Below are 48,242 nucleotides of genomic sequence, written 5' to 3'. Positions count from 1 at the left end.
ATCTATTAAAGGAGCAATTACGGATGAAACATATTGTGACAGGCATTGTTGCTCACGTTGATGCCGGGAAAACAACATTATCAGAAGCCATGCTGTATCGTTCTGGGGAACTGCGGCAATTAGGGCGGGTCGATAATGGGGATGCTTTTCTCGATTCGGATGATCTTGAAAAAAAACGTGGGATTACCATTTTTTCGCACCAGGCTAGCCTGAAATACCAAGACCTAGCATTAACGTTGCTGGATACGCCAGGTCACGTGGATTTTGTTGCGCAGACGGAGCAAGTACTGAGTGTTTTGGATTACGCAATACTAGTTATTTCGGCCACAGATGGGGTTCAAGGCTATACGCGGACACTATGGCATTTGCTAGAGCAGTATCACGTTCCAGTCTTTATTTTTGTTAATAAAATGGACGCAAACAGTGTGAAAAAAAAGCAAATACTTGCTCAATTGCAAAGTGATTTGTCACAAGGGTGCATTGCGTTTAATCCAGCTAGTACAAGTACCAATCAGCAAACGACGACTGATATTCCGACTGAATCATATGATGAAATTGCGGTATGCAATGATGACGTTTTTGAAAAGTTCGTGGATTCTGGTGACATAGAGGATGATACAATACGACAAATGATGCGTCATAGAGAAATTTTCCCATGTTATTTTGGCTCAGCTCTTAAGGTAACTGGGGTGGATGCTTTGCTTGCTGGGATAAACCGCTGGACGAGTGCCGTTGCACCCAAACAGGATTTTGGTGCCAAAGTATTTAAAATTTCTCACGATGATAAGGGAGAACGACTGACTTGGGTTCGTGTCACGGGTGGAATGCTCCATACTAAGGATGTTTTAGTTAATGGACAGAAAACAAATCAACTTCGACTTTATAATGGGGCTAAGTTCACTATTTCCCAGGAAATTTTAGCTGGTGGTGTTTGCGCCGTTACCGGATTGACTGATACATACCCTGGCCAGGGTCTGGGGAATGAGAGCGACAGTGTGACGCCAACCATTCAACCAGTCCTTAATTATGCGCTTGACACTGAAGATTATGATATTCATACCTGTCTCACTGCTTTGCGGCAACTTGAAGATGAAGACCCACAATTGCATGTTTCCTGGTCAAGTCACTTGCAAGAAATTCGAGTCCAGATCATGGGTGAAGTTCAGCTGGAAATTTTGCAGCAAATTTTACTAGATCGATTTAATCTTGCCATTGAATTTGGTAAAGGAAGCATCCTGTATAAAGAGACAATTACTAAAGCAGTCGAAGGAGTGGGTCATTTTGAACCGCTGCGCCACTATGCGGAGGTCCATTTGTTGCTGCAGCCGACAGCATCAGGGAGTGGGATAACATTTACCACAGATTGTAGTGTTGATGTTCTTGGCCGCAATTGGCAGCATCAAGTACTCACTAATTTGAACGCAAAAGAGCATCTTGGGGTGTTAACGGGCGCGCCAATTACCGATATGCAAATTACACTTGTCGGCGGGCGCGCTAGCATCGTTCATTCTGTTGGTGGTGATTTTAAAGAAGCTACTTGGCGTGCAGTTAGACAAGGATTGATGACGTTGAAAGAAACCTGTGATTGTCAATTACTTGAACCCTGGTACCAATTTCGCCTGATGATTGACCAAGACCAAGTTGGTCGGGCAATGAATGATATTCAGCGAATGAACGGTAATTTCGATGCTCCTGATATATCTGATTCAGGCTCGGCAATGACAGTTATAACTGGGACCGCACCCGTGTCGCAGATGCAAGACTATGCTAAAGAGGTTAATGCATATACACATGGTCAGGGACAATTAGAATGTATTGTGGCCGGCTATCGGCCTTGCCATAATGCTGACGAAGTGATTGCTGCAGCAAAATACGAACCAGTTGCTGACTTAGATAATACGCCGGATTCGGTTTTTTGTGCGCATGGAGCCGGCTACCCTGTCTCGTGGGATCAACTACCACAGATGGCTCATTGTGAATATATTTATTCAGCTGATGAGTTAATCAAGTTGAGCAAATAAAGTTTGATACTATTGCTGCTTTTTATTCGCATTGCGCAATATACCGCGATTCAAGTAGTACAATAAGTTTAGTAATATTATTTTATTAATAAAAAAGGACTGATTGTGCTATGAAAATTGAAGAAGGGTATATGCCATTTCATGAGTATCAGACTTATTACCGAATTGTCGGGGAACCAAGTCAAGATAAGGCACCATTGTTATTAATTCACGGTGGTCCGGGTTCGTCACATAACTATTTCGAATTGCTGGATGATTATGCTAAAACTGGCCGTCAGTTGATTATGTATGATCAAGTTGGCTGCGGTAAATCGTCATTACCTGAAGATGAAAGTGTTTATGTTAAAGAAACATGGGCAGAAGAACTGATTGCGTTACGAAAATATCTTCATTTGGACCAAGTTCATATGCTGGGACAATCATGGGGTGGCATGTTGGAAATGTTTTATTTAACCAGCTACGATCCGCAGGGAATCAAGAGTGTGATGATCGATGGTTCACCAGCGTCAATCAAGCTATGGACACAAGAACAACATCGCTTAATTTCATATTTAAGCTATGAGGATCGAGCTGCGATTGCTGAAGCTATTCGGACCAACGATTTTACGGGCCCTAAGTATCTGGCCGCAAATGATCGGTATATGGAACGATACTGCTGGGATGACCCAGACGAAAACTCACCAGAACCATTACGTCGTGAAACAAATGGTAAGCGGGCTAGTCTGATCGCTGAAGGGCCAAATGAATTTACCGAGAATGGAACGATTAGTGATTTTGATGTTACGGATCAGCTTAAAAATATTCATGTCCCCGTTTTGGTAACAAATGGTACTGATGATTTATGCACGCCGATAATTGCCAAATCAGTTTACGATCATATCCCGGGCGCCAAATGGCACTTGTTTGCTAATAGTCGGCATCTGGCATTGTTGGATCAACATGATGAATTTATTGATGTGCTTGATCATTGGCTTGCGCAAAATGACTAGGGTGCAATTGTAGGTTATTAATATTTTTTGGGGGAAATATCATGCGACAGCAGCGAAAGCGAGCAACAAAAGCAGACGTCATTGGCTCGTGGCAGTGGTTTACGAAATGAAATTGGGCAATGGGACTGAATTAAGCCAGCTTACCGGCTTTGGTGAGTACTGGCACCGAGGGCGATGGTGACCTCAAACCAGCTGGTATCTTTACTGTTTCTGCCGATAAAGTAGCTAAAGTCCAACTCCAGGGACTATTAGTACAATATTGATCTGCTAACGAAAGCGAGAAAATCAATGTCATTAATTTTGATTGTTTTAATTGCACTATTCGGCGCCTTGGTCCGAACAATTTTCGGTTTTGGTGAAGCATTGGTAACCATGCCACTCTTGGCGTTAGTGGGATTCGATATTCAAACTGGCACGGCATTGATTGGTGCCTTGGGACTGCTAGTGGCGCTGCCCGCAACGATTAGATTTCGTGCGCAAATTGACTTTACCGTGGTGCGACGATTGGTACTCGGCTCATTACTAGGTGTTCCAATTGGCATTTCGCTGATCAAATTGGTGGCTCGCGGGATAGTATTGCACTTGCTAGGTGTTTTTTTGCTTGTTTATGGTAGTTACAGTTTATATAAATCGCTGCGCCAGCACTTAGGAAAACCGCGCTTACAGGCTAACAGCTGGGATTATTTAGCGGGCATGGTTTCTGGTGCGCTGGGAAGTGCTTATAATAGTCATGGCGTGCCAGTTGTTATTTATGGTACGTTAAAACGATGGCCAGTTAACCAGCTACGGGGCATTTTGCAAGCACATTTTGTTTGTGTGGGAATAATTGTTGTGCTCAGCCAAGCTTTTTCTGGTTTTTGGTCAATGCAGGTGGTTGAGTTGCTATTAATTATTATTCCGTTATTGTTCGTGGTGATCCCATTTGGCAATTGGATAAGTGACCACATTGCACGAGCAACATTGGTGAAATATATTTATGTACTATTAATCGTGTTTGGTGGATTACTTGTCTTACAGTAGCAATTGATTTGGTGTAATTATTTCAATAAAAAAATAACCGCAAACTAGCTATCAGAGAGAAAGTTCTCTAAACTAATTTGCGGTTATTTTTATAATTGTTTGCGTTTCATTACTTTGTCAGCAATAATCGATGCCACAATTGATAATGTAATTAAACTAATAATAACTACCAATGAAACCATATTGGAAATGTGTAGGTTTAGATTGAAGTAGTGGGCTGCTTCGTTCAGCACCATTTTAAAACCGATAAACGCTAAAATGACGGAGAGTGCATACTTAATATAGCGAAACAGTGGCAAGATACCACTGACGGCAAAGTATAGCGAGCGTAAGCCCATGATGGCGAAAATATTAGAGGTCACAACGATGAAACTATTTTGTGACACAGATAAAACGGCTGGAATTGAATCAACCGCAAAAATTAAATCAGACGCCTCAATGAAGAGCAGGGCAATTAAAAATTGAGTGGCCATTGTTTTGCCATCAACTTTAATCAAAAACTTCGCCACCGGAGCATCCTCTTTGAATGGAAACAGCCGACGTAATGTTTTAATAATCATATTATTGTTTAAATCGCCAGATTCCTCTTTATCAAACAACATTTTGATTCCGGTGAAGACTAGGAAGAGACCAAAAACAATCATTAACCATTTGAATTTATCTAGCAGTACAACTCCAGCAAAAATGAAGATCACTCGCATGATTAATGCCCCAAAAACACCCCAGAAAAGTAACCGATGCTGATACTTGAGGTCAATTTTAAAGAAATTAAATACCAGGATAAAAATGAAAATATTATCAATACTGAGCGATTTTTCCAGTAAGTACGCAGTGATGAAATCCAGTGCGTGACCACCACCTGCTAATAGCCAAATACCACCAGCAAATGCAAATGCTAGGCCAATCCAAAAGCCACTCCATAGAAGAGACGATTTAATGGTGGGGGCCTCATTAGTTCGGTGAAACACGCCTAAATCGAGGGCGAGCATTACCACGATAAACACGAAGAACCCAATCCAATAACCAATACTTACTTCCAACTACTTTCCTCCTCTGAGACCATTAAATGTCATAAACGTTGTCTTTAATCAAGATAATGTGGGCATTAATAGTGACAGGCACCATTTAAGTTCCAGCAAATTAACTGATGATAAGATTATACTAAATATTGGAGATAACTTATACTATTTTAGCTCATGATTTAATGAATTTTTAACATCGTGTGTTTTTAAATCTTGCATAATTTCGTTACCTAGCAGATCGGTTGCTGTGACAGGAATTTTACGACCCCAAGTGTAACTAAAAATTCCCAGGATGATCCAGGCGAACAATAAAACATACTCATATGGCCAAATGAGGGAGTAACTGGTGCCTGGAAAAACTGTGATTAGTGCGATTCCCAGTGACGCAAGCCCACCAAGCATTGGCAGTAATAAATACTTATTGCGAAATCCGCCAGTCAATTGCGGATAACGTTGCCGAATTTTTAATAAGCACAGGGCGCTAAAAGCCCATGCTAAGGCGATTAGGAAGCCACCCATATCTAGAAAGTAAACCAGAGCGCCTTTTCCTAACCAACCAATCGATAAAATCAGTGCTAACACCACCCACAATGCGTTGGTTGGTGTGCCGTAGCGCGGGTGGATAACGGCCAAAGACTTTGGCAGCATATGTCCTCGAGCGAGAGATAGAATCAACCGGGAGGAAGCAGAAAATAAATTTAAAAAACTCGTTAATAATCCCAATGCTGAGATGATTAATGCGATGGTTCCTAAAATTGGGAAACCAGCGGCTGTGAATGCATCGATGGTCCCCATTTGCAGTTTAGCAGTGGCTTGCCATGGCCAAATAAAGGCCGATGAAAGTAATACCAAAATGTAATAACCACCAGCAAGCACGATTGAAGCCACAACAATAAGGCCAATCTTTCTGGCTGGCATTTTTGCTTCTTCGGCCATGGTTGCGATGGCCTCCCAGCCGGTCATGAAGGTCATGGCGGGAAGAATAAACCGAATCATCGATGGTAAGGGGGCTTGATTGTTGGTAAATGCAGGCCAAAAATTATGCAACGATCCCTTCCCAAATCCAACAGCAACTAAGATTGCACCCAACACAACTAAACCGATTACCAATAGTGATTGGATGCGACCGGTCAAACTAGCTCCGAGGTAGTTGATCACAAAGATGATAAAGGTAATGCCAATGCCGATAACAAGCTCCAAATAATGAACTTTGACCCCAGCAAATGTGTACGCAGGACCAATGGCAATCGCTGGGATAATTTGTGAGATTAATAGGCTCGAGGCGGTAACGTAAAATCCGAGAGCGCTTAAATAACCGCCCAATAAAGTCCAAGCGGCAAATACTGCGCCCGGTTTTTTGAATGCAATGTAGCCATACACAATTTCACCGCCAGAACGGGTGAACATTGTCGACAGTTCGGCGAACGAGAGAGAAGCCAGGATTGCAACGAGCATTGCCAGTGCTAAGCCAAAAATTTCACCACCAGCACCGTATTCGTGGAAAAACTGACTGTTAGTATAAATCCAACCGCTCCCAATTGTGCCACCAGCGCCCAGTGAAATCAGACTAATTGTGCCGACACTTTTTTTGACGTTGTTAGACGCCATTTTTATCATCTCCTATTTAATTTTTAGTGGTGATCGAACGGATTCAAACGAGCTATTTATAGGAACACGCTGTGCTTAGAATCTTAAGGGTACACCAAGACTAAATTTTGCGTCAATGAAATTTGATAAAAATTAGAAAAAAATAACCACATTACACTGGTAAGCGTAATATGGTTAAATCATTTGTAGCACAAACTAATAAATATTGGCGACCTGCGCCTGTGCTTCTTCATGGTCCATAAATTCATCGTAAGTACTGTCCGCTTTGTCTACCACACCATTAGGTCCAACTTCGACAATGTGATTGGCAATGGTCTGAATAAATTGGTGATCATGGCTGGTGAAAATTAGTGAGCCCGGAAAATCAATCAAAGCATCATTCAAACTAGTGATGCTTTCAAGATCCAGATGATTGGTGGGATCGTCGAGCAGGAGAACATTTGATTTACCCAACATTAATTTGGATAAGTAGCTGCGAACTTTTTCGCCCCCAGATAAAACGTTGACTTGTTTTAAAACTTCGTCTCCACTAAAGAGCATCTTACCCAAAAACCCGCGTAAGAAGGTGTTGTCACTTTCCTCTTTACTGGCAAATTGGCGGAGCCATTCCAAAATATTGAGACTGGCATCACTGAATTCAGGTGTTAAATCTTTCGGCATGTAGGCTCGATTGGTGGTAACCCCCCAGTTAACGGTACCTGTGTCAGGCTTCATTGTGCCAGCAATAATTTGCATCAAAATATTGGTGTTCACATCTGAACGTGATACCAGTGCAGTTTTGTCGCCTGGCCGGAGGATAAAGCTAACATTATCCAAAACCTTTTGACCGTCAATCGTTTTGCTGACATTTTCGACTCGTAACAGGTCGTTACCGAGTTCCCGTTCGGGTGTGAATTTGATAAATGGGTACTTACGCGAACTGGGTTTAATGTCATCTAATGTGATTTTGTCTAATTGCTTTTTACGAGAAGTAGCTTGTTTGGATTTCGATGCATTAGCTGAAAAACGTGCCACGAATTCCTGCAATTCTTTGATTTGTTCTTCTTTCTTAGCGTTGGATTGTGCCCGCAATTGTTGGGCCAGTTGAGAGCTCTGAATCCAAAAGTCGTAGTTACCGACAAATAACTCAATTTTGCCAAAATCAACGTCACAGATGTGGGTACAAACAGAGTTTAAAAAGTGGCGGTCATGGCTAACAACTAGGACGGTGTTTTCGTAATCAGCGAGGAAATCTTCTAGCCAGATGATCGTCTTTGGATCCAATCCGTTGGTTGGTTCATCTAGTAATAAGACATCAGGTTTACCGAATAATGCCTGTGCTAAGAGAACTTTGATTTTATCACTTTCGCTGAGATCCTTCATTAACTTTTGGTGCTGATCTTCAGCAATTCCCATTGATTGGAGCAATTGACTGGCATCACTTTCGGCGTTCCAGCCATCCATTTCGCCAAATTCGCCTTCTAGTTCGGCAGCTCGCATTCCATCAGCTTCAGAAAAGTCCGGCTTGGCATAGAGTGAATCTTTTTCACTCATTACTTCAAATAAATGTTCGTAACCTTGCAAGACAGTGTTCAAGACGGTTTGATCATCAAACGCAAAGTGGTCTTGTTTTAAACTACTCATCCGCTCGTTTTGTCCCATAGAGACTGTTCCGGTGGTTGGTGTGAGCCCGCCTTCTAAAATTTTTAAAAAAGTTGATTTACCAGCGCCATTGGCACCAATGATACCGTAGCAGTTGCCCGGTGTGAATTTCAAATTGACATCATCGTACAACTGGCGGTCGGAAAATGACATCGATACATTATTAACAGTTAGCAATCTTTTACCTCACTTTATTTATCGTTCCATAGTTTCGTGTTTTTGAACCGTTCCTCCATATTAGCAGATAAGGTCAACTGGAACAATGATATAGTATAGCTAGTTTAACATTTGAACGTAAAATTTTGTGTTGAGGGAGTGTTGATATGACAACTGGACCAGACCCTAAAGAAGTATATCCAAATCCAGCCATCAAGGAGTTGGTATTTTTAAATAATACCATTAAAAATCCTAATATTAAGGTGGGCGATTTCACATATTATGATGATCCTAAAAATCCTGAAGGCTTTGAGGAACATGTCACTCATCATTATGAATTTTTGGGTGATCAATTAATTATTGGAAAATTTTGTTCAATTGCAGCTGGCATTGAGTTTATCATGAACGGTGCCAACCACGTAATGGCAGGAATTACGACGTATCCGTTTAATATTTTGGGTAGTGGTTGGGAACAACATACACCACAATTAGCAGACTTGCCGTTCAAAGGTGATACAGTAGTTGGCAATGATGTTTGGTTTGGTCAAAATGTGACCGTTTTACCTGGTGTAACCATTGGAGATGGTGCCATTATTGGTGCTAATAGTGTACTCACCAAAGATGTGGCGCCATATACTGTCGTTGGTGGCAACCCGGCTAGGTTGATTAAAAGCAGATTTTCGTCCGCAATAATTACACAATTAGAAACATTAAAGTGGTGGGAGCAGGATATTGCTTGGATTAGTGCTCATATTGATGATTTAATGGTTAGTAAAATTACTGAAACCGGGGTTAATGAGCTAATTTTGTCCACCAAGGTATAATAATCTGTTGTGTTTCACGTGAAACAGAAAAAAGAACTGCTACTTTGACTAACGTAGCAGTTCTAATTTTTTACAATGCAGTTGGTGCGGTAACGTTCAATTCGGTGGCAATATCTTTCAATTGACCAGCAGTTGTTTCATCAATTGAAACGCCATGGGCCTTATTTTCATCGTAGCGTTTGTATTCGCGGTCGCCGGGAATCATGATTTGAGTACCAGGAAGCTTGTCTAGATTTCTAATACGCTCAAACATACTTTCAACGTTGGCTTTCAGGACTTCAATATCACCAAAGAATGATGGGTCAATTGTTAAGAAGAATTGACTAAAATCATGCTTACCAGTATTAGTATCTGCTGAAATTGAACCTTGAGCTAAAATTCCAGTCAGTAATTCAACCACGAGCGAGTTACCGAAACCTTTGTAGTTGGAGTTTTCTTCTTCGTTACCACCTAAAGTTAACACACCACCACCGGGCTGTTCTTCAGTTAAAGCAACCTTAGAAAGAATATCTTCAGCGGCATTGGCATCTTTGACAATGTTGCGATCACGATCGATTGCCCATTCGCCAGGGATCTTACCACCCTGTTTAGCCAGAACTTGGATTTTACCACCCGAGACAACCGAGGTCGCACCATCAAATACAAATGGATGAGGTTCGGCTGGGAAGGTGAAGGCAAAGGCGTTCGAACCTAAGAAGGCGTCTTTAGCGTTTGTTGGGACAACTAGTGGCCGGGTATTGGTATTTGAAACCCCAATTAACCCCGCTTCGGCAGCCATGCGAGAATAGTAGCCGGCGGTACCAAAGTGGTTGGAATTGCGAATAACTGCAATTGAAACGCTACTTTTTTTGGTTTTTTCGATTAATTTTCGCATTGCCAGTGCAGAGGCAATGTGGCCCATGTTTTGGTTAGCATCAATTAATAAGCTAGTGGCAGACTCCTTTAAAATAATTGGCTTGTTAGTTGGTTCAATGATGTGCTCTTTAATCATATTGAGGTACCAAGCTAGGCGTTGAATTCCATGTGATGAAATTCCACGCAGATCGGCATCGACTAACGTATCCGCTAGCAGGGCACCATCTTCTTTGGAAAAATTATATTTAGCAAAAACCTGTTGTAAAAATGTATCTTCTGCAGTAGCACTGATTTTCATGATGATTAATTCCTCCTAATTTTTAATCAAAAAATCGTCCCCGTACAAAATTTGTACAAGGACGATTACGATTAGACCGCGGTGCCACCTATATTTACAATCAAATTGATTGCCTCAAAACCCATAAATCTTGGGTTGTGCAACATAACGGTTGCGGACCGTAAACATAGCGTTAACCTGTTTAATACTCTAAGCTCATCTTCACTAATTTCAGGCGATACCTTTTCAGCAAAACAGGCACTCTCTGGGAGTCATCGATTAGTTACTCTTCTCATCAATATTTAATATTTATTGTTTAATGAAAATTTAGTTCACTTTGAGGGCGTTGTCAAGCACAATTAGGTAATTGAGGTTATAATTATCATAGTAAAATTAGAACGTTCTTAATAATTATCTGCGTAGTAAAGGGGGATTGTCATGAAAACGGCGGAGCAAATTTTTGATGCTATTCAAGCAGATCCAGCTAATGCACAATTTACGAGTGAGGCAATTTTACCGCTTTATCACATTGAACCACACGCCAAGATTCTAATTATTAGCCAGGCTCCTAGCAAAAAGGCGCAAGAATCAATGCTATTTTGGAATGATCCGAGTGGGGATCGATTGCGTGATTGGATGGGCGTGACCGCAGACGAGTTTTATCATTCCGGGAAAGTGGCGGTAGTGCCGCTCGACTTTTATTATCCCGGCAAGGGACCACATGGCGATTTACCACCACGCAAGGGCTTTGCAAAAAAGTGGCATGCTTCATTGTTAGAATTGATGCCAGAGGTGGAACTAACCTTGTTAATTGGACAGTATGCCCAAAAATATTATTTAGGTGCCAAACGGCAAACAACGTTAACTCAAACTGTGCGACAATATGAAGATTATTTACCGACTTATTTTCCACTAGTGCATCCGTCACCGCTGAATTATGGTTGGATGAAGAAAAATCCCTGGTTTACTGCAGATGTGGTGCCGGCGCTCCAGCAAAAAGTTAGGTTAATAATGGCATCAAATGGGCAACAATTATGAAGGGTGGTTAGGAATGAAAATTAAAATGGTAGTTGTAGATATGGATGGCACTTTTTTAAATGACCAGAATACTTACAACCAACAACGCTTTATGGAATTATTTGAGCAATTAAAACGCCAGCAGATTAAATTTGTGGTGGCCAGTGGTTCTCAATTTCAACGACTGCAGGGTCAATTTGCATCTGTGAAAGATAACTTAGATTTTATTTCGCAAAATGGCGCATTAGTACATCACGGCCACGAGTTGATCGCGGCTGAAGCAATTAATGAACGTGATTTGCAGCAGGCACTCCAACTTATCGCGCGTGAGTTTACCCAAAATTATATGATGCAGACAACGATTTCAGGTGTCAAAAAAACATACGTCGACCGGCAGACGCCAATGGAAGTACTACAAATAATCAAACGATATTATTATGCGGTTGAATTAGTTGACGATTTTTTTGCTGTCACCGCCGCCGCAGTTCATGATCAGATTACCAAAATTGGTGTGACATTTGCGGATCCAAACAATTATCAAACATTGGTGAATCAATTGAGAACGAAATTACCAGCAACATTAGCTAGCCAAAACTCTGGTTTTAACACGGAACTAATTGGTAATGCTGGCGTTGATAAGGTAACTGGGATTAATCGATTGCAGGAACGCTATGGGATTGCTAGCGATCAAATTATGACGTTTGGTGATAATGAAAATGATCTAAAGATGTTGCAGATGACGCCGTATGGTTTTGCTATGCAAAATGCAACTGCACAATTCAAACAACAAGTTAATAATGTGACCCAGGCAGATAATAATCATGACGGAGTACTGGCAACGATTCAGCAAATGATTGAATAGTTAATGAAAGGAAGAAAATAAAATGCGGGTAATGATTTTAGGAGCAGCTGGTCAAATTGGCAAAATGGTGACAGATGATTTATTGGCACAAACCAATTATGACTTAATTTTATACGGACGAAATGTGACAACAAGATTAGCAGACAGGGCTGGCGAACGAGTAACTTTGGTTGACGGCATGTTTGAGGAAGTCGACAAGATTAAAGAGAAATTAACTGATGTTGAAGCGGTTTTTCTCAGCTTTGTTGCCGGGGATCAATTGATGAAGTCCTTAGTGCAAGTGCTAGAAGATGCCGGTGTTAAGCGATTTATTGCTACTAATATTCCCGATATTTATCAGGAGATGACGGGTAAATTTACGCAATGGTATCACGAAAACACTGGGCTTGTCTGGGATTCTAAGTACCGTAAAGCAGCTGATATAGTTGAAGCTAGCAAACTAGACTATATCATCTTACGGATCACATGGCTTTACAATCAAGAAGGCAATACCAGAGTCCACATCACAAAAAAAGGCGAACCATTTGTTGAAGCACAGGTAACTCGTCAAGCGGTGGCACAGACTGTGATTGATTTGTTAACGGGAAAGTTCAATTATCACCGTGAGAGTTTAGGATTAGGTGAACCTGATACGGAATATTCAAAACCAAGCTTTTTCTAGAACTAAAGAGGCTGGGCAAAAAACTATGTTTTTGCCCAGCCTCTTTTTTTATGGAACTATTTTTATGCCCAAAGATGATTAATCTAATCGATTAAACTGCCATCTTTACGATATTCTTTGACCTGAGATTTTTTATTTTTAGCAATCTTTCTAGCTCGCTCGACCGCTTCTCTTTTTGTGTCAAACACATCACTTGGTTTCTCAGCTCCCTGGGCCATCACAGCCCAACCAGCATCTGTATATTTAACGACTTCGTTGGCATCAATCAATTCTTCATTAGAGCTGCTAGTGTCATGCTTGTCGTTTTTATCAGGATTAGGTTCTTTGCTAAATTTTCTTTTCTCAGTTTCACTGGCGCTGTCATACCACTTTTCGGCCTGACTCATTGCAATCGGGATTGCGCGCTCATCATTGTAACCTTCAGCCAGTAATGCATTGGCAATATCAATTGCCTTTTTTCGTTCTAATTCTTGCATATTCTTCATTGAATTGGGGTAGTCCTTCATGTTCCATGCCATCAATTGAGTCCTCCTTGACTATCTGTCGGTGTGATTGTTGGTAATGGTTAAAGTTCTATCGTTAATTCTAAGTCTAAACTAATAGGTAGGTACAAGAAAAGAATTATGCTTGGTGATTGCTTATTTAAACGAATGATAGCCTTCTTGATAGCCCTTCACAGCGTCGACACTTGCGTTAATCATTGCGGAAATACTGTCAAAAATGTTTGGTACCAATATTAATGCTAAAAATAAAATTCCCAAAATGACAGTTTTAGATGACATTGAACGATTTAACTGCCGCCAATTAATTGTGAATAATAGCCAGATAAATAAGATAAATGCTGGTAGTGATGACCAATCCACAAAAGTACTTTCTTTGATACCGATACCTAATAGGACAAAGTAAATCGCAAAGCCTAAGATAAAGCCACCGGCAATAATTTTAAAAACGCGACTAAGCGGCTCTTTATTATTCGCAGTTAAGCTGTTCATTAATGACATGTCTCCTCGAACAAGGTCATCAATTGAAATGTTAAATAGGTTACTAATTGCGACCACATTGGCGAAGGTTGGCAGTGACACACCACCCTCCCACTTTGAAATCGATTGGCGTGAAATGTGTAGTTTATCGGCCAATTCATTTTGTGATAGGCCTCGTTGCTCTCGGTATGTTTGAATCTGCTTGCCAATTTTCATAAAATCTCCTGCAATTCAATCTTAGTATAGATAAGCAATCAGGAAAAGGGGGAGCACTTATTGGTTGCCGTGAAAAAAAGATAAAAAGAATGCTAAAACTTGATTTGAATCAAGTTTAGATCACACACTCCCCGTTATGATGGTGACAGTTAATAAAAACATACAACTCCTGATCATAGTTGTTGCAAATGTCACCAAGAATTAATACGAGGAGTGGAAAACATGAAATTTCAAAAATTGATCCAAGAACATAATAATCAAATTACATTAATAACAGCCATTTTGATTGTTGCAGGATTTTTTAGCAAGTATTTCCTAGGAAATACACTGGGCTATGATATCTTCTTAGCGGTTGCATCAATCATTGCCGCTGTGCCAATCATGATGCACGCTTATCAGGCTTTAAAAGTGAAAGTTGTCAGTATCGAATTGCTAGTTAGTATTGCCGTCATCGGCGCGTTCATTATTGGTGAATATAATGAATCAGCCATTGTTACCTTTCTCTTCTTATTTGGGAGCTATCTAGAAGAGAGAACATTAGCTAAGACACGTCAATCAATCAAGTCATTGACCGAAATGGCACCAACTACCGCAGCGGTTGTACAAGATGATGGCACAACTGAAGAAGTAGATGTTGATGACGTGGACGAAGGCGACATTGTTTTAGTTAAAACTGGTGGTTCCATTCCAGTCGATGGAACGGTTGTTGAAGGGCACGGCTACACGGATGAATCGGTGGTTACCGGTGAATCTCGTGAAGTCGGCAAACAGGTTAAAGATGACGTTTTCTCTGGCACAATGCTTAGTGATGGCTATTTGAAGATTGAAGCGACCAAAGTGGGTGACGATACTACCTTTGCCAAAATTATTGAGTTAGTTGAAGATGCACAGGATACTAAATCCCATGCAGAGAAATTTATCGATCGTTTTTCACAGTACTATACCCCAGCTGTACTAATTATTGCGCTGCTAGTATTTATCTTTTCCCGAGACTTTAAGCTGGCGATTACGGTACTAGTGCTTGGATGCCCAGGTGCGCTCGTCATTGGTGCCCCAGTATCAAATGTTGCTGGGATTGGCAATGGTGCTAAGCGAGGTATTTTGGTCAAGGGTGGCGAAGCAATGGACACCTTTTCTAAAATTGATACATTCGTTTTTGACAAGACTGGTACTTTAACTAAGGGGAATACTTCTGTTTCAGCGGTTAAAAACTATGGGACCAGTTTAGACAATACATTCGCACTGACTGCTAAAGTTGAAAGTCTGTCAGATCATCCCTTAGGGCGGGCCATTGTGACCTATGCTGAGAGCAAAACTTATGATTTTCAGGAGTTAGAAGTTGAGGATAATCAAACTATTAAGGGTCAGGGAATGATGGCTCAGATTGATAATCATGAAGTGCTGGCTGGAAATCTCAAATTGATGAGTTCTCACGATATCAAATTGACCGCACAACAAACAACTGATTTAGACGAACTACAGGCTACTGGCAGTTCAGTCGTAATTATTGCAGTCGATGGCAAAGTCGATTTAATTGTTGCCATTTCAGATATTATTCGACCAGAAGTTGCCAAGCAGTTACAGTCATTACGGGACAAAGGCGCCAAACATTTAGTTATGTTGACTGGTGACAACAAAGCAACGGCAGATTATGTGGCCCAACAAGTCGGAATTGATGAAGTGCATGCCGAGCTAATGCCAGAACAAAAGGTTGAAATTGTGAAGCAGTTTCAACAAGTTGGCCGTAGTGTGGCGTTCGTTGGCGATGGAATTAATGATAGTCCTTCAATCGCAACAGCAGACATCGGTATCGCAATGGGCAGTGGTACGGATGTTGCCATTGAGACTTCGGATGTTGTCTTGATGCAATCAAGTTTTGAAGCGCTGGTACACGCATATGGATTAGCTAAAAAGACAGTTTTGAACACAAAGGAAAATATTACCATTGCTATTGGAGTAGTAGCATTCCTGTTAATTGGTCTGATTGCCGGATTCATTTATATGGCAAGTGGGATGTTTGTCCATGAAGCAAGTATCTTAGTAGTAATCTTTAACGCAATGCGGTTAATTAGTTATGGTAAAGCACCACAAGTTAAGCAGATTCCACAGACAACGCCAGCTATAAAATAATTAAAAAAAGATTGTAAAACTTGATTTGAATCAAGTTTTAATCGGTAACGTCTCGGTACAATAAAGATAATCAAAGAAGAAAGTTTCACCAGAGGAGGAACTTATTATGACAAAAAAAGCAGTTTTACAATTAGAAGCACTTACTTGCCCATCGTGTATGCAAAAGATTGAACATGCGGTTGCTCATCAAGATGGCGTTGAAAAAGTGAAAGTATTATTCAATGCTAGCAAGGTTAAGGCGGAGTTTGACGATACCAAAACAAGCGCACAGGAACTAGCAGACGTAGTTGAGAAGTTAGGCTACACCGTTGATAAAGTGAAGGAAAAAGAATTAACTAAGGAGGCTTAATTTGATGACAAATGTAGATACGCAATACGAAGCTGAACTAAAACAGGCCGATTTAGATCACCACAAACCGACTGCCGGAGCAATGACCGGACATATCTTATCGAATCTGTTGGTGAACAATGTTAAATTACATCAGGCGGTGTGGTATTTAAAAGGATTACAATCACTGCAACTGAAACCATTGTATGAAAAGTTAATTCAACAAGGACGACAGAATTTTGACCAACTAGCGGTTGTTTTGCTCGATGAAAATGAGTTGCCACCTTCGACTGTGAGTGAATATGTTAAGTATTCGATGCTGGAAGAAGACGGGCGCAATAAGTATTTCACAGCTGAGCAGTTGGTTGATATTACCGCACATGACTATGCCACTCAAAATATGTTTATTGATCGGGCTATTGTGTTAGCACAAAAAGAAACGCGCCCTGCGATGGCGGCTTTCCTGACAAATCTACGTGGGCAAAACAATCATTCAATTCAAGTGTTACAAGCTGTACTTGGTAAGCAGGCGTGGGACGGGTTGGTTGAAGAAGACGAAGACGATGATGAAGACTAATTAAGTTAATGGAATTCGTGGATGATCACAGTAAGTTGTGACCATCTTTTTTTGTTTCACGTGAAACTAACTACTTATACCATTTAAAAATTATCGATTTGGGTCTATTATTAACTGGACTAAACTGAAAAGAGACGATGATAATATGGCAATTTATGCTGGTGAACCGCTAAATATTTTACATACAATCGGGTTGGATCACTTATACCCGATTATTAGGTGTGAAATTAAATTTGATCAGCAACTTGACCGGGGGCGGTTTAGTGATGCACTGACGGCAGTGGCAAAAGTAGTACCAGAAATACTGTGCAAATATCAGTTAGCAACCAATAGCTGGGAAACTGTGACGGATGATGTTGACGATTTAATCCACTATAATATTAGTCGACCTGATGTTGATGCTAAGAGTTTTGACCTAATGAATGAACCACAACTGCGTATTTATTGGAACACAGTTAATAATCAAGACCACTTAATTTTTTATGTTAGTCATATTTTGACTGACGGCGCAGGCTGTAAGCAATTACTATATTTGCTTGCAAAGGCGTATTCAGTGGGACTACAAAGCATTGCCAAAGTAACTAATCGACAAGATGTCGATTGGCTCATGACACTAATCAAGCAAAGAAAACAGGCTACCAAACGGGGAACTGATCATCCGACTACGCCATTGGTACTCCCCGAGTTAGTCGAAACGACACCAGTGACTTCATTAGTGGGTAGCGTAAAACTCAAGGCCCAGACAGTATCACAATTAGTGTCAGCGGCGCATCAAAAAAATGTTACGTTAAATGATATTTTCATGGCTGCGTTCGGCCGCACGATTCAGCGGTATGGGGATGCACCGACAATTTCATTAGCATGTCCAACTGATATGCGGCAGTTTATTGCTCAACCACAACCTAACACAGTCCGAGTAGCTAACCATACTTCTAGATATAACTTGAGTGTTGAAAGTGAGCTTGATGATCCATTTGAAAAGTTAGTTACACAAGTACATCAAGGCATGGCGATAAATAAGGCTAACCATCAGTGCTTTGATTCTATTTCAGATTTACTCGAAAAATATGAAAAGTATCCATTAGATAAATTGCAGCAAATTGTAGAAGATAATTATCACGTACGTGAAATTGCTTATACTAACTTTGGAATTATTGATCACAAGCAGCTGGTGTTTGATGGTGCTGCAATTACGGATGTCACAATGACTGGTAGCTTCAGACGGGCACCAATGTTTCAAATTGCAGTGGCAACATTTAATAATCAGACTAGTTTATCATTTAATATGGATGGCACGAAAACAGAATATGATTTTGGGATGGCGCTTGCACGAAATATGGCAGACTTAATTGATATCTTTGCGTTACAGGCAAAATAAAAATCGCTCAATATATGGCAGTTCATTGCCATGTTTTGAACGATTTTTTAGATTTATTAACTATTTTGTGTAATCAACATGTTTTGTTTCCTTAGTGACTGCCAAAGCAACAAATGAAACAACGGCCATGATACCAAGATATAAACCAACGGTATGTAAGCCCCAGTTTTCAGCTAACCAGGTTGCGATTGTTGGTGCAAAGGCAGCACCAACGATGGCGGACAAGTTGTAAGCTAAGGCTGAACCAGAATAACGAACCTTGGTGGTGAATAATTCTGGAAGAACGGCGCCGATTGGACCGTAAACTAGTCCCATTAGGAAGAATCCGATAAAGAGGAAAGCACAAACGCCAGGAACGTTATGCTGGCCAGTTAAAAAGTATGGGAAGATAACGGCAAAGACTGCAATGGCTGCGGTAGCAGACATTAACAACTTTTTACGGCCCCATTTATCTGCCAGGTATGATGAAGCTAAAATGACACCAGCAAACATGACGATGGCAGCCATCAGCAATAATAGAAATTCTCGGTTGTTAAAGCCCAAGTTAGTGGTTGCAAACGTTAGTGACCATGTTGAAAGGGTAAAGAAGAAAGTATATGAAACGGCAACGATGAATGTACCACGTAAGATTTGTTTCCAGCTTGTTTTGAAAACTTCCTTTAATGGTGATTTAACAGTATTATCTTCTGTTTGTGCTTTACGGAAAAGAGGTGTTTCTTGTAATCTTTTGCGGACCCAGAGACCGATGAAAACCATGACTGCTGAGGCAAGGAAAGGAATTCTCCAACCAAAGCTAATCATTTGAGCAGGTGACAGAAATGATTCAAGCACGAAGAATAATCCATTACATAAAAAGAAACCTAGTGGAGCACCCAATTCTGGGAATGAACCGTATAATGCTCGTTTGTTTTCAGGCGCATTTTCAGTGGCTACCAAAACAGCACCAGACCACTCGCCACCAAGTCCAATTCCTTGAACAAATCGGCATAAACAAAGTAATAAGATCGAAGTGATACCAATCGATGCAAAACTTGGTAAAAACCCAATTAATACGGTTGAGCCACCCATTAAAATTAATGAAACGACCAATGTTTTTTTACGACCAATTTTGTCACCATAGTGACCGAAAATAAATGATCCCAGTGGCCGAGCGACAAAGGCCACGCCAAACGTAAGTAAACTAAGTAAAATAGCAATTGATGGTGTTAATGATGGGAAGAAGACCTTCGGAAAATATGTTGCTGCAGCAGTTCCATAAGCATAGAAATCGAAAAATTCGACTGCTGTACCAATCATTGAAGCAAAAATGACTGTCTTGATTGGGTCTCGTTCAATTGTGGGAGATTTTGTTGTGGGTAGAGCTTCTGTAGTTGTTTGCATGGTACTTCACTTCCTAATCTATGTATTTTTATTTTTTGACTCTTGGAACTTGTGGCCTTTCCTCCTAACTAAAGAGTAAATAAAAAGGCCAGGGACTTTGAACACCCCTGGCCTTAACCAACGCTGCTCGCGAAATAGTGCGAGCAACAAGTTTATATTGTCGCTCACACTAGATAATAATAATTTCGACTCGTACGTTGGTTGTCATATTTATTTACCCCTTGTTAATAATTTGATTTACATAGCATATCTTAGTTAAATTGATTTGTAAAGGTAAAAATTAAAATTAGATTAAAATAAAGTTAGAAAACATTTATTAATAGCTGTAAAAGTGCTGTTAAAACAGGCATTTAAGCCAGATAATGAGAGTGCTAAATCTGCAACATTATTAGAGCTTCTTAATTTTATTAACTATTTTTACCATGAAACTTATGAATGCAAGCAATTGATCACAATTAACCGCGATTCATTTTCAATATGCTATACTTTGAAGAATGTTTTTTAACCCTGATCATGGAAGGAAGATGAACCAATGTCAGAAGCAACCACTTATTTAGCAACCGTCCGGGCCAAAATTGTCGCTCGCGATGGTAATCAGCCAGAATTTCTAGAAGCAATTGATAACTTTTTCCATACATTAACACCAGTATTAGAGAAACACCCAGAGTATATCAAAGCGAACTTAGTTGAACGTTTAACTGAGCCTGAACGAGCCTTCCAGTTCCGCGTTTCGTGGGTTGATGATCACGGTAATGTGCAGGTTAACCGCGGTTTTCGGGTTCAATTCAATGGTGCCATCGGTCCTTATAAAGGTGGCTTACGCTTCCATCCGACCGTTAATCTCTCCATCGTAAAATTTTTGGGATTTGAACAAATTTTCAAAAACAGTTTAACCGGGCTACCAATTGGTGGTGGCAAGGGTGGTAGTGATTTTGATCCTAAAGGCAAATCCGATGGTGAAGTTATGCGCTTTATACAAAGCTTCATGACTGAATTGCAAAAGCATATCGGTCCAGACTTGGATGTTCCGGCTGGTGATATTGGTGTTGGTGCCCGTGAAATTGGGTTTATGTACGGCCAATATCGTCGTTTAAATGGTTATCAAGCTGGTGTCTTGACTGGAAAAGGTTTGAGCTACGGTGGTAGTTTGGCTAGAACACAAGCCACTGGATTTGGGCTGTTGTATTACACTGAGGCGCTACTTGCAGCTCAGGGCGAACAATTGACGGGTAAAAAAGTTAAGGTATCCGGTTCTGGCAATGTGGCAATCTATGCCGTGCAAAAAGCGACTGAATTGGGTGCGACTGTCATCACAGTGTCAGATTCAAATGGATTTATTTATGATCCTAATGGAATTGATTACAAAATTGTGCAACAAATTAAAGAAGTTGAACGGGGCCGCATTAAAGAATATGCAGATCGCGTTGACACAGCAGAATATCACGAAGGTTCAGTTTGGGACTTTGACGTTGAATACGATGTTGCCTTGCCTAGTGCTACTCAAAATGAAATTGATGGTGGCCGAGCTGCCCGCCTAGTGCAAAATGGCGCCAAGGTTGTGGCATCAGGGGCCAACATGCCTAGTACACCGGAGGCAGTCGAGGTATTTCATCAGGCTAATGTTTTATTAGGGCCTGCTAAGGCTGCCAATGCTGGCGGTGTCGCCGTATCTGCACTAGAAATGAGCCAAAACGATGAACGTTTATCATGGACATTTGAAGAAGTGGATCAACGATTAAAGACAATCATGCAAAATATTTTTTCAGAGTCGGCACAAGCGGCTGAAGAATATGGTTTTGGTAAGGATTACTTGGCTGGTGCGAACATTGCTGGTTTTAAACGAGTAGCGGATGCAATGATGGCTCAAGGCGTAATTTAATATCTAAACGGATCGAACACAAAACGACTGACTAACTTCAGCCGTTTTTTTTGTGGTTTCACACCAGAACGTCATTCCCTGGATAAATGAGATATAATAAAACTATTAATATTTTTTTGGAGGATTTCAATGCAATTAAATCAACATCAACAATGGTTAATTAATTTTTATCAACAGCGTGATTGGTATAAATTATCGCCGTTTATCAGGCTCAACTTTATTAGTGAAGAAGTTGGTGAACTATCGCGGGCGGTTCGTGCTATCGAAATTGGGCGAGACCATCCTGGTGAAAAAAAGCAGACGCCGTCACAGTTAACTGACAATCTCATGGAAGAGATGGCAGATACATTAGATCAGGTAATCGTTTTGAGTTCGTTATATGGCATTAAGGCGGAAGATTTAATTAAATACAGTGAACAGAAATTAAAACGTCGGTTTGAAAATGAATTGCAGTAGTGGTTAAAGTTATTGGGAGAAATTGAAGATGGACAAGAATCATAAAGTAGAGTTACCACTGGAGGTCGTTGATAAACTTCAGTTAAAAACTGGCGATACAATCAGGTTTACGGTTAGAAGTAACGGAGTCATGCTGCAACCAACTGAAATTAATAGCCAAAAAATTTCGTTGTGGTGGTCACTTATTCCCACGGTAGTTATGAGTATCGTTTTTTATTTATTTATTTTAAAGCAACGGTTGCAGCAAGTTCCATTGACCGGTACGACGTCAATTGCCACAGCACTGATTGGATTAGGGGTGCTTAGTGGCACAATTTTCTTTATTAAAAGCCGAAAAAGCCCCGATAATTCAGCGTCGCGTAATATATATTGGCGAAATTTTCCCACGATTGTTTTGTCATTTGCATTAATATTACTATTAGCATTACTGGGGATTTTTTGGGTGTTTGACTTGATTTTCACTGGGGCTACATTTGATCAGCTAACTGCAATATTTATTTTTTTCATCTTCAGCAGTGTGATCAATTATTTGATGATTGTAGCAGCGTTATCAATCTCATCGACCATGCTAACATCTTTGTTTATGGCAATTATCAGTAGCGGGGTCGTTATTTCGATGGCATCAAACGGACAAAGGCGCTGGTGGCAACATAATTTAAGCTTTTTGGGCACAAATATGGCTAGCGATAGTTGGTGGTTTAACTTAACACTGATTTTTTCGGCGTTAATTATGATTGTACTTATCGACTATTTGTTTGTTTCATTGCAGGAATCATATCCACGAACTTGGCAGTTAATGACATTGCGGGTGATTTTGACCCTGGCAGCGGTGGATCTTGGTGCGGTAGGTGCTTTTCCTAACAATGCTACTTTTCATTTTTTTCACGATCAGCTAGCCCGCATGTTGGTTTACTTTATTATTATTTTAATTATTGGAATTAAGTGGTTGTTACCACAGGTCAAGAAAGACTTTTTGAGCACCTCATATATTATTGGTGGTGTCCTAGTATTAACGGATGTTTTATTTCAATTTGTCGGTTATCTGTCGTTGACAGCCTTTGAATTGATTGGCTTTATGCTGGCATTTGGCTGGGTTTTATTGTTATTTCAAGCAATGCAACGGTTGATTTTAGACCAAACGAGAATTTTTGAAATCAAGGTCGATTAACATCTTGGTGCTTGTTTAATTTTGATTAGAAGTGCTAGAATTTAGCAGTGCACAAAGGGGATGAAGACAAATTGGCTAAGATGAAAGATTTTAAACAACGAATGAACTTTTTGGGAATCTCCATTGTGATGAATGCTGCCGGGAATGCTCTAACGATTTCAACTAATTTAGGAAGTGCAGTCTGGACAGGATCGACAGTCAACCTGTCAAATTGGATTCATATTCCCTTAGGAACAACGCTATTTATTTATGGGATTGTGATTACGATCGCTAATCAACTGCTGTTAGGGCACTTTGATCGCCGCCGCCTATTCTCTAACCTATTGTATGCATTTCCATTTAGCTACTTAGTTTCTTTTATTACGCTATTTTGGAATTGGGTTGGTGTCCCTGGGCTGGGATTAGCTGCCCGAGTGGTTTTGGATACAATCGGTATTATGGTAATTGCAGCAGCGGTCTCAATCTATCAGCGGTCTAATATTTTGCTGCACCCCAATGATGATTTGTCATACATTTTACGGTTTAAATTTTTAAAGGGTTCTGCCATTTTGGGGCAGTGGGTTAGTTACACGCCACCAATTTTGATTACAATTGCATCGGTAATTGCAACCGGGCAACTGAAAGCGATTGGTTATGGTACGATTTTGGCGCTGGTGGCACAGGGGATGATGATGAGTTGGTCGGAAACCCATGTGTTTCCACAATTGAAGCATCATATTGATATCTAATTATTGTTAAAATCAATGCCACGATTAAAATAATTCAAAAAAATTTCCTGGGAAATATTGAACTTATCCTAATATAGTTTAGCACACCTTTTTATCACTTATCTTTGATATGATAGTGATGAAAAGGCTTTTTTATTTAATCAATTAAAATGGGGGGAGTTTCAATGTTAGCAATTCAACATTTATCAAAGCAATTTGGCACGTTGAAAGCACTGAGTGATGTCAATTTTACGGTTGCACAAGGTGAAATCATGGGATTGATTGGGCAAAATGGTTCTGGCAAATCGACTACATTTCATAGTATTTTGAATTTCTTGAAATATGACGGACAAATAAGTTGGAATAATGCACCCATCACGGAAGCGGTCTTTGATGAAATTGGATATCTGCCCGAAGAACGCAGTTTGATGCCGAAACTGACAGTCGAGCAGCAAATTATCTACTTAGCACGGTTAAAAAATCAATCTGCGAAGCTAATTAGACCTCAGATTGATGGTTGGTTGAAAAAATTTAGTGTTAAAGGCAAAAGAACGGATAAAATTAAAGATCTTTCTAAAGGAAATCAACAAAAAGTGCAGCTTATTTGTACACTTATTCACCGGCCCAAGTTATTGATCCTGGATGAGCCATTTAGTGGTTTGGATCCTGTTAACGTTGATTTGTTAGAACAAGCAATCATTGAAGCTAAGCAGCAGGGGACAGCCATTATTTTTTCGAGTCATGATATGGGGAATGTTGAGGCGTTATGTGATCGGTTGCTCATGCTTAAACTAGGAAAAGTGGTCTTAAATGGGCGGATCGAAGATGTACGTAATCAATTTGGTAAGGATCGATTATTCGTCACTACAGACTGGGAAGAACAACGATTAAAGCAGCTTGAACATGTAGTTGAAGTAACACGTTTAGCAGACAAAAAGTATTTATTGAAGTTAGATGATCCGGTAGCAGGACGGGCAATTTTTCACGCATTGACGCAGGGTGACTATATCGAAGAATTTAGTCAACAAGCGCCATCTCTAGATGAAATATTTAGAATGAAAGTGAGTGATCAAGATGCGTAAACTATGGGTAATTACGATTGAAACTTATCTTCGCCAAGTTAAGTCTTGGAGTTTTGTGATGCTTGTTGTTGCGCCGTTTTTGATGATTGGGTTATCATTTGGTGTGGGCTTTTTAAGTGCTAATTCAAGTCAAAGTGGTAATAAAATTGCAGTTGTTTCAAACCAGTCGACCTTAAGGGATCAGTTTATCAAAGAAAATAAAGATGATATTAAAAAAAGTATTAGCTCAATTAAAGCTGCTAAAACAGCCTTCAAAGACGAGCAGATTGCGGGCTATATTGTCCTTTCATCTGATTCACACCAAGTTTCTGCCATTTTTCATGGTGGTCGCTCATTAGAAAGTAATATTAATACTAAATTGGATTCTTTTTTAATGCAGCAACAACAACGGCTTAATTTGATTAACGCTAAATTAAGCCCGGCACAATCTAATACGCTGCAGCAGCAGCCACAGTTCAAGCAAATTGTGCAGAAAAAAACGGGCAATGCTAAGATTGCTCGGTTAATTTCATTTTGGGTAATGGTACTGATGGTTTATATGATTTTAATTACCTATTCATCGGTTACGGCACAGGAGATTGCGTCTGAAAAAGGGACCAAAATCATGGAAATTATTTTCTCCAGTACCAGTGCTTATAAGTACTTTGCAGGTAAGATTTTGGGTGTGCTGCTAGTTATTTTGACGCAGTTAATATCTTATGGCATTGGCGGTTGGGGCAGCTACCTAATCGCGCAACACGCTTCGTTTACTAAAGAGATTGTGGCAGCTAATCATGCCTTGCTTGATAAAGTGGTATCGAATCTTTTGAGTATTAACTTAGTGTATTTATTTTTAGGTGTTATTTTATACACTATCTTGGCAGCGTTTAGTGGTGCACTGGTTGCCAAAGCGGAGGACGCATCTAAGGCAGCCCAACCTGCAATTTACCTAGTGATGATTGCTTTTTTTGCAACATTTCCATTTCAAAATAACGCTGACGCGTTGGTTGTTAAAATAATGTCTTATGTTCCATTCTTTTCATCCTTTTTCATGCCACTTCGAATTATTGACCAAAGTGTGGGTGGTTGGGAAGTAGCTGCTTCACTGGTTGTTTTAGTTGGTAGCATTTGCTTATTAATTCAGTATATTGGCGGTATTTACGAAGGATTAATGCTGCAAACGGACGATAGTAGTTTTTGGAAGAGGTTCAAACGTGGCGTTAGTTATCATTAATGCATTAGTAATTGTGGCCATGGTGGGCCACTTTTTTGATGCTTTAAAAATGAACGATCCACGCTGGAAGTTATTTAATTTCGTTAATCGGTTTGCCGGCTAAGTACGATTTTAAGTTATCTATCGTAATCGCTAGCATTCTTTTTCGTGTTTCTAAGGGTGCCCAAGCAATATGAGGAGTAATATAACAATTTTTGGCTTTTAGGAGGGGATTGTCAGTAGTAATGGGTTCTTGTTGGACTACATCTGTCGCTAGTGCATAAATTTGTCCGGCATTTAAAGCAGTGGTCACATCTGTTTCGTTGATCAATTTTCCCCTGGCGGTATTTAGCAAGATCACACCGCGTTTCATCTTGGCAATGCTATCTTTATTGATTAAGTTAATCGTGTCTGATGATTGAATAACATGCAGACTAATTACATCTGATTGGTACAAAAGTTCATCGAATGAAACCTGTTTTACCCATTTTTCAGTTACTTTTTTGGGCTGATGGTTATAGAAAATAACATTCATATTAAAAGCGTGCGCTAATACAGCTACTTTTTGTGCAATCCGGCCATAACCAATTAAACCTAACGTTTTACCACTTAATTCAAATAGCGGTTGTTCCCAAAAAGTAAAATCTGGGACACTAGCCCATTTTCCTTCGTGAACCAATTGATTATGTAGCCCAACTTGGCCGACTACTTCCAATAGAAGTGAAAAGGTGAATTGTGCGACTGCATTGGTGGCATAGGCAGTGATATTAGTGACGATAACACCATTTTTGTGGGCACTGTCAATATCAACAACGTCATAGCCGGTGCCCATGATGCCAATGTACCTTAATTGCGGTGCATGGGTGATTACTTCAGCATCTAGTGGTGTTTTATGTGTTAGAACAATTTCAGCTTGACCAATTCGCTGTAAAATTGCAGCATTGTTGCCAACCGCTGTTCGATCATAATAGGCACATTCGCCCAAGGTGCCTAACGCTTCCCAATTTAAATCCTTATTAAGCGCATAACCATCTAAAAGAACAATTTTCATAACTGGCCCCGGTTTAATTAATCTGTCGCTAAACTGCTGAATCATATTTTAGCACTTGTGGTAAATCGAGGGTCGTTAAATTGCAACAACTTTTTTGTGCACAAAGGGACTAAAAATGAGTATGATATAACCATACTAAATTGAGTGATTTGGGAGGATTGCAGATGGAAATTGTATTAATTGGCGCCGGGCCACGTGGCTTGGTTGCCACGGAAAGACTAATTGAACGCCAAAAAATTACTAACCAGTTTGAACAGCTAAACATCACTTTAGTGGATCCATTTGGCATTGGTGGTCGTGTTTGGCAGATGAATCAATCACATGACTTGATTATGAACACTAATCCAGATCATATTACGCTGTTTACAGACAATTCTAGCAACATTGATGGTCCCATTGTCCCTGGACCGAATCTATTTGAATGGAGTCAAGGTGCCGCGGCTGATTTTATTAATTCACAGCAAGTACCGAAAAAAGAAGAATATTTAGCCGAAATTGATACCTTGCAAGGAAATGGATATGCCTCGCGCGGACTTTTTGGGGTTTATTTAAATTGGTTTTTTCAATCCCTAACAACTCGGCTAACTAAGAAAATTAAGTTACAAGTTGTGATTGAAGAAGCACTCGCTGTCACACCACAGGCTAGTGGTGATGCATATGTAGTAACAACTAGTAATCGTAAATTGGTTGCCGATAATGTGGTGATGGCACTCGGACACTGCGAAAATAAGCCGACTAATGAACAAATTAAGCTCAGGAAATTTGCTCAAACAGCTAATATTAATTATATTTATCCGACCCAGCCACAAGAATACGATTTTCACAAACTAGATGCTGGTGAAGCCTTGATTATTCGTGGCCTTGGCTTGAGCTTTTTTGATGCAGTTGCAATGCTAACTAGTGGTCGTGGGGGCAAGTTTGTCCGCGGCGATGATGGTTATTTAAGTTATCAAGCCTCAGGCAAGGAACCACAGATTATTGCAGGCTCGCGGCTTGGTGTGCCGTTGAAGGCTAAGGGACGAAATGAAAAGAAAAATGACGAAACCAGTAGCGCCCATTTTTTCACACCGACCTGGTTCAAGCAAACTAAGGCTAATGGTGGTATTGCCGGGGCTAAATTCGTTCAATTAGCGCATCATGAAACTGAATATGTTTACTATGAGCGGCTGATTCAACAAAAATATCCACAAATCGATGTAGCTGAGTTTTTGCATCAGTTCGTGTCAGCAAGCGATCCAGCTGAAGTTGTCAAACAATCAAAAATCAGTCTGGCTGATTATTTTGATTGGGACCGATTAATGAATCCAGCTAAGTTTATGGGTGATAGTGCTGATCCTAAAATAATGGCTGCTTACCTCAAAAAGGAAATTGATACGGCTAATGAAGGAACAAAAACAGGACCACTAGCAGCTGCATTAGAAGTCTTTCATGACATTCGCGACACGCTACGGCGAATTGTTGATTTAAAATTATTGAGCCCAGCTGATTATCAAGAATACTTTTTAGGTCAATTTAATTATGAAAATTCACATTTATCAGTGGGGCCGCCGGCAATTCGGATTGATGAATTGAGAGCGCTAGTACTGGCAGGGGTCGTAACAATGTTAGGACCTGATATGGCAGTGAATACTGACGCATAAACAGGTAAGTTTGTTACCTGGTCAAACGAAAAATCGCAACAACGGTATGAGGCGAATTATCTGTTAGAAGCTCGGTTGCCGTCGATTAAAGTGGAACAAAGCCAAAATCCATTGCTGCAACGGTTGTTGGCGAATAATTTGGCGCAACCACACGAACTTGTTTTGGCAGATGGGACTCGTTTCAAAACCGGCGCTTTAAATATTGATAGTAGTACGGAACAATTAATGGTTGATAATAAGGTAAATCAACACCTGTTTGTCTGGGGAATCCCTACCGAAGGCAAGCAGTGGTTTACTACCGCAACACCGCGCCCATATATTAACGATTGGACATTTCGTTTTGGGGATGCGATTGTTAGCCAAATATTCAAGTAAATTATTTAAGCGCATAAAAAAACAGCCACCTAAGTAGTCGGTAGTGGCTGTTTTAACACTCAGTATTAGAGTGTGGCGTGATAAACACGCAACGAACGTCTTCCGTTCGCTAAGATTTGGCACCTTCGAGCAATAGTATAACACAATTATGTTCTGGAGGTTAATTTAATGTTGAATAATCGCTAATTTCGTTGGTTTGATCACTCCTCATACTGTTGTTATTTTTTAAGACCGTAAAAATTGGTACACTTGCATTGAGAGATTATAATATGTTTCATGTGAAACAAAACTGAACGGAGATTAGATGAAAGTCGAGAAGTTAACACAAATTGATGAGCAGCAACTAGACAATATCATGGCAATCTGGTTGGACAGTAATGTTGAAGTGCACCATTTTATTGCGGCCAGCTATTGGCAAGATGCTTATGATGAAGTTAAGCTACAAATCAAAAATGCAGATATCTTTGTGGCATATCACGTTGATAAAATTGTTGGATTTGCAGGATTAACTGCTAATTATATTGCAGGTATATTTGTGGTGAGTGAATACCGCAATCAGGGGATTGGTGGTTGTATTATTAATGAACTGAAACGACGATATTCTGATTTAGAGTTGGATGTTTATCAAAAGAATGAATCTGCACTAGTGTTTTATCAGCACAATGGGTTTAAAACTGTCCGGCAATCTATTGAAGCTGCGACTGATGAATTAGAACTTCAGATGAAATGGCAAAAAAATTAAATTAGAGATTGATTATAAAAATTAAAATGGTATGATAAAATCATACTTTATTCGAAGGAGTTTTTAATCATGAAGATTAAGCAACTAACTCAACTGAATAATTGTCGTTATTACTTTCGGTTTTTCCTAGTGTGATTTGTGGAAGCCGAGAGCGTTTTATGGTGATGTAAAACCGGCCGCACAGATCACGTTGATGACTGTGCGGGGGATAAAAAAGTAATTTGCGAACCCCTTGCAGTCATTTATGTTGATTGCAAGGGGTTTTTGGTTTTGGGATGTAGTTTTTGTTGAAACGTGCTAACTAAACCTGCTTCCTAGAGCTAAGTCACATAAGCATCATTCACCAACACTGTGAACAACGCTTATGCAACTTAGCTTACGGAACCTGAACGGTTTAGTTAGCACTCTGGTTGTTGAAACGTGTTAACTCAACCTGCTTCCTAGAGCTAAGCCAATTATGCATCATTCGCTAAAACCGCGAACAATGCATAATCATCTTAGCTTACGGAAGCAACCCGGTTGAATTAACACTCTATATTGAGGGAGGAAAACATGAGTCGTTTAATTGGTCATATGAAGAAAGAATTAGCTGCACTGGCACCATCTGATATTTTGAAGTTTAATCAAGAAATCGCTGAGATTCCGGACATTGTCAAACTTACGTTGGGAGAACCGGATTTCAATACGCCTGAACACGTGAAACAAGCTGCTATTCGGAGTATTGAAAATAATGAAAGTCACTACACAAATTCGCGTGGTTTGATTGGGTTGCGTCAAGCCGCTACCAACTTTTTACAACAAAAATATGGGTTGAATTATGACCCAGAAACACAAATTTTAGTTACCACCGGAGCTACTGAGGCGATTTACTCGTCATTGACAGCAGTTTTAAATCCTGGTGATAGAGTCATTATTCCAACCCCTATTTTTCCACTATACATTCCAATTACGATGCTCAATGGTGCAAAGCCCATATTCGTGGACACATCAGAAAATGGGTTCGTCTTGTCACCGGAAAAACTAGCACAAGCAATTGAAGCCAATAAAGATACTGTTAAAGCAGTCATTCTTAATTTTCCAAGTAATCCGACCGGGGTTACGTATACCCGCGCAGATTTAGAAAAATTAGCTGCTGTGATTTCTAAACACGATATTTTCTGTATCAGTGATGAAATTTATAGTGAACTGACTTATGATGGCACCCACGCTTCAATGGGAGCGGTACTTCCTGAACAAACACTTGTCTTAAATGGCGTTTCTAAATCGCATGCCATGACTGGCTGGCGCATTGGTCTGTTATGTGGACCAGCAGATGTGATTAGTCAAATTGGTAAGGTCCATGAATTTGCGATCACTTCTGCTACCACTAACGCACAAGCAGCAGCACAGGAGGCATTTGAAAATGGGATGGACGACGGTGCCAAGATGCGCGTCACATATCAACAACGGCGGGATCTGTTACTAAATGGATTAGCTAAAGCTGGCTTTACTTGTGCTAGCCCGAACGGTGCATTTTACTTATTTGCTAAGATTCCCGCAACATTAGAACAAGATAGCTGGAAATTTTGCTACGATCTAGCGAATAAGGCGAAAGTTGCTGTTATCCCAGGAGCATCATTTGGCCCCGGCGGTGAAGGATATGTTCGTCTCAGTTATGCAGCCAGTACTGCGGATTTGAATAAAGCAATCGAACGCATCCAAACATATGTCGACGAACAAACAGTCTAACAATAGAGGAGAGATCTCAATGGCTCAAAACATACCAGTGAAATCAACGAAACCAACTACTCGACAAGTGATCATGAACACACTCAATGGTTTGTCAATTGGAATTATTGTGGCGCTGGTCCCTAGCGCATTGCTAAATCAGATTTTAAAGGCTATTTTGCCGGTTTTTCCAGCAGCAAGCTCGGTTATGGCGTTGACCAGTGCAGCCATGGTGTTGTTACCAGCAGTCAGTGCGGTTTGTGTCGGAATGTTAGCACATTTTTCGCCAATTCAAACGACTTCGCTGTCACTGGCAGCCGTGATGGGCGCAGGAAACTTCAAACCAGGAGATAATGGTTTCACTGTCAGCGGTTCTGGCGACGTGATCAATATTGCCATTACAATTTTGATTGGTTACGTGATCATTTTATTGCTTGGCGAACGGCTGAAAGCCTACACGATTCTATTAATTCCAATGATTGTCCTAGTAGTAGCCGGCGGAATTGGAACTCTGACATTGGGACCCGTTAGTAAAATGACCGAACTACTTGGTCTAGGGATCATGCAACTAACCAATTTACAACCAATTGTAATGGGAATCTTGTTGGGAATTATTTTTGCCCTGCTGATTGTTTCACCAATTTCATCAGTAGGGATTGCGGCAGCAATTAATATTCATGGCGTTGCCGCTGGCTCAGCAAATCTGGGCATTGTTGCAGCGTCGTTTGCGCTGGCAATTTACGGTTGGAGGGTCAATTCAGTTGGTACTTCGGTGGCTCATTTCTTGGGTTCGCCCAAAATTCAGATGGCCAATATCATGTCACGACCGAAGTTAATGATTCCAATTAGTATTAATGCTGGTATTTTAGGCGGCATTGGAGCGTTATTTAATATTCAAGGAACTGCTATGAGTGCCGGTTTTGGTTTTTCTGGATTAATTGGACCAATTGCGGCCTTAGATGAAATGGGTACCACTGTAGGTTCACTACTGTTGGTGGTCATCTTGTTCTTTGTTCTCCCAATTGCAATGGGCCTTTTCAGCCACTATCTATTTCCCCACAAATGGAATTTCTTTGATGCAGCTAATTTCCAACTGAACTATTCATAATTTATTTCCCAGGAAATGGTGTTCAAGCTAGTGGTTGACTCAAAACGTTGATTAATTTTTGAATTAACGGGTTAACTTGTGTTCGGTAGGCGAGAACAATGTCAAAATGAGGTTGATCGGAGTCCTCTAGCGCAACGGCGTGGACTTCTTGTTCGCTGGTAAGCGCTAATTCACTCAGCAGGCTGATACCCACGTTTTCATGCACCATTCCTTTTAACACATTAATATCAGGAGTTGTATACACAATCTGCGGCTGAAAATTATTCGCAGCCGTTAATTGGCGAAATGCAGCTGGATGAACGAATCCTTCTTTGAGTGTCACGAAGGGTTCGTTTTTTAGTGCCGTAAATTTAATGGTTGTGCGTTTCTTAAAGGGATGCTCCGGACTAACAATTACTTTAAAATCAGTGCTAGTCAAGGTTAAAGTTTCCACATTTTTAATTTTTAACGGGGCAATCGCGCCTAGTAGTGCCACGTCAAGTTCGCCAGTGGTCAATTTTTCCTGCAATGTAGCTGAGCCGGCTTCCATCGTTTGCAGGTGCGGCATAATATTTTCTCTAATTAGCAATTTAGCTAAGCGAGGAAAATAATAGGTGCCAATAATTGGTGGTAGGCCAAATCGGATTTTTTGCTGGCTCAGTGCGATTAGGTCAGCTTTGGCGGTGTCCAATTCCTGCAAGATGCTTTGGGCGTGTTGATTAAATTCTTGACCTGCCAGGGTTAAGTTTAATTGATGATGTGATTGATCGCGTACAAATAATTGCACGTTCAATTCATTCTCGAGTCGCTTGATGGCATATGTAATAGTTGGCTGACTGATATCGAAGTGGCCAGCTGTTTTGGTGTAATTGCGGTCGGCAACGAGTTGAACAAAGTATTGCAAGTCACGAAAATTCATAACATATCTCCTTTTTGTCATATAAATATATTTTATCATAACAGTGCTGTTTGACTATAGTTTTTGTGTGGGGTTAGACTGCTCTTTGTATTTAAGGAAAGCGAGGAAAAGTCAATGAAACCAGTACAAATTTTAAACGACCCATTTTTAAATAAAGGCACAGCATTTTCACAAGCAGAACGTCAGAGTTTACATTTAACAGGTTTGATCCCACCAACGGTTCAAACACTAGAGCAACAGGCTGAACAAACCTATGGTCAGTACCAAAGTAAACCAAGCAACCTGGAAAAACGAATTTTCTTAATGGAAATTTTCAATACAAATCGAGTTTTGTATTATAAATTATTTAGTCAACACGTAGCTGAATTTATGCCGATTGTTTACGATCCAACGATCGCAGATACAATTGAAAATTATTCTGAACTATTTATTGACCCACAATCAGCTGCCTTTTTATCAATCGATGAACCAGATTCAATCAAGGAAACACTACAAAATGCCGCCGATGGTCGCGATATTCAACTAATCGTGGTCACCGATGCTGAAGGTATTTTAGGAATTGGTGATTGGGGCACAAATGGTGTTGATATCGCAGTTGGTAAGTTAATGGTTTACACTGCCGCTGCTGGTATCGATCCAAGCAAGGTGTTACCTGTTGTCCTGGACGTTGGTACTAATAATCAAACTTTATTGGATGATCCATTGTATCTTGGTAACCGGCACGAACGTGTTCGTGGTGACCAGTACTTTGATTTTGTTGACCAATTTGTCCAAACTGCAGAATCATTGTTCCCAGAAATGTACTTACATTTTGAGGACTTTGGCCGCTCTAATGCTGCTAAAATTTTGCAACGTTATCAAAAAGATATCGTGACCTTTAATGATGATATTCAGGGAACTGGAATTATCGTATTGGCCGGTATTTTAGGTGCATTGCAAATTTCAAAACAAAAGTTAAGTGATCAACGTTACTTAAGTTTCGGTGCTGGGACAGCCGGGGCCGGAATTACTGAACGGATCATGGCTGAAATGGTTGAAGAAGGAATGAGCGAAGACGAAGCCCGGTCCCATTTCTACATGGTTGATAAACAAGGACTATTGTTTGACGATGACGACACTTTGACACCGGAACAAAAGCCGTTTGCACGTCAGCGATCAGAATTTGACAATGCAGACGAACTAACTAGTTTGACGGCTGCAGTGAAAGCAATTCAACCAACTATTTTAGTTGGAACTTCAACTCAGCCAGGCACGTTCACTGAAGAGATTGTGAAGGAAATGGCCGCTCATACGGATCGTCCTATCATTTTTCCACTATCTAACCCAACTAAATTGGCAGAAGCAAAAGCTGAGGATTTGATTAAATGGACCGATGGTAAGGCACTTGTGGCAACGGGGATCCCAGCTGCAGATGTTACTTATAACGGTGTTACTTACCAAATTGGGCAAGCTAACAATGCCTTGGTATACCCAGGATTAGGGCTCGGGACATTAGCTGCTAAGGCGACTGTTTTAAATGATGCCATGATTTCAAAAGCTGCTCATTCTTTGGGCGGAATTGTTGATGCTAGTCAACCAGGAGCTGCTGTATTACCACCGGTAACTAAATTGGCTGACTTCTCGCAGACGGTTGCCCAAGCGGTGGCTGCTAGTGCCATTGAGCAAAAAATTAGTCGCGTAGAAACGAAAGATGCCGCAGCTGCGGTTAATGCAATTAAATGGGAACCTGAATATGCACCAATTTCAACGAAATTAGTTGATTAATTTTATTTAATATTAGACAGGGAGTGTTTTCATGACTGCTTTCATCACTTCGGTGGAAAGTTTGGTTGAGATTATTTTGGTGATTGCGTTGGGTTATTATTTACGCCAACGTAAAAGGTTTGATGATAATTTTAAAGGTAGTATTTCATTTTTGATTATGAATATCGCCTTACCCGCTTCAATTTTTGTTTCAGTACTAAAGTATTTGACACGTGATAAGTTGGTTGAACTATCTGGTGGGCTGCTATATGCACTGATTAGCTTTGCCATTGGCTACCTAATTGCTTGGACGCTCAGCAAAGTATTGCATGTTCGTCCCGGCCGCCGTGGTACGTTTATCAACATGTTTGTTAATGCCAACACTATTTTCATTGGCTTGCCATTAAACACAGCGTTGTTTGGTGTTAAGAGCATGCCATATTTCCTGATTTACTATGTAATGAACACAGTTTCAACATGGGCAATTGGTGTGTTCTTCATTTCCAATGATGATCCAACTAAGCAAAAGGGCGGTGACCAATCATTTAACTGGCGCAAACTATTGCCGGCACCCTTGTTAGGCTTTTTGGTTGCGTTAGTGTTCTTATTGTTGGCAATTCCAATTCCAGGATGGATTGACACAACGTTGAGCATGGTTGGTGGAATTGTGACGCCAATGTCGTTGATTTATATTGGAATTGTGTTATCTGATGCTGGGTTGAAGTCAATTCACTTTGACGGCGATACAATCTGGGCGTTGCTCGGTCGTTTCATTATCGCACCAGCAGTGATGATTATGGTAATTTTAATTAGTGGTCACATTGGTAATACAATGCCATCACTAGAATCAAGTACCTTAATCATCCAATCAGCAGCACCAGGATTGGCGGTTCTACCAATTTTAGCTGGCCAATCACACGGGGATGTTGAGTACGCCACCAATGTGGTCACAACTAGCACGGTTTTGTTCGTGATTGTGGTCCCGATTTTGATGACGTTGGTACAATATATTTAGGCGATTACTGTGCGAAACACATCTCAACACAGAGTGTGAATCAATCCGCTAAGATGTCGGAGGACAAAATAAATGTACCGCCGAGACTGAAACATCTGGTGACACGAACATGGTTTTACGATAAAAATAGATCGTAATCCGCCGAAAAAGACGAGTTCGAAGAATAACACATTCTTCAAACTCGTCTTTTTAATTAACTTGGTAGATTACCAACTAGCTTTACGAACGCCCGGAATCTGCCCTGCATGGGCATAATTACGGAAGTTAATTCGTGACATGCCAAATTGACGTAAATATCCGCGCGAGCGGCCATCCAATGTGTCGCGATTACGATGGCGCGTTGGTGAAGCGTCACGTGGCAATTTGCTGAGTCCTTCATAATCATGATTACGAATCATTTCAGCACGTACAGCAGCGTAGCGCTGAATGGTTGCATCGATTCTTTTTGCTTTTTCAATTTTTGACTTCTTAGCCATTGGTTATTCCTCCTGTTGGTTGGTGACAAATGTGGGTTGCTGTAGTTCTTGATCAATGATAGTTAACGAATGTTGAAGCTCAGCCATTTGAGATTCAATTTGCTGCCGTTGCTGCATTAGTAACTTAGTTCGTTGCATGGTGCTGCTGGAATCAGTATCAGTTAATTTGGCATACTGCTGAATTAACTTCAGTGACATGCCACTTTCACGTAGACAGGTCATCTTTTTCAACCATTGGACCGCCTGGGTTGTAAAATTTCTTTGACCACGACCATCTCGAGTGACATGACAAGTCAGACCCAGATCGTCATAGTAACGTAGAGTTGAAATGGGTAATTTTGTTAATTTGGCAACTTCGTTAATTTTCATTATGAAACTCCTTTGCAACATTCATTTAACTATATTACCTCAAGTTAACTTGAGGTCAAGTAAAAAGTCTCAGTTGAGCAAAATTTATCGCTGGGTGCCTTTGTGCTTGACCCGCTAAACCAATTTATGTATTGTGTTGGGTAATAAACCGTGCAAAGGAGATTTAAGATGTCGAAAATATTTGTAGTGAAATACGCAAAACACTCTCAAAAATAGTTTTTCAGCGGAGCCAGTGAGTTCCGCTGATATAAAAAAGGAGTTTTTACGTATGCAACAACACTGGCAAAAACAAGGTTATTTATTTTTAGCAAGTCAAAATATTTCGTTATTTGGTACTCTGGTGACTGGCTATGCAATCACTTGGTACATCAGTTTAACAACTAATTCAGGATTATGGTTGGCATTGGCAACCGTGAGTACATTGTTACCACAAATTTTAATCACCTTAGTTGGTGGAGCGTGGGCGGATCGATTTTCGCGTAAATGGCTGATTATGGGTTCAGACGGCGCAATTGCATTATTGACGCTTGTACTTGCACTATTTTGGAGCCAAGGTATTCGTTCGCTGTGGCTTCTAATTTTATTTGCAGCGTTACGGTCAATTGGGCAGGGAATTCAACAGCCGGCTGTCAGCTCAGCATACCCACAATTAGTGCCATAATATGAGTTAACACGTATCAATGGAATTAATCAAACCTTGATGTCACTGTCCACAATTATTTCACCAGTAGTTGGGGGCTTAATTCTGGCTAATTTTAACTTGTATTGGGCACTAATGATCGATGTATTCATGGCGGCAATTGAATTGTTATGTATGATCAAAATTACGCTTAATCCGGTGCAGGTTAGTCATAATAATGAATCGATTAAGCAAAACGAGCAAGCGTTGTTGGCAGGATTGAAATATCTATTTAGTAACTTGAAGTTGCGGCGCCTTTTTACGATTAACGCTTTCTCGTATTTATTAATGACGCCAGCTTCAGTGCTGAGCTTACTTCTCATTCAGCGGCAATTTGGGGCTAATGTTACTAACCTGACGTTGCAAGAAATTATGTGGGGCGGAGGCTCCATTATTAGTGGTCTACTAGTAGCTAAGAAAAAAGAATTTAAAGACAACGAACGCGTGCTGGGCATGGCGGTGGGTGGATTTTCAATCGCCATGATCACCATGGGATTTATGCCGACAATGTGGTTGTATTTGCTTACTATGTTTTTGGCGGGTTGGTCATTCTCGTATATAATGACTACGCAAGCTGTGATTATTCAAACAACGGCTGCGCCAGAATTTATGGGGCGAACGTTTTCAGCGTACCAAATGATTGGTAGTTTAATGCTGTTAATTGGCACATTAGGAATGGGCCCATTAGCAGATGTCGTGCCTCTAGTGTGGATTTTTGCTGTCAGTGGATTAATATTGCTGACTGCGGCTGGTTGGTATTTGCGAGCAATTAAACGATAATATATGTAACAAGACTGTGATAGTTTAAACACTATCACGGTTTTTTTCTTCAAATAATTCGATCAATTTTATACTACATAGTATTAAATAGTTTCACGTGAAACTTTGGCTTCCACAACAGGATAGGACTATAATCAAAGCAGATAAATGACGTGGGGATGAGTTAATGTATTTAGGAATTGATTTAGGAGGCACAAACATCAAAGTCGGTCTATTTGATGACCAACTTAACAGCGTTGATGAACTCTGGCGTCCGACGCAATCTGAAACTAATTCAATCACGGTGGTTAGCAACTTGACCAATGCGATTCAAGAACTATTGATTCGCAACCAAGTGCGGCAATCAATGCTCCAGGCGATCGGAATTGGAGTGCCCGGATTGTTAGATATTGCAGCTGGTATCTCCAAATTTTCACCCAATTTCGCTAATTGGGCGGATGTTCCAATTAAACATATTTTTGAAGAACAGTTCCACGTCCCGGTTTTTATTGATAATGATGTTCGAGTTAACTTGTATGGTGAGTGGCAGCGTGGTGTTGGTATCGATCAAACCAATTTACTAATGGTGACGCTGGGCACTGGTATGGGTTCAGGCATCGTGGTGGATGGTCACGTTTTATATGGCGCAACTACCAGTGCTGGTGAAATTGGACATATGAATATGTATCGCCACGGTCGTCCGTGCGCATGTGGTAGTAGTGGTTGCCTTGGCCGGTATGTTTCTGGCCGCGGTATTGTTAAAACAGCACAGGAAAAATTAGCTGCTGGATTCACTAGTATTGTCGCTGAGTGGACTAATAATCAACCAGCACAAATTACCGCCAAAATGTTGTCTGAAGCTGACGATCAGCATGATCAAATGGCGCATGCTGTCTGGCAAGAAACTGGTGAGCTGCTCGGTTATGGGTTGGCAAACGCAATTAATCTTTATAATCCCGCAATATTAATAATTGGTGGTGGCGTGGCCAATGCTGGCGAACGATTGCTAGTTCCAATGAAACGGTCAATTCATCAACACGGATTAAAAATCGCAGTGGCTGCCTGCCAGATTGAAACTGCTAAATTGGGAGATCGGGCTGGGATGATTGGAGCTGCCATTGTTGCTCAGCGGCGGTTAAATAAATCTAGTAAATGATGGTATCAGTTGAGACCCTAAATTAATTCTGCCTAAATTATCCCTGATATATCAACGATTAAAAAAGTTGCCCCAGGTAATCGTTTTAATGGACAAATGTTGCCACAAGAACTATAATTTAAAATGAAATCGGTAACAAAAATATTTGGAGGTGCCCAGAATGACAAAGACAAAAGCAATTATGATCGGCGCAGGGCTGTCGAATATGGCAGCAGCTGTTTATTTGATTCAAGAGGGACATTGGAATGGTGACGCAATTACGTTCTACTCGTTGGATGATCATGGCTCAAATGATGGTGCACCGACAGATGACGTGACTGATGAATATTGGAACAAAAATCATCCGATTGAAAACACCAAGGGCTACGTTGCTCGTGGTGGCCGAATGTTGAACTATCGGACATATGTTGATTTAATGGATTTACTTAGTCGGGTGCCATCTGCGACGGAACCAGGAATGACAGCCGCAGAGGATACACTTGATTTTGATGCCAAGCACCGCACGTTTGATAAGGCCCGACTATTAAAAGGTGGCCAAGGTATTATTAATGGTGGGCATTTAAAACTGAACAATAAAGATCGGGTGTTACTGAGCCGCTTAGTGCTAATGCCTGATTCACAGGAAGAAAAATTAGACAACATTACCATTGCGCAATACTTTAAAAATTCCCCACACATTTTCCAAACTAATTTCTGGTATATGTGGGAAACAACGTTCGCGTTCAGAACGAGGAGTTCAGTGCAGGAATTACGCCGGTACATGCACCAAATGATTTACGAATTTACACAAATCGAGCATTTGGTCGGGGTTAACCGTACTCGTTATAATCAGTATGAGAGTATCATGTTGCCATTGATTAACTATTTAAAGGATCAAGGCGTCAAAATTGTTTTGAATCGTCGGGTTAATGACTGGACGTTTAAAGAGACAACGATGCAAGATGAAATTACAGTGACTGCTTTGACGATGGAGAATACGGAGACTGGCGAAACACAGGAAGTTCCTGTTGCTGATGATACGGCTGTCTTCTTCACCAATGGCTCGATCACGGATTCAGCTACCATGGGTGATTACAACACACCGGCACCAGAGAATATGGATTATGGTGCCGCTGCTGGACTATGGAAGAAAGCAACGGAACGCTTCTATAATTTGGGTAATCCAGACAAGTTCTTTGAAGACAGGGATGCTAGTGAGTGGGTTAGTTTCACACTAACAACTAAGGATCACTTGTTACTAAATGAAATTACCAGAATTACCACGCAGGTGCCAGGTAACGCACTAAATTCGTTTATTTCAACGACGCCAATTACACCGTTGAATCAAGAAGATGTTAATATGTCGATTGTGGTGCACCACCAGCCTCACTTTACGACGCAAAAGCCAAACGAATCGGTTATCTGGGGCTACTTCCTCTATCCACGCCGCACGGGTGAATTCGTCAATAAGCAGTATATCAAGATGACAGGGAAAGAAATGCTGCAAGAATTGATTGGTCAGTTAGCCAAGGTCGATCCGGGACCGACTAATATTCAAGATAAGGCCAAAGAAATCTTTGACAGCGTGATCAATAATATCCCGGTCTATATGCCATATGCATCGGCACTATTCAATAACCGCGCTAAGGCCGACCGCCCAGAGGTAATTCCAACTCATTCGACTAACTTAGCGTTCACAGGTGAGTTTGTGGAACAACCATACCAAATGGTCTTCACGGAACAAAGCGCAACCCGTTCGGGCGAGATCGCCGCATTCCACTTTGCGGGTGTACCAATGGATAAACTGGTTAAAAACCCAAGATTTGATAAGGATCCGGTAGTGCTAGCAAAGGCGACTAAGAAGATGTTTGAATAAGAAAGAGTGCGCAGAGAGCCTGAAAGGTGTCGAGGATTAACATAAAAAATGTCATTATTCACTGAACTCCGTGGGTCATGGCATTTTTGGGGTTAACCGGAAACACCTGGCTCACGGAGCCGATCTAATCAATAAAAGAAAAAAGACTAATAAAAAAAGGAAATCATTAGCCAACCAATAGTGAACTATGGCACAATATAACTAGTTCAAACAAAAGGAGAGTAATTCAAAATGTCAGACAGACTAAAGGGTAAAGTAGCAATCATCACAGGTGGAGTAGCTGGTATTGGTTTAGGCGTAGCAGAATGCTATGTTCGTGAAGGCGCAAAAGTAGTTATCACAGCTAACCACAACGTTGATGGTGGTAAAAAGGCAGTTGAAAAATTCGGGGATGACAAAGCATTATTTGTCCAACAAGATGTTGGCGTAGAAGCTGACTGGAATAAGGTCATCAAAGAAACAATTGCCAAATTTGGTAAGTTAGATGTTTTGGTTAATAACGCCGGTATTGGTGGCGGTGGTGAACCAATTGAATCAATGAGTTTGGATAGCTGGAATAAGACGATGAACATTAACTTAACAGGTAACTTTTTAGGTGTTAAGGCAGCTATTAATGCGATGAAGGAAACGAATGATGGTAATGGTTCAATTATCAATGTTTCATCTGTCGCTGGATTAGTTGGATTGCCGATGGCACCAGACTATTCAGCAAGTAAGGGTGGCACTAGAATGTTCACTCATGCGGTAGCATTATCATTGGCCCAACGTAAGATTAATATCCGAGTAAATTCAGTGCATCCAGGCTGGATTGACACGGCCATCGTGCCAGAAGCAGCGCGCGATGCAATTATTTCAACAATCCCAGTAGGTCATATGGGTGAACCAGCAGATATCGGTGAAATTTGTGTCTACTTAGGGAGTGACGAATCGAAGTATGCCAATGGTGCTGAGTTTACGGTTGATGGCGGAGTTCGAGCATAGAATCAGAGTACGAAAAGAGCCTGAAAGGTACTGATGATTAACTTAAAATATGCCATGACTCATGGGTTGTGTGGGTCGTGGCATATTTTGAATTAACCGGAAGGATCTGGCGCTCGAAGCAAGTCTAATCGACAAAAATAAAAACCGATGAAAAAAGCTCATATTAATTGACCCAATCAAAATTTGGTGTTAAATTGAACCCAAACAAAAAAGGGGGTGATGCTTTGAGTTATGGAGAACATCTTAAGGCATCAGCATCCGTGAATAACGGTGAAAACTACTGATGCGATTTAAGAGAGGGACCGGCAAAATTTAATTGTCGGTCTTTTTTTGTTATTCAGTAGGCAATGACAAGGTTAATTGCTGCCGCAGATAACTCCAATATCATTGAAGCCGACAAATTTTTCTCAAAATTTGTAGTGTGTGATCACACCCCACATGAGACCTGCGTAAAGTGTGACCCATTTACTTAATTTCAACATGATTTTGTTAGACTACTAAGCCTATTGAGACCACAGTAACTAGGTTGCTGAAGGTAATGAAAATACAATGAGAAGGCGTACATGTGATAGCAAAATAGTTTAGATTTGTGGACAATTCAAGCTTTGATAAAAAACAGGATCGGCAATCAAATTGTCGGTCCTGTTTTAATTAATAAGCATTATTCAAACTCGCCACCATATGGATCTCTGATCTTGCCACTTTGATACACCATCGTATCCGCATGGTCGGTTAGATCCGTACCGTGTTCATTGTTGTAGTCAACAGTTGACTGATGGATTCCAGTAAAAAAATAGAATGTGCCAAATTCATCACTGCCAGTATGATCATACGTCCAGATTAGCGTGTCGCCATCAGCATCATAATTTTGTGCCTTTAAATAATTATAGGCATCTTCTTTGCTGTTTATTTTGTTAGTTGAACTAGAACTATTGGTTGAACTAGAACTAGAACCAGAGGAAGAAGCGCTATCGTTATTACTGATTGTGGCTGAACTTGATTCTTTAGTTTGAGAGGAATACTTAGCCTTCTTACCCGATACAATTTTTGAAAAGCCAGCTTTTAATGCTGTATTACTAGTAACTGAAAAATTGAGTTTGCTAGTGGCATTAGTTTGTTCAGTCACCAGTACAACTGGTTTTTTATTATGAATCGTAAATAAATATAATATCCTATTATTGGAATTACTGGTATTACCATATATGGCGACAACCTGATAGTTTGCAGTTTTTGATTTATTTTGGTACCAAGCTAAAGTTGTTACATCGTCGTTAATGGTTGCTTCAATGTTCTTTAGATCCGTTGGCAAGGTTAGATCGAAATAATCAAGTTGATTTTTAGAGGTTCCACTTTGGTAAGTTTGTCCCATATCAGTTTGCCAATCATCCATAAAATCAGCCAAACGAGCGTTTTTATCAGTATTCCAAATTGATTTTTTATTGGTTGTAGTTTGTTTCGTAGTCGTCTGTGGTTGTGCATCATCAGTTTGATAAAAAAGATGATATCCACCAAATCCAATAATAAAAATCACCAAAACCGTACCAATGACTTTCCAAACTAGCGGCAGTTTCGTCTGTTTCCCCATATGTTTCATAAGTAGATCTCCCAAGTAGTAATTTATTAGTTTGATTGTACCATTTACATTGACACAAATGAATTGGGAAGATTAATTGAGTCAAAGTTTGACTTTACAATTTTAAATAAGCTACTAATCTCTTGAATACCCTTTCGCTGGGGTACAGAGTCAGTATAAAATGGTAATTGTGTTATGTACGTAAAAATATAGATATTTAATTAATAAAAGCTTTTTTATAATGCATGAAATGCAGAGGAGAAAACACGATGGCAATTCAATCTAATCAAGAGTTATATACGCGGCTATGGAATGGAGCCGAACAGCTACGTGGTTCAATGGAGGCGGCAAAATATAAGGACTACATGCTAGGTATCATGTTCTATAAATTTCTCAGTGATAAAACGTTACAAGCATTTTCGGAAACGGCTGAAATTGATGAGAACGTATATGAAACATATATAGGATATGCGTCAGATACAGAAGTTATGAAGGAAGTATATAAAGCCTTAATTGAAGATTTAGGTTACTATGTACAGCCTAATGATTTATACCAAACTTGGCTGAAAAATATTGCTAACAATACGTTTGAAGTCGCTAGCATCGAAAACGCAATTAGTAATTTCCAACGTAACGTTCAGCAATCCATCAATCGGCACGACTTTGATGGTCTATTTAGTTCGCTCGATGTTAATAGCCCGGACCTGGGTAGTGATTTAAATAAACGAAATAAAAATCTGCGTTCACTAATTAAATTATTTGCAGATTTAGATATGACGGAACTGCAGAAGAGTGATGTTCTCGGGGATGCTTATGAGTATTTAGTTGGGCAGTTTGGAATGGAATCAGGTAAAAAAGCTGGTGAGTTTTACACGCCACGACAAGTTTCCGAAGTAATGGCTCAGGTAATTACTAACTCAACTAATAATATTCGTAGTATATACGATCCAGCAGTTGGATCTGGCTCGTTACTCCTAACATTAGCAAGGCATTTAACCAATGCAGATAAGAAAATCCTTCAGTATTTTGGTCAAGAATACAACACCGCTACGTATAACCTTACTAGAATGAATTTATTACTGCATGGGGTTCAACCAGACCACATGACTATCAACAATGGTGATACATTACGGGATGATTGGCCAGAGGATCCAAATAATCCTCAACAAAGTAGACAATTTGACGCTGTCGTTATGAATCCACCATATTCGTATAACTGGAGTCAGGGAACTGATAGTGCATACTCAGAGGCTTCTCTAACTGACCCACGCTTTCAAGATTATGAAGCCTTAGCACCAAAAACAAAAGCAGACTTTGCATTTTTACTGCATGGTTTATACCATTTAGATCAGAATGGTGCAATGGCCATTGTTTTACCTCACGGTGTTTTATTCCGTGGTGGGGATGAAGAAACTATTCGTAAAAATTTGTTAAAAAAGAATCAAATTCACGCAATTATTGGAATGCCATCTAGCTTATTTACGAATACAGGTATTCCAGTAGTTGTCATTATTCTAAAAAAGAATCGTGTATTAAACGGTGAAAAAGATGTATTAATAATTGATGCATCAGACGGGTTTGTTAATGATGGTAAGCAAAACAGACTTCGTGAGCGAGATATTGCAAAGATAGTTGACACGGTTAGTGAGCGCAAAGAAGTACCGGGGTTTAGTCATTTGGCTACCTTGAAGGAGATTGAAGAAAATGAATTCAATCTCAATATTCCTCGTTACGTTGAAAAAATTGAACATGAGGAAGTACAGGATGTTGAAGGTCATCTCAAGGGTGGCATTCCTAAGTATGCGATTGATAATTTAACAGTGTTAAACAAGTTATGTGGTGAAGAATTAAATAATTCGTTTAACGAAATTCGGCCAGGTTATGTAAAACAGGCTGTTGATAATGATGAGCTAAGAAACAGAATATTTAAATCGACAAAATTAGAAGCAGAAAAAAAGACATATACAGCTGCTATTAGTAGTTTTGAAGAAAGATGGTTTAACAAATTAGCACAGGTTGATGCTGCGAAAAACATTGAAGATCTAAAGACTGAAATGGCTGATGAAGCAAAACAACAGTTATCGATTGATGGAATTGTAGATCCATATTCTTCTTATCAAGTTATTGCTAATCTTTGGAACGATAATTTAACAATTGATATCGAGTTAATTCAGAAATATGGCTTAATTACAGCAGGACGTGCTTTAAAACAGCTGTATAAAACAAAGAAAAAGAACAATCAGTCGATCCAAGTTGAAGATGGACAGGAAGGGAGTTTACTCTCTAAAAAACTTGTTCAACAGCATTTATTCGCTGATGATTTGTCTCATTTGCAAGAGGTACAAAATAGCGTTGAGAATGCGCAGAGTGAGATGGAGCAGTTAATCGAAGATGGTAAGTCAAATGACGATTTTGATGGATTGATATTCAGCGAAGGAGAACTTTTATCGAAAAAAGATCAGGTTAAAGTTAAGGATCTTGATAAAACTGCCGATGCTGATGCAATTGAATGGCTAAATTCCTATGCCGATAAGGAAAAAGAGAGGAAAATTGAAAACAAAAAATTAAGCGAACTAACTGACTCTTTGGACAAGAAGACATTTTCAATTTATGAAAATTTATCTGAGCAACAAATTACAGATATGCTTCGAATCAAGTGGTTCGATTCATTTAGAGATGACATTATTAATTTACTTTCTAATAAAATTGATGCTGAATTGAATGATTTGAAAAATCTTGCTGATCGGTATGACGAAACACTGGCAGATATACAAGCTGAAAAGAAAAAAATTGAAGACGAATTCATGGAGCTTGCAGCTCAGTTAGTTGAAGGTGATCCTAATGGGCGATAAAAGTAGGAAATATCCTAAATTAAGATTTCCGGGATTCACTGACCCTTGGGAACAGCGTAAGTTGAATGAAGTCGTTTCACGAAGATCAAAAACATCCAAAAGCAATAGTCTGCCCACGGTAGAATTTGAAGATATAAACTCCGGAGTAGGTACACTTAATAAGAATATATACCGTAAAAGTAGTCATAAATCAGGAATTATGTTCATTTCAGGTGATATATTGTTTGGGAAACTACGACCATATTTAAAAAATTGGCTTCATCCCAATTTTACAGGAATTGCTGTCGGTGATTTTTGGGTTTTTGATCCCCAAAACAATGATGGATCTTTTATATATTATTTAATTCAATCTCCTAAATACTGTGAAATTTCAAACTTATCTATTGGCAGCAAGATGCCAAGATCTGATTGGCAAATAGTATCTAATACATTTTTTCATATTCCTAATGTTGAAGAGCAGTCATTTATTGGGAAGATTATAAAATATATTGACAACCTTATCGCTGCCAATCAACGTGAAGGTGAAAAACTAAAAACTTAAAAAAATCATACATGATTAAATTATTTCCAAAAAATGGGAAAAAATTCCCAGAATTAAGATTTCCTGGATTTACTGACGCTTGGGAACAGCGTAAGTTGGGAGAAGTCGCAGATATTATCGGTGGTGGAACTCCAAGCACTAATGTTTCTGAATACTGGAACGGTGATATTGATTGGTACTCACCCGTTGAAATCGGTAACCAGATTTATATCGATGAAAGTCAAAAAAAGATCACTGGACTTGGTTTACAAAAAAGTTCAGCTCATATATTACCAGTGGGAACAGTGCTCTTTACT

43 protein-coding genes, 1 pseudogene and 1 other annotated feature are annotated in these 48,242 nt (G+C 40.1%); of the genes and pseudogenes, 32 read left to right on the top strand and 12 right to left on the bottom strand.

What is annotated here, in order from left to right:
• Nucleotides 1-23 precede the first annotated feature (23 nt).
• The 3 genes from WDC_RS02805 to WDC_RS02795 all read left to right on the top strand — a co-directional run bounded on the left by WDC_RS02805 (nucleotide 24) and on the right by WDC_RS02795 (nucleotide 4,030).
• The gene (locus WDC_RS02805) at nucleotides 24-2,021 is read left to right on the top strand and encodes an elongation factor G (RefSeq protein WP_044010299.1); all 1,998 of its coding nucleotides are present in this window, start codon (nucleotides 24-26) and stop codon (nucleotides 2,019-2,021) included.
• Nucleotides 2,022-2,131: 110 nt separating this feature from the next.
• The gene (pepI, locus tag WDC_RS02800) at nucleotides 2,132-3,010 is read left to right on the top strand and encodes a proline iminopeptidase (RefSeq protein ID WP_044010298.1); all 879 of its coding nucleotides are present in this window, start codon (nucleotides 2,132-2,134) and stop codon (nucleotides 3,008-3,010) included.
• Between the two features lie 288 nt (nucleotides 3,011-3,298).
• Nucleotides 3,299-4,030 carry a sulfite exporter TauE/SafE family protein gene (locus tag WDC_RS02795; protein WP_044010297.1) on the top strand — a complete coding sequence of 244 codons (732 nt, stop codon included), beginning with the start codon at nucleotides 3,299-3,301 and terminating at the stop codon, nucleotides 4,028-4,030.
• Nucleotides 4,031-4,119: 89 nt separating this feature from the next.
• Here WDC_RS02795 and WDC_RS02790 read toward each other — a convergent pair whose 3' ends face one another.
• The 3 genes from WDC_RS02790 to WDC_RS02780 all read right to left on the bottom strand — a co-directional run bounded on the left by WDC_RS02790 (nucleotide 4,120) and on the right by WDC_RS02780 (nucleotide 8,478).
• A complete protein-coding gene (locus WDC_RS02790; protein ID WP_044010296.1) occupies nucleotides 4,120-5,070 on the bottom strand; it encodes a TerC/Alx family metal homeostasis membrane protein in 951 nt (316 codons plus the stop codon).
• A 144-nt stretch (nucleotides 5,071-5,214) separates the two neighbouring features.
• The gene (locus tag WDC_RS02785; protein WP_044010295.1) at nucleotides 5,215-6,660 is read right to left on the bottom strand and encodes an APC family permease; all 1,446 of its coding nucleotides are present in this window, start codon (nucleotides 6,658-6,660) and stop codon (nucleotides 5,215-5,217) included.
• A gap of 195 nt (nucleotides 6,661-6,855) precedes the next feature.
• The gene (locus WDC_RS02780; protein ID WP_044010294.1) at nucleotides 6,856-8,478 is read right to left on the bottom strand and encodes an ABC-F family ATP-binding cassette domain-containing protein; all 1,623 of its coding nucleotides are present in this window, start codon (nucleotides 8,476-8,478) and stop codon (nucleotides 6,856-6,858) included.
• Between the two features lie 146 nt (nucleotides 8,479-8,624).
• Here WDC_RS02780 and WDC_RS02775 point away from each other — a divergent pair, with 146 nt between their 5' ends.
• Nucleotides 8,625-9,281: a Vat family streptogramin A O-acetyltransferase gene (locus WDC_RS02775; protein ID WP_044010293.1), complete on the top strand. Its 657-nt coding sequence runs from the start codon at nucleotides 8,625-8,627 to the stop codon at nucleotides 9,279-9,281.
• Between the two features lie 70 nt (nucleotides 9,282-9,351).
• Here the strand turns inward: WDC_RS02775 and WDC_RS02770 are convergent, their stop codons facing one another.
• On the bottom strand, nucleotides 9,352-10,434 hold the full coding sequence (locus WDC_RS02770; RefSeq protein WP_044010292.1) for an Ldh family oxidoreductase: 1,083 nt from the start codon (nucleotides 10,432-10,434) through the stop codon (nucleotides 9,352-9,354).
• A 54-nt stretch (nucleotides 10,435-10,488) separates the two neighbouring features.
• Nucleotides 10,489-10,721: a binding site (T-box leader), on the bottom strand.
• Nucleotides 10,722-10,851: 130 nt separating this feature from the next.
• Here WDC_RS02770 and WDC_RS02765 point away from each other — a divergent pair.
• From WDC_RS02765 to WDC_RS02755, 3 genes are read left to right on the top strand one after another with little or no spacing between them, the layout of a single operon-like run.
• Entirely contained in the window at nucleotides 10,852-11,451 is a 600-nt protein-coding gene (locus WDC_RS02765; RefSeq protein ID WP_044010291.1) for a uracil-DNA glycosylase family protein, read from the top strand.
• Between the two features lie 13 nt (nucleotides 11,452-11,464).
• Nucleotides 11,465-12,292 carry a Cof-type HAD-IIB family hydrolase gene (locus WDC_RS02760; protein WP_044010290.1) on the top strand — a complete coding sequence of 276 codons (828 nt, stop codon included), beginning with the start codon at nucleotides 11,465-11,467 and terminating at the stop codon, nucleotides 12,290-12,292.
• 22 nt (nucleotides 12,293-12,314) lie between these two features.
• Nucleotides 12,315-12,953: an NAD(P)H-binding protein gene (locus WDC_RS02755; protein WP_044010289.1), complete on the top strand. Its 639-nt coding sequence runs from the start codon at nucleotides 12,315-12,317 to the stop codon at nucleotides 12,951-12,953.
• 83 nt (nucleotides 12,954-13,036) lie between these two features.
• Here WDC_RS02755 and WDC_RS02750 read toward each other — a convergent pair whose 3' ends face one another.
• Both WDC_RS02750 and WDC_RS02745 read right to left on the bottom strand, forming a co-directional pair.
• A complete protein-coding gene (locus WDC_RS02750) occupies nucleotides 13,037-13,471 on the bottom strand; it encodes a DUF2188 domain-containing protein (RefSeq protein WP_044010288.1) in 435 nt (144 codons plus the stop codon).
• 120 nt (nucleotides 13,472-13,591) lie between these two features.
• Entirely contained in the window at nucleotides 13,592-14,149 is a 558-nt protein-coding gene (locus tag WDC_RS02745; protein ID WP_044010287.1) for a helix-turn-helix domain-containing protein, read from the bottom strand.
• A 222-nt stretch (nucleotides 14,150-14,371) separates the two neighbouring features.
• On the opposite strand from WDC_RS02745, the gene WDC_RS02740 reads away from it, so the two are divergent.
• The 4 genes from WDC_RS02740 to WDC_RS02725 all read left to right on the top strand — a co-directional run bounded on the left by WDC_RS02740 (nucleotide 14,372) and on the right by WDC_RS02725 (nucleotide 18,562).
• A complete protein-coding gene (locus WDC_RS02740) occupies nucleotides 14,372-16,279 on the top strand; it encodes a heavy metal translocating P-type ATPase (protein ID WP_044010286.1) in 1,908 nt (635 codons plus the stop codon).
• Nucleotides 16,280-16,385: 106 nt separating this feature from the next.
• On the top strand, nucleotides 16,386-16,628 hold the full coding sequence (locus WDC_RS02735) for a cation transporter (RefSeq protein WP_044010285.1): 243 nt from the start codon (nucleotides 16,386-16,388) through the stop codon (nucleotides 16,626-16,628).
• 4 nt (nucleotides 16,629-16,632) lie between these two features.
• Nucleotides 16,633-17,184 carry a ferritin-like domain-containing protein gene (locus WDC_RS02730; protein WP_044010284.1) on the top strand — a complete coding sequence of 184 codons (552 nt, stop codon included), beginning with the start codon at nucleotides 16,633-16,635 and terminating at the stop codon, nucleotides 17,182-17,184.
• Nucleotides 17,185-17,329: 145 nt separating this feature from the next.
• A complete protein-coding gene (locus WDC_RS02725) occupies nucleotides 17,330-18,562 on the top strand; it encodes a condensation domain-containing protein (RefSeq protein ID WP_044010283.1) in 1,233 nt (410 codons plus the stop codon).
• A 60-nt stretch (nucleotides 18,563-18,622) separates the two neighbouring features.
• Here WDC_RS02725 and WDC_RS02720 read toward each other — a convergent pair whose 3' ends face one another.
• On the bottom strand, nucleotides 18,623-19,942 hold the full coding sequence (locus WDC_RS02720) for an MFS transporter (protein WP_044010282.1): 1,320 nt from the start codon (nucleotides 19,940-19,942) through the stop codon (nucleotides 18,623-18,625).
• A gap of 532 nt (nucleotides 19,943-20,474) precedes the next feature.
• Here WDC_RS02720 and gdhA point away from each other — a divergent pair.
• From gdhA to WDC_RS09980, 7 genes are all read left to right on the top strand, one after another.
• Nucleotides 20,475-21,821 (top strand): NADP-specific glutamate dehydrogenase, encoded by a 1,347-nt coding sequence (gdhA, locus tag WDC_RS02715; protein ID WP_044010281.1) that lies wholly within the window; start codon nucleotides 20,475-20,477, stop codon nucleotides 21,819-21,821.
• A 129-nt stretch (nucleotides 21,822-21,950) separates the two neighbouring features.
• Complete coding sequence (locus WDC_RS02710) at nucleotides 21,951-22,277, top strand: MazG nucleotide pyrophosphohydrolase domain-containing protein (protein WP_044010280.1); 327 nt, start codon at nucleotides 21,951-21,953, stop codon at nucleotides 22,275-22,277.
• A gap of 28 nt (nucleotides 22,278-22,305) precedes the next feature.
• On the top strand, nucleotides 22,306-23,445 hold the full coding sequence (locus WDC_RS02705) for an AbrB/MazE/SpoVT family DNA-binding domain-containing protein (protein ID WP_044010279.1): 1,140 nt from the start codon (nucleotides 22,306-22,308) through the stop codon (nucleotides 23,443-23,445).
• 71 nt (nucleotides 23,446-23,516) lie between these two features.
• On the top strand, nucleotides 23,517-24,173 hold the full coding sequence (locus WDC_RS02700; RefSeq protein ID WP_044010278.1) for a membrane protein: 657 nt from the start codon (nucleotides 23,517-23,519) through the stop codon (nucleotides 24,171-24,173).
• A gap of 164 nt (nucleotides 24,174-24,337) precedes the next feature.
• Nucleotides 24,338-25,234 (top strand): ABC transporter ATP-binding protein, encoded by an 897-nt coding sequence (locus WDC_RS02695; protein WP_044010277.1) that lies wholly within the window; start codon nucleotides 24,338-24,340, stop codon nucleotides 25,232-25,234.
• Nucleotides 25,227-26,447, top strand: a complete 1,221-nt coding sequence (locus WDC_RS02690; protein WP_044010276.1) for an ABC transporter permease — start codon at nucleotides 25,227-25,229, stop codon at nucleotides 26,445-26,447. Before WDC_RS02695 ends, WDC_RS02690 begins: the two co-directional genes overlap by 8 nt.
• The gene (locus tag WDC_RS09980) at nucleotides 26,428-26,550 is read left to right on the top strand and encodes a hypothetical protein (RefSeq protein ID WP_263640389.1); all 123 of its coding nucleotides are present in this window, start codon (nucleotides 26,428-26,430) and stop codon (nucleotides 26,548-26,550) included. Before WDC_RS02690 ends, WDC_RS09980 begins: the two co-directional genes overlap by 20 nt.
• Here WDC_RS09980 and WDC_RS02685 read toward each other — a convergent pair.
• Complete coding sequence (locus WDC_RS02685) at nucleotides 26,518-27,477, bottom strand: D-2-hydroxyacid dehydrogenase (protein ID WP_044010301.1); 960 nt, start codon at nucleotides 27,475-27,477, stop codon at nucleotides 26,518-26,520. The two genes, WDC_RS09980 and WDC_RS02685, sit on opposite strands and share 33 nt — an antisense overlap.
• A 164-nt stretch (nucleotides 27,478-27,641) precedes the next feature.
• Here WDC_RS02685 and WDC_RS02680 point away from each other — a divergent pair, with 164 nt between their 5' ends.
• From WDC_RS02680 to WDC_RS02665, 5 genes are all read left to right on the top strand, one after another.
• Nucleotides 27,642-29,117 carry an FAD/NAD(P)-binding protein gene (locus tag WDC_RS02680; protein WP_052497774.1) on the top strand — a complete coding sequence of 492 codons (1,476 nt, stop codon included), beginning with the start codon at nucleotides 27,642-27,644 and terminating at the stop codon, nucleotides 29,115-29,117.
• 75 nt (nucleotides 29,118-29,192) lie between these two features.
• Nucleotides 29,193-29,492, top strand: a complete 300-nt coding sequence (locus WDC_RS09360) for a hypothetical protein (protein ID WP_052497773.1) — start codon at nucleotides 29,193-29,195, stop codon at nucleotides 29,490-29,492.
• 304 nt (nucleotides 29,493-29,796) lie between these two features.
• Entirely contained in the window at nucleotides 29,797-30,234 is a 438-nt protein-coding gene (locus WDC_RS02675) for a GNAT family N-acetyltransferase (protein ID WP_044010275.1), read from the top strand.
• A gap of 573 nt (nucleotides 30,235-30,807) precedes the next feature.
• Entirely contained in the window at nucleotides 30,808-31,962 is a 1,155-nt protein-coding gene (locus tag WDC_RS02670) for an aminotransferase class I/II-fold pyridoxal phosphate-dependent enzyme (RefSeq protein ID WP_082040899.1), read from the top strand.
• Nucleotides 31,963-31,981: 19 nt separating this feature from the next.
• Nucleotides 31,982-33,049 (top strand): PTS transporter subunit IIC, encoded by a 1,068-nt coding sequence (locus WDC_RS02665; protein ID WP_044010273.1) that lies wholly within the window; start codon nucleotides 31,982-31,984, stop codon nucleotides 33,047-33,049.
• 22 nt (nucleotides 33,050-33,071) lie between these two features.
• On the opposite strand, the gene WDC_RS02660 is transcribed toward WDC_RS02665, so the two are convergent.
• On the bottom strand, nucleotides 33,072-33,947 hold the full coding sequence (locus WDC_RS02660) for a LysR substrate-binding domain-containing protein (RefSeq protein ID WP_044010272.1): 876 nt from the start codon (nucleotides 33,945-33,947) through the stop codon (nucleotides 33,072-33,074).
• Between the two features lie 78 nt (nucleotides 33,948-34,025).
• On the opposite strand from WDC_RS02660, the gene WDC_RS02655 reads away from it, so the two are divergent.
• On the top strand, nucleotides 34,026-35,711 hold the full coding sequence (locus WDC_RS02655; RefSeq protein ID WP_263640390.1) for a malolactic enzyme: 1,686 nt from the start codon (nucleotides 34,026-34,028) through the stop codon (nucleotides 35,709-35,711).
• A 31-nt stretch (nucleotides 35,712-35,742) separates the two neighbouring features.
• Nucleotides 35,743-36,705 carry an AEC family transporter gene (locus WDC_RS02650; RefSeq protein ID WP_044010270.1) on the top strand — a complete coding sequence of 321 codons (963 nt, stop codon included), beginning with the start codon at nucleotides 35,743-35,745 and terminating at the stop codon, nucleotides 36,703-36,705.
• A gap of 206 nt (nucleotides 36,706-36,911) precedes the next feature.
• Here the strand turns inward: WDC_RS02650 and rpsN are convergent, their stop codons facing one another.
• A complete protein-coding gene (gene rpsN, locus WDC_RS02645; RefSeq protein WP_044010269.1) occupies nucleotides 36,912-37,181 on the bottom strand; it encodes a 30S ribosomal protein S14 in 270 nt (89 codons plus the stop codon).
• Between the two features lie 3 nt (nucleotides 37,182-37,184).
• Nucleotides 37,185-37,550 carry a MerR family transcriptional regulator gene (locus WDC_RS02640; RefSeq protein ID WP_044010268.1) on the bottom strand — a complete coding sequence of 122 codons (366 nt, stop codon included), beginning with the start codon at nucleotides 37,548-37,550 and terminating at the stop codon, nucleotides 37,185-37,187.
• A 268-nt stretch (nucleotides 37,551-37,818) separates the two neighbouring features.
• Between WDC_RS02640 and WDC_RS09805 the strand changes: the two are divergent.
• The 4 genes and pseudogenes from WDC_RS09805 to WDC_RS02620 all read left to right on the top strand — a co-directional run bounded on the left by WDC_RS09805 (nucleotide 37,819) and on the right by WDC_RS02620 (nucleotide 42,980).
• Nucleotides 37,819-39,009 (top strand): annotated as a pseudogene (locus tag WDC_RS09805) (MFS transporter).
• Nucleotides 39,010-39,175: 166 nt separating this feature from the next.
• Nucleotides 39,176-40,144, top strand: coding sequence for an ROK family protein (locus WDC_RS02630; protein WP_044010267.1), 969 nt, complete (start codon nucleotides 39,176-39,178; stop codon nucleotides 40,142-40,144).
• A 160-nt stretch (nucleotides 40,145-40,304) separates the two neighbouring features.
• Entirely contained in the window at nucleotides 40,305-41,999 is a 1,695-nt protein-coding gene (locus WDC_RS02625; protein ID WP_044010266.1) for an oleate hydratase, read from the top strand.
• A gap of 231 nt (nucleotides 42,000-42,230) precedes the next feature.
• A complete protein-coding gene (locus tag WDC_RS02620; RefSeq protein WP_044010265.1) occupies nucleotides 42,231-42,980 on the top strand; it encodes a glucose 1-dehydrogenase in 750 nt (249 codons plus the stop codon).
• A 661-nt stretch (nucleotides 42,981-43,641) separates the two neighbouring features.
• Here the strand turns inward: WDC_RS02620 and WDC_RS02615 are convergent.
• The gene (locus tag WDC_RS02615) at nucleotides 43,642-44,574 is read right to left on the bottom strand and encodes a DUF4767 domain-containing protein (RefSeq protein ID WP_044010264.1); all 933 of its coding nucleotides are present in this window, start codon (nucleotides 44,572-44,574) and stop codon (nucleotides 43,642-43,644) included.
• Nucleotides 44,575-44,822: 248 nt separating this feature from the next.
• Between WDC_RS02615 and WDC_RS02610 the strand changes: the two genes are divergently transcribed.
• The 3 genes from WDC_RS02610 to WDC_RS02600 form a co-directional block, all read left to right on the top strand.
• Nucleotides 44,823-47,405: a type I restriction-modification system subunit M gene (locus tag WDC_RS02610; RefSeq protein WP_052497770.1), complete on the top strand. Its 2,583-nt coding sequence runs from the start codon at nucleotides 44,823-44,825 to the stop codon at nucleotides 47,403-47,405.
• Nucleotides 47,395-47,946, top strand: a complete 552-nt coding sequence (locus tag WDC_RS02605) for a restriction endonuclease subunit S (RefSeq protein ID WP_044010263.1) — start codon at nucleotides 47,395-47,397, stop codon at nucleotides 47,944-47,946. Before WDC_RS02610 ends, WDC_RS02605 begins: the two co-directional genes overlap by 11 nt.
• Nucleotides 47,947-47,957: 11 nt before the next feature.
• Nucleotides 47,958-48,242: restriction endonuclease subunit S (locus WDC_RS02600; protein ID WP_044010262.1), on the top strand; the 285-nt coding region annotated here is incomplete at its 3' end.

Origin of the sequence: Paucilactobacillus wasatchensis, assembly GCF_000876205.1 — a bacterium.
Taxonomy (GTDB): domain Bacteria; phylum Bacillota; class Bacilli; order Lactobacillales; family Lactobacillaceae; genus Paucilactobacillus; species Paucilactobacillus wasatchensis.
The sequence above is the reverse complement of the archived record's forward strand: the minus strand, read 5'-3'. Positions and strand labels throughout refer to the sequence as shown.

What these genes read in the sequence shown, in the direction of transcription:
- gdhA (WP_044010281.1), top strand. Translation starts at nt 20,475, where the DNA reads ATGTCAGAAGCAACCACTTATTTAGCAACCGTCCGGGCCAAAATTGTC.
- WDC_RS02740 (WP_044010286.1), top strand. Translation starts at nt 14,372, where the DNA reads ATGAAATTTCAAAAATTGATCCAAGAACATAATAATCAAATTACATTA.
- WDC_RS02650 (WP_044010270.1), top strand. Translation starts at nt 35,743, where the DNA reads ATGACTGCTTTCATCACTTCGGTGGAAAGTTTGGTTGAGATTATTTTG.
- WDC_RS02735 (WP_044010285.1), top strand. Translation starts at nt 16,386, where the DNA reads ATGACAAAAAAAGCAGTTTTACAATTAGAAGCACTTACTTGCCCATCG.
- WDC_RS02665 (WP_044010273.1), top strand. Translation starts at nt 31,982, where the DNA reads ATGGCTCAAAACATACCAGTGAAATCAACGAAACCAACTACTCGACAA.
- WDC_RS02785 (WP_044010295.1), bottom strand. Translation starts at nt 6,660, where the DNA reads ATGGCGTCTAACAACGTCAAAAAAAGTGTCGGCACAATTAGTCTGATT.
- WDC_RS02770 (WP_044010292.1), bottom strand. Translation starts at nt 10,434, where the DNA reads ATGAAAATCAGTGCTACTGCAGAAGATACATTTTTACAACAGGTTTTT.
- WDC_RS02625 (WP_044010266.1), top strand. Translation starts at nt 40,305, where the DNA reads ATGACAAAGACAAAAGCAATTATGATCGGCGCAGGGCTGTCGAATATG.
- WDC_RS02630 (WP_044010267.1), top strand. Translation starts at nt 39,176, where the DNA reads ATGTATTTAGGAATTGATTTAGGAGGCACAAACATCAAAGTCGGTCTA.
- WDC_RS02725 (WP_044010283.1), top strand. Translation starts at nt 17,330, where the DNA reads ATGGCAATTTATGCTGGTGAACCGCTAAATATTTTACATACAATCGGG.
- WDC_RS02640 (WP_044010268.1), bottom strand. Translation starts at nt 37,550, where the DNA reads ATGAAAATTAACGAAGTTGCCAAATTAACAAAATTACCCATTTCAACT.
- WDC_RS02775 (WP_044010293.1), top strand. Translation starts at nt 8,625, where the DNA reads ATGACAACTGGACCAGACCCTAAAGAAGTATATCCAAATCCAGCCATC.
- WDC_RS02660 (WP_044010272.1), bottom strand. Translation starts at nt 33,947, where the DNA reads ATGAATTTTCGTGACTTGCAATACTTTGTTCAACTCGTTGCCGACCGC.
- WDC_RS02795 (WP_044010297.1), top strand. Translation starts at nt 3,299, where the DNA reads ATGTCATTAATTTTGATTGTTTTAATTGCACTATTCGGCGCCTTGGTC.
- WDC_RS02680 (WP_052497774.1), top strand. Translation starts at nt 27,642, where the DNA reads ATGGAAATTGTATTAATTGGCGCCGGGCCACGTGGCTTGGTTGCCACG.
- WDC_RS02695 (WP_044010277.1), top strand. Translation starts at nt 24,338, where the DNA reads ATGTTAGCAATTCAACATTTATCAAAGCAATTTGGCACGTTGAAAGCA.
- WDC_RS02750 (WP_044010288.1), bottom strand. Translation starts at nt 13,471, where the DNA reads ATGGCATGGAACATGAAGGACTACCCCAATTCAATGAAGAATATGCAA.
- WDC_RS02720 (WP_044010282.1), bottom strand. Translation starts at nt 19,942, where the DNA reads ATGCAAACAACTACAGAAGCTCTACCCACAACAAAATCTCCCACAATT.
- WDC_RS02620 (WP_044010265.1), top strand. Translation starts at nt 42,231, where the DNA reads ATGTCAGACAGACTAAAGGGTAAAGTAGCAATCATCACAGGTGGAGTA.
- WDC_RS02670 (WP_082040899.1), top strand. Translation starts at nt 30,808, where the DNA reads ATGAAGAAAGAATTAGCTGCACTGGCACCATCTGATATTTTGAAGTTT.
- WDC_RS02610 (WP_052497770.1), top strand. Translation starts at nt 44,823, where the DNA reads ATGGCAATTCAATCTAATCAAGAGTTATATACGCGGCTATGGAATGGA.
- WDC_RS02760 (WP_044010290.1), top strand. Translation starts at nt 11,465, where the DNA reads ATGAAAATTAAAATGGTAGTTGTAGATATGGATGGCACTTTTTTAAAT.
- WDC_RS02675 (WP_044010275.1), top strand. Translation starts at nt 29,797, where the DNA reads ATGAAAGTCGAGAAGTTAACACAAATTGATGAGCAGCAACTAGACAAT.
- pepI (WP_044010298.1), top strand. Translation starts at nt 2,132, where the DNA reads ATGAAAATTGAAGAAGGGTATATGCCATTTCATGAGTATCAGACTTAT.
- WDC_RS02615 (WP_044010264.1), bottom strand. Translation starts at nt 44,574, where the DNA reads ATGAAACATATGGGGAAACAGACGAAACTGCCGCTAGTTTGGAAAGTC.
- WDC_RS02690 (WP_044010276.1), top strand. Translation starts at nt 25,227, where the DNA reads ATGCGTAAACTATGGGTAATTACGATTGAAACTTATCTTCGCCAAGTT.
- WDC_RS02730 (WP_044010284.1), top strand. Translation starts at nt 16,633, where the DNA reads ATGACAAATGTAGATACGCAATACGAAGCTGAACTAAAACAGGCCGAT.
- WDC_RS02705 (WP_044010279.1), top strand. Translation starts at nt 22,306, where the DNA reads ATGGACAAGAATCATAAAGTAGAGTTACCACTGGAGGTCGTTGATAAA.
- WDC_RS02605 (WP_044010263.1), top strand. Translation starts at nt 47,395, where the DNA reads ATGGGCGATAAAAGTAGGAAATATCCTAAATTAAGATTTCCGGGATTC.
- WDC_RS02805 (WP_044010299.1), top strand. Translation starts at nt 24, where the DNA reads ATGAAACATATTGTGACAGGCATTGTTGCTCACGTTGATGCCGGGAAA.
- WDC_RS02765 (WP_044010291.1), top strand. Translation starts at nt 10,852, where the DNA reads ATGAAAACGGCGGAGCAAATTTTTGATGCTATTCAAGCAGATCCAGCT.
- WDC_RS02710 (WP_044010280.1), top strand. Translation starts at nt 21,951, where the DNA reads ATGCAATTAAATCAACATCAACAATGGTTAATTAATTTTTATCAACAG.
- WDC_RS02685 (WP_044010301.1), bottom strand. Translation starts at nt 27,477, where the DNA reads ATGAAAATTGTTCTTTTAGATGGTTATGCGCTTAATAAGGATTTAAAT.
- WDC_RS02745 (WP_044010287.1), bottom strand. Translation starts at nt 14,149, where the DNA reads ATGAAAATTGGCAAGCAGATTCAAACATACCGAGAGCAACGAGGCCTA.
- rpsN (WP_044010269.1), bottom strand. Translation starts at nt 37,181, where the DNA reads ATGGCTAAGAAGTCAAAAATTGAAAAAGCAAAAAGAATCGATGCAACC.
- WDC_RS02755 (WP_044010289.1), top strand. Translation starts at nt 12,315, where the DNA reads ATGCGGGTAATGATTTTAGGAGCAGCTGGTCAAATTGGCAAAATGGTG.